The organism is Streptomyces sp. NPDC057638, from assembly GCF_042800315.1.
GTDB lineage: Bacteria > Actinomycetota > Actinomycetes > Streptomycetales > Streptomycetaceae > Streptomyces.
The window spans coordinates 1-54,633 of record NZ_JBHVHF010000020.1 but is presented as its reverse complement, the minus strand read 5'-3'; the positions used below and the strand labels follow the sequence as shown (position 1 = coordinate 54,633).

Annotated in this window: 47 protein-coding genes, 2 pseudogenes and 1 riboswitch; of the genes and pseudogenes, 26 read left to right on the top strand and 23 right to left on the bottom strand. The window is 72.9% G+C overall.

What is annotated here, in order from left to right; genetic code table 11:
- Positions 1–41: 41 nt before the first annotated feature.
- The 5 genes and pseudogenes from ACFVIM_RS05205 to ACFVIM_RS05185 all read right to left on the bottom strand — a co-directional run bounded on the left by ACFVIM_RS05205 (position 42) and on the right by ACFVIM_RS05185 (position 3,162).
- Entirely contained in the window at positions 42–389 is a 348-nt protein-coding gene (locus tag ACFVIM_RS05205; protein WP_384298659.1) for a PRC-barrel domain containing protein, read from the bottom strand.
- Positions 390–794: 405 nt separating this feature from the next.
- A complete protein-coding gene (locus ACFVIM_RS05200) occupies positions 795–998 on the bottom strand; it encodes a DUF6479 family protein (RefSeq protein WP_384298656.1) in 204 nt (67 codons plus the stop codon).
- A gap of 414 nt (positions 999–1,412) precedes the next feature.
- Positions 1,413–1,634 (bottom strand): annotated as a pseudogene (locus ACFVIM_RS05195) (NAD(P)/FAD-dependent oxidoreductase); the annotation flags it as partial.
- Between the two features lie 251 nt (positions 1,635–1,885).
- Positions 1,886–2,368, bottom strand: a complete 483-nt coding sequence (locus ACFVIM_RS05190) for an STAS domain-containing protein (protein WP_384298654.1) — start codon at positions 2,366–2,368, stop codon at positions 1,886–1,888.
- Entirely contained in the window at positions 2,365–3,162 is a 798-nt protein-coding gene (locus ACFVIM_RS05185) for a SigB/SigF/SigG family RNA polymerase sigma factor (RefSeq protein ID WP_384298652.1), read from the bottom strand. The genes ACFVIM_RS05190 and ACFVIM_RS05185 overlap by 4 nt, the downstream gene beginning before the upstream one ends.
- A 457-nt stretch (positions 3,163–3,619) precedes the next feature.
- On the opposite strand from ACFVIM_RS05185, the gene ACFVIM_RS05180 reads away from it, so the two are divergent.
- Positions 3,620–3,793, top strand: a complete 174-nt coding sequence (locus tag ACFVIM_RS05180; RefSeq protein WP_384298649.1) for a CsbD family protein — start codon at positions 3,620–3,622, stop codon at positions 3,791–3,793.
- Between the two features lie 433 nt (positions 3,794–4,226).
- Positions 4,227–4,553 carry a plasmid stabilization protein gene (locus ACFVIM_RS05175; RefSeq protein ID WP_384298647.1) on the top strand — a complete coding sequence of 109 codons (327 nt, stop codon included), beginning with the start codon at positions 4,227–4,229 and terminating at the stop codon, positions 4,551–4,553.
- A 285-nt stretch (positions 4,554–4,838) separates the two neighbouring features.
- Here the strand turns inward: ACFVIM_RS05175 and ACFVIM_RS05170 are convergent, their stop codons facing one another.
- Together ACFVIM_RS05170 and ACFVIM_RS05165 are read right to left on the bottom strand one after the other, a co-directional pair.
- Positions 4,839–7,577 carry a hypothetical protein gene (locus ACFVIM_RS05170; RefSeq protein WP_384298644.1) on the bottom strand — a complete coding sequence of 913 codons (2,739 nt, stop codon included), beginning with the start codon at positions 7,575–7,577 and terminating at the stop codon, positions 4,839–4,841.
- A gap of 574 nt (positions 7,578–8,151) precedes the next feature.
- Positions 8,152–8,379 (bottom strand): annotated as a pseudogene (locus tag ACFVIM_RS05165) (YjbQ family protein); the annotation flags it as partial.
- Positions 8,380–9,079: 700 nt separating this feature from the next.
- Here ACFVIM_RS05165 and ACFVIM_RS05160 point away from each other — a divergent pair.
- Both ACFVIM_RS05160 and ACFVIM_RS05155 read left to right on the top strand, forming a co-directional pair.
- The gene (locus ACFVIM_RS05160; protein ID WP_384298641.1) at positions 9,080–10,624 is read left to right on the top strand and encodes an aldehyde dehydrogenase family protein; all 1,545 of its coding nucleotides are present in this window, start codon (positions 9,080–9,082) and stop codon (positions 10,622–10,624) included.
- Between the two features lie 120 nt (positions 10,625–10,744).
- Positions 10,745–11,980, top strand: a complete 1,236-nt coding sequence (locus tag ACFVIM_RS05155) for an NAD(P)-binding domain-containing protein (protein ID WP_384298639.1) — start codon at positions 10,745–10,747, stop codon at positions 11,978–11,980.
- Between the two features lie 135 nt (positions 11,981–12,115).
- Here ACFVIM_RS05155 and ACFVIM_RS05150 read toward each other — a convergent pair whose 3' ends face one another.
- Together ACFVIM_RS05150 and ACFVIM_RS05145 are read right to left on the bottom strand one after the other, a co-directional pair.
- Positions 12,116–12,553: an MmpS family transport accessory protein gene (locus ACFVIM_RS05150; RefSeq protein WP_384298637.1), complete on the bottom strand. Its 438-nt coding sequence runs from the start codon at positions 12,551–12,553 to the stop codon at positions 12,116–12,118.
- 183 nt (positions 12,554–12,736) lie between these two features.
- The gene (locus ACFVIM_RS05145) at positions 12,737–14,548 is read right to left on the bottom strand and encodes an ABC transporter ATP-binding protein (RefSeq protein ID WP_384298634.1); all 1,812 of its coding nucleotides are present in this window, start codon (positions 14,546–14,548) and stop codon (positions 12,737–12,739) included.
- A gap of 443 nt (positions 14,549–14,991) precedes the next feature.
- On the opposite strand from ACFVIM_RS05145, the gene ACFVIM_RS05140 reads away from it, so the two are divergent.
- Entirely contained in the window at positions 14,992–16,545 is a 1,554-nt protein-coding gene (locus ACFVIM_RS05140; RefSeq protein ID WP_384298632.1) for a Gfo/Idh/MocA family protein, read from the top strand.
- A gap of 113 nt (positions 16,546–16,658) precedes the next feature.
- On the opposite strand, the gene ACFVIM_RS05135 is transcribed toward ACFVIM_RS05140, so the two are convergent.
- Positions 16,659–17,498 (bottom strand): SDR family NAD(P)-dependent oxidoreductase, encoded by an 840-nt coding sequence (locus tag ACFVIM_RS05135; RefSeq protein WP_384298630.1) that lies wholly within the window; start codon positions 17,496–17,498, stop codon positions 16,659–16,661.
- A 76-nt stretch (positions 17,499–17,574) separates the two neighbouring features.
- Between ACFVIM_RS05135 and ACFVIM_RS05130 the strand changes: the two genes are divergently transcribed.
- The 3 genes from ACFVIM_RS05130 to ACFVIM_RS05120 all read left to right on the top strand — a co-directional run bounded on the left by ACFVIM_RS05130 (position 17,575) and on the right by ACFVIM_RS05120 (position 22,134).
- Positions 17,575–17,982 carry a winged helix-turn-helix transcriptional regulator gene (locus ACFVIM_RS05130; RefSeq protein WP_384298628.1) on the top strand — a complete coding sequence of 136 codons (408 nt, stop codon included), beginning with the start codon at positions 17,575–17,577 and terminating at the stop codon, positions 17,980–17,982.
- A 181-nt stretch (positions 17,983–18,163) separates the two neighbouring features.
- A complete protein-coding gene (locus ACFVIM_RS05125; protein WP_384298625.1) occupies positions 18,164–20,296 on the top strand; it encodes an ABC transporter transmembrane domain-containing protein in 2,133 nt (710 codons plus the stop codon).
- Between the two features lie 59 nt (positions 20,297–20,355).
- A complete protein-coding gene (locus ACFVIM_RS05120) occupies positions 20,356–22,134 on the top strand; it encodes an ABC transporter ATP-binding protein (RefSeq protein WP_384298664.1) in 1,779 nt (592 codons plus the stop codon).
- A 235-nt stretch (positions 22,135–22,369) separates the two neighbouring features.
- Here ACFVIM_RS05120 and ACFVIM_RS05115 read toward each other — a convergent pair whose 3' ends face one another.
- Positions 22,370–23,161: a metal-dependent hydrolase gene (locus ACFVIM_RS05115; protein ID WP_384298622.1), complete on the bottom strand. Its 792-nt coding sequence runs from the start codon at positions 23,159–23,161 to the stop codon at positions 22,370–22,372.
- Between the two features lie 171 nt (positions 23,162–23,332).
- Between ACFVIM_RS05115 and ACFVIM_RS05110 the strand changes: the two genes are divergently transcribed.
- Positions 23,333–25,849, top strand: a complete 2,517-nt coding sequence (locus ACFVIM_RS05110) for a DEAD/DEAH box helicase (protein ID WP_384298620.1) — start codon at positions 23,333–23,335, stop codon at positions 25,847–25,849.
- 120 nt (positions 25,850–25,969) lie between these two features.
- Positions 25,970–26,851 carry an acyl-CoA thioesterase gene (locus ACFVIM_RS05105; protein ID WP_384298618.1) on the top strand — a complete coding sequence of 294 codons (882 nt, stop codon included), beginning with the start codon at positions 25,970–25,972 and terminating at the stop codon, positions 26,849–26,851.
- Between the two features lie 241 nt (positions 26,852–27,092).
- Here ACFVIM_RS05105 and ACFVIM_RS05100 read toward each other — a convergent pair whose 3' ends face one another.
- Positions 27,093–28,307, bottom strand: a complete 1,215-nt coding sequence (locus ACFVIM_RS05100; RefSeq protein WP_384298616.1) for an acyl-CoA dehydrogenase family protein — start codon at positions 28,305–28,307, stop codon at positions 27,093–27,095.
- Between the two features lie 316 nt (positions 28,308–28,623).
- On the opposite strand from ACFVIM_RS05100, the gene ACFVIM_RS05095 reads away from it, so the two are divergent.
- Positions 28,624–29,286 carry a TetR family transcriptional regulator gene (locus tag ACFVIM_RS05095; protein ID WP_384298614.1) on the top strand — a complete coding sequence of 221 codons (663 nt, stop codon included), beginning with the start codon at positions 28,624–28,626 and terminating at the stop codon, positions 29,284–29,286.
- Between the two features lie 107 nt (positions 29,287–29,393).
- Here ACFVIM_RS05095 and def read toward each other — a convergent pair whose 3' ends face one another.
- Complete coding sequence (gene def / locus ACFVIM_RS05090; protein ID WP_384298611.1) at positions 29,394–29,960, bottom strand: peptide deformylase; 567 nt, start codon at positions 29,958–29,960, stop codon at positions 29,394–29,396.
- Positions 29,961–30,075: 115 nt separating this feature from the next.
- Here def and ACFVIM_RS05085 point away from each other — a divergent pair, with 115 nt between their 5' ends.
- The 5 genes from ACFVIM_RS05085 to ACFVIM_RS05065 all read left to right on the top strand — a co-directional run bounded on the left by ACFVIM_RS05085 (position 30,076) and on the right by ACFVIM_RS05065 (position 34,593).
- Positions 30,076–31,314, top strand: coding sequence for a MurT ligase domain-containing protein (locus ACFVIM_RS05085; RefSeq protein WP_384298608.1), 1,239 nt, complete (start codon positions 30,076–30,078; stop codon positions 31,312–31,314).
- 28 nt (positions 31,315–31,342) lie between these two features.
- On the top strand, positions 31,343–32,074 hold the full coding sequence (locus ACFVIM_RS05080; protein ID WP_384298606.1) for a type 1 glutamine amidotransferase: 732 nt from the start codon (positions 31,343–31,345) through the stop codon (positions 32,072–32,074).
- Between the two features lie 179 nt (positions 32,075–32,253).
- On the top strand, positions 32,254–33,279 hold the full coding sequence (locus ACFVIM_RS05075) for a 6-phosphofructokinase (protein ID WP_384298604.1): 1,026 nt from the start codon (positions 32,254–32,256) through the stop codon (positions 33,277–33,279).
- Positions 33,280–33,390: 111 nt separating this feature from the next.
- The gene (locus ACFVIM_RS05070) at positions 33,391–34,347 is read left to right on the top strand and encodes a cytochrome c oxidase assembly protein (protein ID WP_384298601.1); all 957 of its coding nucleotides are present in this window, start codon (positions 33,391–33,393) and stop codon (positions 34,345–34,347) included.
- A gap of 87 nt (positions 34,348–34,434) precedes the next feature.
- Positions 34,435–34,593 (top strand): hypothetical protein, encoded by a 159-nt coding sequence (locus ACFVIM_RS05065; protein WP_384298599.1) that lies wholly within the window; start codon positions 34,435–34,437, stop codon positions 34,591–34,593.
- Positions 34,594–34,681: 88 nt separating this feature from the next.
- Here ACFVIM_RS05065 and ACFVIM_RS05060 read toward each other — a convergent pair whose 3' ends face one another.
- Together ACFVIM_RS05060 and ACFVIM_RS05055 are read right to left on the bottom strand one after the other, a co-directional pair.
- Complete coding sequence (locus ACFVIM_RS05060; protein ID WP_384298596.1) at positions 34,682–35,140, bottom strand: ATP-binding protein; 459 nt, start codon at positions 35,138–35,140, stop codon at positions 34,682–34,684.
- A gap of 166 nt (positions 35,141–35,306) precedes the next feature.
- Positions 35,307–36,659 (bottom strand): diacylglycerol/lipid kinase family protein, encoded by a 1,353-nt coding sequence (locus ACFVIM_RS05055; protein ID WP_384298594.1) that lies wholly within the window; start codon positions 36,657–36,659, stop codon positions 35,307–35,309.
- 647 nt (positions 36,660–37,306) lie between these two features.
- Between ACFVIM_RS05055 and ACFVIM_RS05050 the strand changes: the two genes are divergently transcribed.
- Entirely contained in the window at positions 37,307–37,999 is a 693-nt protein-coding gene (locus ACFVIM_RS05050) for a lysophospholipid acyltransferase family protein (RefSeq protein ID WP_384298593.1), read from the top strand.
- A gap of 107 nt (positions 38,000–38,106) precedes the next feature.
- Here ACFVIM_RS05050 and ACFVIM_RS05045 read toward each other — a convergent pair whose 3' ends face one another.
- From ACFVIM_RS05045 to ACFVIM_RS05015, 7 genes are all read right to left on the bottom strand, one after another.
- Positions 38,107–38,853 carry an urease accessory protein UreD gene (locus ACFVIM_RS05045; RefSeq protein WP_384298590.1) on the bottom strand — a complete coding sequence of 249 codons (747 nt, stop codon included), beginning with the start codon at positions 38,851–38,853 and terminating at the stop codon, positions 38,107–38,109.
- A complete protein-coding gene (gene ureG, locus ACFVIM_RS05040) occupies positions 38,850–39,548 on the bottom strand; it encodes an urease accessory protein UreG (RefSeq protein WP_384298587.1) in 699 nt (232 codons plus the stop codon). The genes ACFVIM_RS05045 and ureG overlap by 4 nt, the downstream gene beginning before the upstream one ends.
- A 117-nt stretch (positions 39,549–39,665) precedes the next feature.
- A complete protein-coding gene (locus ACFVIM_RS05035; RefSeq protein WP_384298585.1) occupies positions 39,666–40,334 on the bottom strand; it encodes an urease accessory protein UreF in 669 nt (222 codons plus the stop codon).
- Between the two features lie 103 nt (positions 40,335–40,437).
- Positions 40,438–42,159, bottom strand: coding sequence for an urease subunit alpha (locus ACFVIM_RS05030; protein ID WP_384298584.1), 1,722 nt, complete (start codon positions 42,157–42,159; stop codon positions 40,438–40,440).
- On the bottom strand, positions 42,152–42,469 hold the full coding sequence (locus ACFVIM_RS05025; protein WP_384298581.1) for an urease subunit beta: 318 nt from the start codon (positions 42,467–42,469) through the stop codon (positions 42,152–42,154). The genes ACFVIM_RS05030 and ACFVIM_RS05025 overlap by 8 nt, the downstream gene beginning before the upstream one ends.
- Before the next feature lie 13 nt (positions 42,470–42,482).
- Positions 42,483–42,785: an urease subunit gamma gene (locus ACFVIM_RS05020; protein ID WP_384298580.1), complete on the bottom strand. Its 303-nt coding sequence runs from the start codon at positions 42,783–42,785 to the stop codon at positions 42,483–42,485.
- Positions 42,786–43,077: 292 nt separating this feature from the next.
- Positions 43,078–43,368: a type II toxin-antitoxin system Phd/YefM family antitoxin gene (locus ACFVIM_RS05015; protein WP_384298578.1), complete on the bottom strand. Its 291-nt coding sequence runs from the start codon at positions 43,366–43,368 to the stop codon at positions 43,078–43,080.
- A gap of 269 nt (positions 43,369–43,637) precedes the next feature.
- On the opposite strand from ACFVIM_RS05015, the gene ACFVIM_RS05010 reads away from it, so the two are divergent.
- The 3 genes from ACFVIM_RS05010 to ACFVIM_RS05000 all read left to right on the top strand — a co-directional run bounded on the left by ACFVIM_RS05010 (position 43,638) and on the right by ACFVIM_RS05000 (position 45,578).
- Positions 43,638–44,264 carry an ATP-dependent Clp protease proteolytic subunit gene (locus tag ACFVIM_RS05010; protein WP_384298575.1) on the top strand — a complete coding sequence of 209 codons (627 nt, stop codon included), beginning with the start codon at positions 43,638–43,640 and terminating at the stop codon, positions 44,262–44,264.
- Positions 44,265–44,271: 7 nt separating this feature from the next.
- Positions 44,272–44,580 (top strand): hypothetical protein, encoded by a 309-nt coding sequence (locus ACFVIM_RS05005; protein WP_384298573.1) that lies wholly within the window; start codon positions 44,272–44,274, stop codon positions 44,578–44,580.
- Between the two features lie 347 nt (positions 44,581–44,927).
- A riboswitch (cyclic di-AMP (ydaO/yuaA leader) is annotated at positions 44,928–45,096 on the top strand.
- Positions 45,097–45,101: 5 nt separating this feature from the next.
- A complete protein-coding gene (locus tag ACFVIM_RS05000) occupies positions 45,102–45,578 on the top strand; it encodes a C40 family peptidase (RefSeq protein ID WP_384298571.1) in 477 nt (158 codons plus the stop codon).
- A gap of 304 nt (positions 45,579–45,882) precedes the next feature.
- On the opposite strand, the gene ACFVIM_RS04995 is transcribed toward ACFVIM_RS05000, so the two are convergent.
- Entirely contained in the window at positions 45,883–47,022 is a 1,140-nt protein-coding gene (locus ACFVIM_RS04995; protein WP_384298569.1) for an 8-amino-7-oxononanoate synthase, read from the bottom strand.
- 499 nt (positions 47,023–47,521) lie between these two features.
- Here ACFVIM_RS04995 and bioB point away from each other — a divergent pair, with 499 nt between their 5' ends.
- From bioB to ACFVIM_RS04965, 6 genes are all read left to right on the top strand, one after another.
- Positions 47,522–48,775, top strand: a complete 1,254-nt coding sequence (gene bioB / locus ACFVIM_RS04990) for a biotin synthase BioB (protein ID WP_384298566.1) — start codon at positions 47,522–47,524, stop codon at positions 48,773–48,775.
- An 82-nt stretch (positions 48,776–48,857) separates the two neighbouring features.
- Positions 48,858–50,123 (top strand): adenosylmethionine--8-amino-7-oxononanoate transaminase, encoded by a 1,266-nt coding sequence (locus ACFVIM_RS04985; protein WP_384298661.1) that lies wholly within the window; start codon positions 48,858–48,860, stop codon positions 50,121–50,123.
- Between the two features lie 345 nt (positions 50,124–50,468).
- Positions 50,469–51,182: a dethiobiotin synthase gene (gene bioD, locus ACFVIM_RS04980; RefSeq protein WP_384298564.1), complete on the top strand. Its 714-nt coding sequence runs from the start codon at positions 50,469–50,471 to the stop codon at positions 51,180–51,182.
- A 245-nt stretch (positions 51,183–51,427) separates the two neighbouring features.
- The gene (locus tag ACFVIM_RS04975; protein ID WP_384298561.1) at positions 51,428–51,901 is read left to right on the top strand and encodes a GNAT family N-acetyltransferase; all 474 of its coding nucleotides are present in this window, start codon (positions 51,428–51,430) and stop codon (positions 51,899–51,901) included.
- 317 nt (positions 51,902–52,218) lie between these two features.
- Entirely contained in the window at positions 52,219–53,595 is a 1,377-nt protein-coding gene (locus ACFVIM_RS04970; protein ID WP_384298559.1) for a hemolysin family protein, read from the top strand.
- On the top strand, positions 53,592–54,605 hold the full coding sequence (locus ACFVIM_RS04965) for a hemolysin family protein (RefSeq protein WP_384298558.1): 1,014 nt from the start codon (positions 53,592–53,594) through the stop codon (positions 54,603–54,605). The genes ACFVIM_RS04970 and ACFVIM_RS04965 overlap by 4 nt, the downstream gene beginning before the upstream one ends.
- Positions 54,606–54,633: the final 28 nt, after the last annotated feature.

Genomic DNA, 54,633 nt, shown 5'->3' with positions numbered 1-54,633 from the left:
GCCGCCCCCCCCCACAGGCATGTGAACTGATTCCCCGTGTGTCATGCGCGGGGCCAGTAGTAGGCGCTGAGCGTGTCCCGGTAGCCGGTGTCGGTGAGGTGGTTCTGGCGGTGGAATGCGGGTGCGCCCTTGATCTGGTCCTTCGTCAGGGCGATGTGGACCTTCTCCTCGGTGGTGTCCACGCGGGTGACGGCGCCGGCGGGGATGAGGACCTCCTTGCCGAAGATCCACGGGCCGGTGTCCACGACCAGGCAGGCCGCGTCCACGTCCTCGGTGTGCTGGTCCACCTTGCCGATGCCGCCGTCGAGGGCTTCGACCTTGAATCCGGCGAGTGCCGTGCCGGTGGTGTGGCCGACGGCGGAGGGGTAGTTCCAGGCGTCCTGGGTCATGAGACGTTTCCTCTCTTCCGGTGTACGGGAACCGTTCTTCCGGTGTACGGAAGCCGTTGACGTTCTCGGGGGAGCGCCTGCCCCACCCTCGAACGGTTAGTCGTGTCCGAACGGACCCGTGCCGTCCACCGGGCTCGTGACTGTCCGCGTGCGGTGGACGCCTGTTCTGGCTCTTCCGGTGCCGAGCGCACGGTTCCCGGCGCCGGAAGCCCGGGTTCGGCCGGGGCCGCTGTCACGCCACGCGGGGCGCGCTGGGGTGGGGTGTGGTCAGGTGCGGGCCGTGCCCGGTTCCGTGCCCGCCCGGTGACGCCCCTCGCCCCCGCGGCCCCTGGCCGGGGACGGAGCGGACGCGGAGTGCGCCGGGCCGTTCCGTGGCGGGTGCGCCGGGCCGCCCGTCACGAGCCGTCATCCGGCCGGGCGGGACCCGGGAGTCCTCCGTCCGGGTGGCGGGGCTGTTCGGAGGGGCGGGGGCGGCTGGCGGCGGCGCTTGCGGATGCCCCACTGGACCATGAGGACCAGCAGGGCCGCGACGGCCACCCCGGCCAGCAGCAGGGCCCCGACGGCGAGCGCGCCGCCGTCGGCCAGAACACGTCCATGCGATGTGGTCATGCGTCACGGGTACCCGGGGACCCGGCGTGCAGACCGGTGCCGTCCGTCCGAACCGCCCAAAGACCGGCCGGGTCCACCCGTACCGGTCCGGCATCCGGAAGAAGGAGCACCTGATGAGGGACGACGGCGGATGAACGACGCCGCCGCCGCGGGCAAGCGGGTCATGGTGACCGGCGCCACCGGCGATGTGGCCAAGGTACGACGGCTGGGCGACGACCCGAGGGCCGGGCCCGTCGAGGGATGACCAGGCCGGGCCCCGGCCTGGTCAACGGCCCGTAAGACGAGGGGAACGCCCCCGGGGCGGTGGGGAGTGGATCAGTCGGCGCGGCCCTGCTCCGGCTTTCGGATGTCAGGCCCTCGCTTCCGGCCGTCATTCCCCGCTGCTGTGGCCTGCTCGGCCTGCCGGACTGCCGTTCACCGGGCTGCGGGGGTCTCCGGTGACGCGGTGTCCAGGGGCACCGCACCGGAGCGGACCATGCCCAGCTGGACGGTCTGCCGTGGGAGCAGGGCCTCCAGCAGCCAGTCGGCCGCGACCCTGATCCGGTTGCCCGGCATCGCGGCGAGGTGGTAGCCGCGGGTGACCGCTCCGGCGAGCGGCCCGCCGAGAGTCACTCCGAGCGGGTTGGCGGCGCCCCGGGCGTGCTCGGCGACGCCGAGCACCGGCAGCAGTTTGCTGACGCTGCCGACGGCGAGGACAAGGCGGTCGTAGCCCAGCGTCCCCGCACCGCCCTCCGGGTCCTCATAGCGGACGGTGCGTCCGGCCAGGTCGACGCCCTCGGCCTCGCCGAGGACGAGCCCCTTCACCCGGTCCGCCTGGCTGCGAGCGGATGATCGGGGGGCACGCTCCGCAGGGGCTCCGGCCGTCCCGGCACGTCCCCGCGTGCCGTTCACTCGCGCAGCCTCACCGCTCCGGTGCAGAGACAGGCGAGAACGATCGCGGCCAGCAGTGTCATCGTCCATGGGACGGTGGCGCCCACCCACCAGCGCAGCCCCGGCCTGCGGCTTCTCCCGGCAGGGGCAGGCGTGCCCGCTGGATGGAGCGGCCCGAGGGGGGTGGCGGTGAGGCTGAGGAAGCGCCGTACGAGTGGCGGGGGGTGACCGGCGAGGACGACGGGAACGCCCGCGGTACGGGCGTGCAGGGCCGCAGATGTCAGGGCGCCGAGACCGGCGCTGTCGATGAGGACGAGCCGGGTGAGGTCGACGAGGATCTTCTGCGGGCGGGCACAGAGGCAGAGGAGGAACAAGCCGTCGAGTTGACCGGTCGCACCCATATCGGCCTCACCCACCAGGTCCACGACCATGGTTCTGTCGCCGGTGGCGGGGTCGGTGACCAGGGCGGTGCTGTGCCACATCTGCGGCGGGACGGTCATCGCTCATCCCGGCCGTCGTCGAGGACGGTCCGGCGAATGCGGCGGCAGGTGTCGGCCAGCAGACGCGAGACGTGGAACTGGGAGACGCCGAGTTCCTCACCGATCCGGGACTGCGTCATGCCCCGGTAGAACCGCAGGTAGAGGAGTCGCTGCTCGCGGGCCGTGAGGTCGGCGATGACGGGCCGGGCGGCCTCACGGTCGAGGACCCGGTCGAGCGCGGGGTCGGTGTCCGGGGCCGCCACGAGATCGCCGAGCGTTCCCCCTGGGCCTTCGCCGCCGCCGGCGGCGGGCGCGTCCAGGGAGAGCGCGGTGTGGGCGTGCAGGGCCTCCATGCCGTCCGCGACCTCCGCCTCGGGCAAACGGGTGCGGGCCGCGACCGCGGCCACGGTCGGCGTACGTCCGGACGCGGCGAGTTCCTGGCACACGGGGCGTATCGCGTTGCGGGTCTCGCGCACCCGACGGGGCACGTGCACCGACCAGGAACAGTCACGGAAGTGGCGCCGGACCTCACCGGTGATGGTCGGGACCGCGTAGCTGGCGAACGCGTATCCGCGGTCCGGGTCGTAGCCGTCGACCGCCTTCACCAGCGCCAGGGCCGCGACCTGGCGCAGGTCCTCCAGCGCCTCGCCACGGTCGCGGTAGCGGCCCGCGATTCGGTGGGCCATGGGCAGCCACGCCACCACCACGCGCTCCCGCGCCCGCTCCCGCTGCGGACCGGGAGCGAGCCGGGCCATCTGGGCGAAGTCCCCGGCGCAGTCCGGAGCGTCATCGTGGGTATGCCGGTGTCGCGTCATGAATCCTCCCAAAAAGGCGGATCGCGGTCACCACATCACCAGGCCGCCGGGCGTGCCCTGGGCGTCCCGGGAGGTGCGCCTGGCACGGCACGGCCGTCGCACGCGGACCAGGAATGCCCCTGCTGCCCCCCGTCCAGCGTCCCAAACGCCTGCCTCGCGCGCATCACGCGGCGGACGCCCCGCGCGCCGGCCGTGGCACCGGGCAGCTGAGCGGGCCGCGGGGGCCGGTCAGCGCCTCCTCCGCCAGGCCGGGGCGGGAGCGCCCCGCGGCCCCAGACCCACGTCCACCCGGCCCGGCGGGCGGCGTGATGCCCACCGCCGGGCACGATGCGCTGCCCCGCCGACACGCACAGAAGGCAAAAGCTCCTGAGCCGTGTACGGCCACGCCTCACGGGAACCCGGCAGGCGTGGCGCCGGTTCGGTCGGCGCCACGGACACCGGAAGGACGGCGAGTGTGATGGCCAAGGACGAGAAGGCCCGGGCGAAGGCCCAGCAGGTGAAGGGAAAGCTCCAGAAGGAGACCGGCCGGGCCGTCGGCAGCGAACGCATGGCGGCGAAGGGGCGGGCCAAGCAGGCCGAGGGCGACGCCCGGCAGGCCAAGGAGAAGGCCAAGGACGTCTTCAAACACTGACCGGACCGCCATCCGACAGAGCCCTGGCGGAGCGACCCGGGCGCCCACCCGAGCCGCTCCGGCGGGCCCGTGATGAAAGGAGAGCGGCCCTGAGGGCCCTGACCTGGCAGGGCCAGCGCGACGTCCGCGTCGACACCGTCCCCGACCCGGGACCGGGTCCGCGACCTCACCGGCGGCCGGAACACAGACGCCGTCAAGGCCGCGGACACGAGCGAAGGGGGGCGACAACCCGGACGGAAAGCCTGCCTCCTCCCCCGAGAGAAGGCTGGACGGACTGACGAAGGCCGCGATTCACCATGTGTCGCCCGCGTACCACCGGGACCCATAGGCTCCGGGCACGGGCTGGCCAGCGCTCTCCGGTTGCGCCCCCGTCCCGGGGCTGGGTCGATGGACACCGACACCACCCCTACCGGCACCAGTGAGGAGAAGCGCCGTGCCCCGAGGCTCCAGCCCGAAACGAGAGCGCCAGTACGAGCACATCAAGGAGTCCGCCCAGAAGCGCGGCGAGTCCGCGAGCCGGGCCAAGGAGATCGCCGCCCGCACGGTCAACAAGGAACGCGCCCGCTCCGGCGAGTCCAGAACCAGTAGCAGGACCTCCACACAGGACCGCAAGTCCGCCCCCCAGCGCGGCGGGCAGCACTCGCACAGCGGCGCCCAGGGCCCGACCAAGGACCAGCTCTACGAAGAGGCGCGGAAGAAGAACGTCCACGGCCGCTCCACCATGGACAAGCAGCAGCTCAAGCGTGCCCTCGGCCGCTGACCCGAGGGCAGCGGACCTACCCGGCAACGGCTTCCTCGCCGCCATGCGGCAACGAGCGGATGAAGTACGCCGCGCGGCACCAGACATGGTGGAACGCCCGAGTCGTCGATCCGCATCGTCCCGTACGAGACGGTGAGCGCGATCCTGCCCGGCCTCCTCGCCCGCCGACTGACGTACATCGGCACCGCCGGGCCACCGCCCGGGCCCCAGCAGCCGAGCTGCGCGAACCCAAGCCGCACAGCCGGGCCGGGGCAGGGATGAGGGTCGGTCCCCGGCATGGATCAGTCAGGAGTGTTCGCCGGTCTGTTCCGTGATGGCGGCGCGTGTCTCGTCGGCTTGCTCCTGGATGTGGTCCTGGACGTGGGCGGGGACGCCCTGCTCACGGAAGTGGGTGGTGAGGTCGGTCAGGACGGTCTCGGCGCGTTCCGGATCGCCCGCTGCGGCGTGGACGGTCGCGAGGCGGCGCATGGCGGCGTTGAGGGTGAGGTTGTCCAGTCCGGTGTCCTGGTCGGTGAGGGAGGTTTCGATGGCGTGGGTGAGCTGAGCGACGGCGGTGGCGGTGTCGGGCCGGCGCACGGTCAGCCGGCCGTCGGTGAGGGTCTGGAAGTGGCGTCCGGCATTCGCGCCGCGGGCGAGGCGGGCGTAGGCGGCGAGGGGATGGTCGCCGTGGCGTTCGATGACCTCGTGAAGGGCATCGTTGCCGCCCTGGAGGTGGGGGGTGTCGGAGCCGAGGAGGGCGAGGAGGGTGCCCTGGTCGTCGCCGGTCAGCAGCTCGCCCACGCTCTGGTCGGTCCGGTCGACGGGGAGGCGTACGCGGAGGGTGCGGGCGGGTGAGAGGGTGCGGGCGCCGTCGAGTCCGGTGTGGACGGCGGTGACCCGGTAGAGGCCGGGTTCGGCGAAGTACAGGCCGTCGGCGCCGTAGCCGAGGTAGACCGTCTCGTACACGGCGGGCCGCTCCGCGTTCAGGGCGAGGGCCGTCTCGCCGTCGCCGTGTCCGGCGCAGATCCGGGCGACGGGGCGGAAGAGGCGCGTGCGGCCCTGGGGGTCGGTGATCGCGATGGCGGTCCGTTCGCCCTTCGGGCCGATACTGTCGGCCACCACGGCCTCGCCCCGGCCGTCGGCGAGAGCGAGCCGGAGTTCCGCCATGACCGGCTCCCCGTAGCCGAAGCTCCGCTTCCCCCCGAGGGTGAGGGTGAGCCCGGAGGGGTTGTCGCTCGGGCGGAACGCGGTCTCGGCGGCGGCGAGCGCGCTGTCCTGGAGCGCGGAGTCGACCATCCAGCCGGAGGACCCGCCCGGTATGACGTGCTGGTAGAAGCCGTGCCGCAGATGGCGGAGCTCGTCGTCGCTGAACTGGAAGCGGAAGTTGCTCCAGTACTCCTCCGGGCCCCAGCTGTAGTAGTGGGGGTAGTTCATCCAGGACAGGTCGCCGTAGCCGTAGTCGGGGCCGAGCGGGGCGGGCGGCCGAGCCAGGTGCTTCTGCCAGGAGTGCGCCAGGTTGAAGCCGTGGCCGATCTCATGGACGTAGCAGAAGAGTTCGTTGACGTTTCCGAGCGCGCCGGAGTCCCGCATGGTGTCGTAAAAGACGGCCATGCCCTGGCGCTGGACGCCCGCCAGATAGTCGAACATGATCCCGGCGGTGCCGGGCCGTGTGTGGCGGGTGGCGACGAATGCCCAGAACCGCCACTGCGGCACATCCCGGTGGAGGCTGGAGTTGGCCGTCATCGCGGCGTGCAGTTCGGCGTCGGACCAGGCGAGGTCGGCTCCCGCGGTATCGGCGGTGACGGTGTTGGCGACCCCGGCGTCGCGGAGCTCGATCCCTGCCTCCGCGTAGGCCGAGGTGACGGTGAGGATGCGGTCGCGGTAGCCGGGCGGGTTCCAGCCCTGGGCGGTGTCGTACCTCTGGAAGACCTGCGTGCCCACCACGGAGTCCGTCTCCAGCTCCACGGAGCGCAGCCCCTGACCGGCGAACGAGCAGTCGAAGCGCACCGCACGGCTGCCGTCGGGGGCGTCGAGAACGAGGGCGGCGTTCGCCGCCGTCGCGGTGGCGCTGACACGCGGGATGGTGAGGCTGAGGCGGGTGGCCCAGGTGTTACCGGACCATTCCAGGCCGGTCTGGGCCAGCGTGTAGGCACCGGCGGTCTGCTCGACGGTGAGCGCGGCGCTGGTGCGGAAGGAGCCCCCGTAGACGCCGTTGGCGAAGATGTCGCCGCTGACCGTGCACAGGGAGCGCTCGCCCTCCAGGTCGACCCGAAGCTCGACCCGCTGCGCGCCGGATGTCCCGGTGTAGCGGCCGGTGACCGGCCGCAGGGGGGTCCGGTATTCGGCGGGGAGGGCCGCGAGGCCCGGCACCCGGAGCTGGCCGAGGTCGCCGGAGACCCACACCCCGGTCCTCCAGTTCATCAGCGCGCCCCGGGTGCCCTTGATCAGCAGGCTCTGCCGGGTTCCGTCGGGGGCGGGCTTGAAGGGCAGGACATGGTCGAGGTCGCTGCGGAACTCCTCCGGCAGCATCGCCCAGCCGGCAGCGCCTGTCGCGTCCGGTCCCTCGGTGATCAGTGCGTCGCGGACGACCCCGTTGCGCCAGTGCAGGGTCAGCACCCGCGGGCCCTTGAAGACGTACGTCTGCCAGTTGCCGTCCGACGTCACGGGGCCTTGGAGCAGGGCGTCGACCTGTGAGCGGTAGTAGTCCGGGACGTCCCGGCCCCAGTTGTCCACCGTGGTCCACAGCCCCTGGCCGGTGATGCCGTGGCTCCACTCGATGCTCTCGTAGCGGTCGCCGCGGAAGAAGAAGCTGATCCAGCCGCGGCCCACCCCGGGGATCATCAGGGCCCCCTCGCTGGACTCCCGGTAGGGTGCGGTCCGGTTGGCCAGTCCGGGGTGGATCGTGTCCAGGTTTCCGGAGGTCACCACTCCCTGCTCGTTGATGACCACGCCGTTGGGGCCCCGCCCGAACAGGGCGGTCCACTCCCCCTGCGGATAGGTGACCGCCCACTGATATCCCGTCGTCTTGTACCGCACAAACGCCACGGAAACCCTCCCCATACCCGCCGCCGCGCACCCCGCGTCGGGGACCGCCTGCCCGGACCCTGGACCGCACCGGCCGGCCGCAAACGCCCCGCCGCGTGGACTGTCCGGTTCCGCTGCCCCGGTCCCATCCACCGTCACCGGCACCCACCTGCACCGGCCCTAGCACCCGCCCTCATCCAAACCGCGAGGGGCATCTGACCGGAACACCCTTGGGGAACACCCGGCGTGGTCGTGCTGTGTCACTCGGCGGGCGGGGACCCGGCCGGGGTGTGGGTCTCACGGGAGCGGCTGTTCCTCCCGGGCAGTCGGCGCGGGCCGCCACCGCCGGAGGCTCCCGCGCGACGCCCCGGGGCCGTGCCCGTCCCGGCTCCCGGCCCAGCTCCGGCGACAGGCCCGTCCGCGCCCGTACACCTCCAGCGACGGCCCACCGACACCCACGTCGTCGAGCCCGGCGAGCCCGCCCTCAAGAAGCGGGTCGGTGCGAGGGAATCCGGGTCAGACCCGTCGTGCCCGGCTTCCCCGTGATCCCCGAATTCTCATGGTGGTTGGGGCGAGCTCGACGGTGTCGCCGTCAGTTGTCAGAGGGGAGGAGGGAGTGGAGGGCGCAGAGGAGGTCGTCGTCGCTGCCCGCGCCCGTCTCGATGATGGCCAGACCCGCCGTGGCGTGAGGGACGAAGACATGGAGCAGGCCGTCACCGTCGGGCGCGGTCTCGGCGAGGAAGCGTTCGCAGTGGTGGGTCGGGGCGGTCACCGTCTCCGTCGAGCCGGTGGTCAGGGTGAGGACGGTGGTGGTGAAGGGCATGCGCCAATGTCCCTTCCCCGCGCATTCTCCCGCCGTATCGTGGCCCCCGGGGGACAGCCACGTCTGTGGAGGAGCCACCGCCATGGCCCATACGCTCACCACCACGGACCCGCGCGCCGCCCGCGTCGTGCGGCTCTCGGCCAGGTATGGGGCCGAACCGCTCCTGGAGGTGTCGGCGCGGGTCAACGGGGAGGCTCCGCGTACCAGGGCGGGCGCCGAGCGGCTCGGGTCGCCGCGGCGGGTGACCGCCGGGTGGCATGCGGCCATCCGGTTCGACGCCGACGTCCGCCGTGCGGGGACGGGCAGCGGCCGCCGCATGACCTCGCCGGGGCGCTCGACGGCGGACGGCCCCCCGCCGGACAGCGGCGGTCCCCTGTCGTACGGAGGCGGTTCACCGTCGTACGGACGCGGTTCACCGTCGCACCGCGACGCCTTCCCGTCGTACGGGGACGGACCGCCGTCACACGGAGGCAGTTCACCACCGTACGGCGACGGACCCCTGGCGCACGGAGCGCCTTCCCGTCGTACGAGGACGGACCGCCGTCGTACGGACGCGGTTCGCCGTCGTGCCGGGGCTGACAGGCAGTAGACGGCACACCGGCCGTCGCCCACGGCACACCAACCGCCAGCCACGGCCGACGGGCCGTCACCTGAGATGACCACCCCCCGACCGATGGCCACTCTCCGACCGAGGACACCCATGACCCCTGAGCCCAGCCCCATCGCCCTTCCCGACGCCGACGCCCTGCGCACCCTCGCCGACGAGTCCCTCCAGGCGTGTGGCGCACGGCTTCCGGCGGGCGGGGGGACTGTCAGCGCCCGTACGCCGCTGACGGGAGACGTGCTCTTCTGTCTGCCCGCCAGCACGACACAGCAGGCCCGGGAGGCGATCGGCGCGGCCGAAGCGGCCTTCCTCCGGTGGCGACTGGTGCCCGCGCCGCGCCGGGGTGCACTGGTCAAGCGCCTTGGTGAGTTGCTGACCGAGCATCAGGAGCAGCTCGCGGATCTGGTCACGCTGGAGGCGGGGAAGATCCGCTCGGAGGCGCTGGGCGAGGTCCAGGAGATGATCGATATCTGTGACTTCGCCACCGGTCTCTCCCGGCAGCTCTACGGCCGGACGATCGCCTCCGAACGGCCCGGCCACCGGCTGTCGGAGAGCTGGCACCCGCTGGGCGTCTGCGGGGTGATCTCCGCGTTCAACTTTCCGGTCGCGGTCTGGTCCTGGAACACCGCCATCGCGCTGGTCTGCGGGGACACGGTGGTCTGGAAGCCGTCGGAGCTGACGCCGCTGACCGCGCTCGCCTGTGACGCGCTGCTGGCGCGGGCGGCGGCGGAGACCGGCGCTCCCGAGGGGGTGCACCGGCTGCTGCTGGGCGGGCCCGAGCTGGGGCAGGCGCTGGCGGATGACGCCCGGGTGGCGCTGGTCAGCGCGACCGGATCGGTGCGGATGGGCCGGGCCGTCGCGCCCCGGGTGGCGGCGCGTTTCGGGCGCTGTCTGCTGGAGCTGGGCGGCAACAACGCGGCCGTCGTCACCCCCTCCGCCGATCTGGAACTGGTCGTGCGCGGGGTCGTCTTCTCGGCGGCCGGTACGGCGGGCCAGCGCTGTACGACCCTGCGGCGGCTCATCGTCCACGAGGACGTCGTGGAGCCGCTGCTGGAACGGCTCACCCAGGCGTACGCCCGGTTGCCGGTGGGCGACCCCTTCGACGCCGCCACCCTGGTCGGCCCGCTGGTCTCGGCCGCCGCGCACACCGCGATGCGCGAGGCCCTGGCGGCGGCCGGGGCCGAGGGCGGGAAGGTTCTCACGGGTGGCGAACGGATGCCCGTCGAGGGCGCGCCGGACGCGTACTACGTCCGCCCCGCGATCGTCCGGATGCCCGCGCAGTCGGAGATCGTACGGAGGGAGACCTTCGCCCCGGTGCTCTACGTCCTGACGTACCGCACCCTGGACGAGGCCGTCGCGCTCCAGAACGGGGTGCCCCAGGGGCTCTCCTCCGCGATCTTCACCCGGGACCAGCGGGAGGCCGAGCGCTTTCTCGCCGCCGATGGCTCGGACTGCGGGATCGCCAACGTCAACCTCGGCACCTCGGGCGCGGAGATCGGTGGCGCGTTCGGCGGGGAGAAGGAGACCGGCGGGGGCCGTGAGTCCGGCTCCGACGCCTGGCGCGCGTATATGCGGCGCGCCACCAACACCGTGAACTACTCGGAGTCCCTGCCGCTGGCGCAGGGGGTGACCTTCCTGTGACCAGTGATGTGACGTGGGGTTCCGCTGATGAGCCTGAGCCATCCTCCGCGCCGCCCCGCTGAGCCGCCGCCCCGCTGAGCTGCGGGGAAGATCCCGGCCCCGGCCCCGGTTAGTGGAAGCGTGAACGAATCAGGGGTACGAGACGTGGACGTGGTCGTCATCGGCGCCGGGCAGGCGGGGCTGTCCGGCGCCTACCACCTGCGGCGGGCGGGGCTGGTTCCCGAGCGTGACTTCGTGGTGCTCGACCACGCTCCGGCGCCGGGGGGCGCCTGGCAGTTCCGCTGGCCCTCACTGACGTACGGCAGGGTGCACGGGATGCACGCCCTCCCGGGCATGGAGCTGGTCGGGGCGGACCCCGACCGGCCCTCCTCCGAGGTGATCGGCGACTACTTCACCGCCTACGAGGAACGGTTCGGCCTGGGCGTCCGCCGTCCCGTCGACGTCACCGCCGTCCGCGCGGGCGAGGGAGGCCGGCTGCTCGTCGAGACGGACCAGGGCATCTGGTCCGCCCGCGCCCTGATCAACGCCACCGGCACCTGGGACCGCCCCTTCTGGCCCCGCTACCCCGGCCAGGAGACCTTCCGGGGGCGGCAGTTGCACACGGCCCAGTACCCGGGCCCGGAGGAGTTCGCCGGTCAGCGGGTGATCGTGGTCGGTGCCGGGGCCTCCGGCTCCCAGCATCTGATGGAACTCGCCGACCACGCCGCCGCGACCACCTGGGTCACCCGCCGTCCGCCGGTCTTCGTCGAGGGGCCCTGGGACGAGAACACCGGCCGCGCCGCCGTCGCCCGGGTCGAGGAGCGGGTACGCAGGGGACTGCCCCCGCAGAGCGTGGTCTCCGTCACCGGCCTGCCCGTCACCGACGCGGTCCGCCGGGCCCGGGAGCGGGGAGTGCTCGACCCCTGGCCGATGTTCGAACGGATCACGCCGACGGGCGCGGTCTGGGCCGATGGCCGCAGTGTGGCGGCCGATGTGATCCTCTGGGCCACCGGCTTCCGCGCCGCCATCGAGCACCTCGCCCCGCTGCGGCTGCGGGAACCGGGGGGTGGCGTCCGGATGAGCGGCACCCGGGCCCTGCGTGACGAACGGGTCCATCTCGTCGGCTACGGTCCGTCCGCCTCCACCATCGGCGCCAACCGCGCGGGCCGTGCGGCCGTCCGCGAGATCCTCGCCCTGCTGGGCCGGGAGGAACGCGACGCACGGCAGGAGAGGGGAGCGGAGACGGTACGGGGAGGGACCGAAGGCGCCGGATCGCTCGACGGCCCGGCGGCGGTAGGCGCGGACAACCCGCTCGACGGACCGGCGGCGGTAGGCGCGGACAACCCGCTCGCCGACGCCGCCCCTGTCGCCGCCTGAGGCCAGGGAGTACATGGCGCCCAGACCCCGCCCGGGACCCGATCCCGCCTGACGCCCGCACCGGGCGGCCGGTGGCGCGCGAACGCGGAGGGCGCCGGGGAGCCCTCACCGGCCCCGGCACCCTCCGACGGCGGATCAGCCGCCGATCGGCGACTCGGCCACACAACCGGTCGCGACGGCCAGGCCCTTGCCGGTCTTCTCCGCGAGGACCTTGCCCTTGTGGATGATCTTGCAGGTGATCTCGGCCTCGGCGGCGGTCGACAGGGCGAACGGCGCCAGGGTGGACGGCATGATCCCGCGCAGGGTGACGGTCTTCGTCCACGGCAGCGTGGGGTTCTTGGCCGTCTCCATCTTCGGCTTCAGCGCGGTGCCGCCGTCGACGGTGTACTCGATGGACTCGATGTTCTTGCCGGTCACCTCGTAGGTGACCTCGTACGGCTCGTTGACCGTCTTGTCGACCTGCTCGACGACTTCCTTCTCGGCCTTCTCGGTCAGTTCGCAGCCGGTGAGCCCGGCCACCAGACCGGCGGTGGCGAAGACGGCGACAGCGGTGGTGCGCATGGACCGGCGCATGAAGTCCCCCCGTAATTCTCGGAAATTGCTCCCGCACATAATCGTAAAGAGCTGTTAAAAGTCAAACCAGTTCGGCCAGCCCTCGCCCGCGCGGCATAAGACCCACCGTAGCCCGGAATGGCCGATTCACGGCGAACATCCGCGATAACGGGGTTCGCGGGGCCCGGTGGAGCTCGGGGCGGTTCAGGAGCCGGGCGCCGCCGCCACCCGGGCGTCCCCCCGTACCAGCGCGGCATAGCGGCCGTCCCGGGCGAGCAACTCGCGGTGGCCACCGCGCTCGACGACCCGTCCCGACTCCAGCACCACGATCTCGTCCGCGTCCCGGATGGTGGAGAGCCGGTGGGCGATGGTGATGGTGGTGCGGCCCGCCGACAGGGCGTCGATGGCCCGCTGCACGGCCTGTTCGGTATAGGTGTCCAGCGCGCTGGTGGCCTCGTCGAGGACGAGGACCGGCGGGTCACGCAGAATCGTCCGCGCCAGCGCGAGGCGCTGTTTCTCGCCGCCGGAGAAACGGTGGCCGCGCTCGCCGACCAGGGTGTCGTACCCCTGCGGCAGGGAGGCGATGTGGTCATGTATCTGCGCGGTCCGCGCGGCGGCGGCCAACTCCTCGTCGGTGGCGTCCGGTTTGGCGAAGCGCAGGTTGTCGGCGACGGAGGCGTGGAAGAGGTACGTCTCCTGGGACACCACGCCGATGGCCCGGGCGAGGGTGTCGAAGTCCAGCTCGCGCACATCGACGCCGTCGAGGGTGACCCGGCCCTCGGTGACGTCGTAGAGACGCGGTACGAGATGACCGAGCGTCGACTTCCCGGAGCCGGTCGGGCCGACGACCGCGAGGCCGCGACCGGCCGGGACGGTGATGTCGACGCCGTCGAGAGTGGGGCGCGGCTGCGCCGGGTCGTAGCGGAAGCCGACGGACTCGAACCGCACATCACCCCTGATCTCCGCCAGCCGCACCGGCCGCGCGGGCTCGGCGATGTCGACGGGGAGGTCGAGATACTCGAAGATCCGGCGGAAGAGGGCGAGCGAGGTCTGGAGGTCCACCCCGGTCGACAGCAGGCTGACGGCGGGCCGGAAGAGGCCCTGCTGGAGCGAGACGAACGCGACCAGGGTCCCCAGGGAGATCGACGGGCCGCCGCCCTGGAGGGTCAGGCCCGCGGCCCAGTAGATGAGGGCGGGCATCGCGGCCATGACGATCCCGATGGTGGCCATCCGCCACCGTCCGGCCATGCTGGAGCGCACTTCGAGGCCGACCAGCCGCTCCGACTCCCGGGCGAAGGTCTCGGTGAGCGAATCGGCGCGGCCCATGGTGCGGCCGAGCAGGATGCCGCTGACCGAGAGCGACTCGGTGACGGTCGCGGCCATGGCGGCGAGCTGCCGCTGCCGCTCGGTCGTGATCCGCTGGCGCTCCCGGCCCACCCGGCGGCTGATCCACACGAACACCGGCAGCAGGGCGAGCGAGACCAGAGTGAGCCGCCAGTCCAGCGCCACCATGGCGGCGACGGTGGCGACCACGGCGGTGAGGTTGGAGACCAGCGAGGTCGCGGTGGAGGTCACGGTCGACTGCATCCCGCCGATGTCGTTGGCGATGCGCGACTGCACCTCCCCGGTGCGGGTCCTGGTGTAGAAGGCGAGCGACATGCGCTGCAACCGGTCGTAGACCGCGGTCCGCAGATCGTGCATCACCCGCTGGCCGACGGTGGTGGAGATCAGCGTCTGGAGCACACCGAAGACCCCGCCCAGGACGGCGGCCAGGATCATCCCGAGGGCGAGCGCGGCCAGCAGCCCGGTGCGGCCCTCGGGGATGGCGGTGTCGAGGATCTCCCGCAGCAGGAACGGGGAGGCCACCGTGGTCAGCGAGGCCGCGCCGACGAGCAGCGCGACGAGCGCGAGCCGCCCCCGGTAGGGCCGGAAGAGCCGCAGGATCCGCCGCACCTGGGCGGGTGGCTGATCGGCGCCCGGCTCGGGGGGTGTCCAGGTGATCGCTGCGGGGCGCATGGGCTCCTTCACACGGGTCGGGCCGGTGGGCGGGAACGAGGTGAGCGGGGTGGGACCGCCGCGACCGGATGGGGGCCGGTGGAGAGCCAGCGGGAGGGCTTCCCCGGCACGGCACGACGTTTCGAGACGTTTCGAGCATAGTCATCGGCCGGGAGGCGGGCCGGGGCGACGGCGGGCGCAGAAGAGTCCATGAACTCACACACAGGAGTCCAATCAGCACCCCTTGCGCATCAGCGGCCACAGCGACGAAGGTCCTTGCCGGGGCCATTGGGCAGGTTCATGACCAGTCCACCCCTCCGTCCGCACGGCACACCCCTCCGTCCGTCCAGCGCCCCACACACCCTTGCACCCGGCGGTTTCCCCGCCGCCCTCGGCGAGTCCACACCCCAAGGCACGACCCGACGCACGACCGGCCGCGCACCATCAGCTCCCGTGGAGGCTCGATGAACGACGCAGCAGTACCGAACCCCGGACCGGACGGCACCGCCGGCGCCGACGGTCCCGACCGCCCCACCGACCCGTACGGATCGGAGAGAACAGCCGGGACGGACCGGACGGACAGGACACGCGGGACGGACGGCACCGACCGGCCCGACCGTGAGGACCACGGCTCGCCGAGCCGTCGTTCCGTGCTGTGGACCACTGCGGGCGTCGCCGGGGCGGGCATCACCCTGGGTGCGATCGGCACCGGAACGGCCGCCGCCGCGGGCGCCGAGAGCACCGCCGGAGCCGCCGCCACTCCCCCGCGCCAGGGCCGGACCATGGTCAACGTCCCCTTCGAGCGGCGCAGTACGGTACGGGTCGGCATCATCGGCCTCGGCAACCGGGGCGCCAGCATGATCGACCTCTTCCTGGTCCAGCCCGGGGTCCAGGTGACCGCCCTCTGCGACCCCGTACGGGAGAAGGCCGAGCGCGCCGCCGCCAAGGTCGTGGCGGCGGGGCAGCCCGCGCCCGCCCTCTACACCAACGGCGAGGACGACTACGAGCAGCTCTGCGAGCGCGGCGACCTCGACTTCGTCTATGTGGCCACGCCCTGGGAGACCCACTTCGCGATGGCCAAGGCCGCGATGCTCGGCGGCAAGCATGTGGGCGTGGAGTGCCCGGTCGCCATGCGGCTGGGCGAGCTGTGGGCCCTGGTGGACCTCTCCGAGCGCACCCGGCGCCACTGTATGCAGCTGGAGAACTGCTGTTACGGCCGCAACGAGATGCGCGTCCTGCGCATGGCCCACGCCGGGCTCTTCGGCGAACTGCTCCACGGCGCCGGTGCCTACAACCACGACCTGCGCGAGCTGCTGTTCGACGCCGAGTACTACGAGGGTCCCTGGCGGCGGCTGTGGCACACCCGGCTCCGCGGTGACCTCTACCCCAACCACGGCTTCGGCCCGGTCGCCAACTACATGGACGTCAACCGGGGGGACCGGGTCGTCTCCATCTCCAGCTTCGGCACCCCGGCGCTCGGCCTCGCCGAGTACCGCGAGGCCCATATGCCCAAGGGCCACCCGAGCTGGAAGGAGTCGTACATCGGCGCCGACCGCACCATCAGCATGGTGCGCACGGCGAAGGGCCGGGTCATCCGGCTGGAGCACGATGTGTCGACACCGCACCCGTACAGCCGGATCAACAGCCTCGGCGGGACCAAGGGTGTCTTCGAGGACTATCCGGCGCGGATCTATCTGGAGCCGGACCACACCAACCACCAGTGGGGTGACTTCAGGACATACGCGCAGTGGGACCACTGGCTCTGGAAGGAGCACGCGAACCCGCCGGGCGGGCACGGCGGTATGGACTACATCATGATATTTCGCCTTATGCAGAGTATGAGGCTGGGGCTCGTACCGGACTTCGACGTCTACGACGCCGCGGTATGGACGGCGCCCGTGCCCCTGAGCCATCTGTCCATCAAGGCGCAGGGAGCGCCGATGCCGATCCCCGACTTCACCCGCGGGGAGTGGCGCGAGGCCCGCCAGGGCATCGACTCCCCTCGGCCCACGGAGTGAACCCCCTGGCCAGAGCGCCGGTCATGACCGCTCATCGCGGACCATGACCAGGGGCGGGACCGTTCCCGTGCCCGGGGCGGCGGCCGCCGCGGCCGCCGCCGTCGCCGTCGCCGTCATCTCGGGCGCTCCCGCAGCAGGCTGCCGGTGTAGTCGGCCAGACGGGCGGCGGTGGCGGGGTCCAGGGTCCTGAGGGACCTCTCCACCGGCCTGCCCCGGTCGATCGCGGTGAGCGGTTCCGTCGGCGGCCGGTCGATCCACTGGACGACCGGCCGCACCACGTCGGCCACATCGCGGGCGAAGAACCGGGCGAGCACCCTGAGCGATCCCCGGACGAGCGGGCTCGGATGCCCGTCGATCCCGCTGCGGGTGAATCCGGGGTGGTAGAGGACGTAACGGGCCTTGCTCACGGCACGCTCGGCGAAGGCGACACCCAGCAGGTCGTTCGCCCGTCCGGCCTGGAGCTGGGCCCGCACCTGGCCGTAGCGGCGCGTCAGCTGCGGATCGTCCCAGTGGATCCGGCCCGCGGTGTTACCGACACCGGCCACGTTGATGACGACGGGATCGGGGGCGGCGTCGAGCAGCGGGGCCAGCCGGTGGCCGAGCAGATAGCGGCTCAGGTAGTACAGCGCGAAGGTGGCCTCCAGCCCTTCGGCGGTCTCCTCGCGCCTCGGCCTGACCCGGTTGGCGAAGAGGGCCAGCGCGTCGAGGGACGCGTACCGCTCGTGGATCCGGGCGGCCACCCGCTCGGTCTCGGCGATCGAGGACAGGTCCGCCCGCAGAAAGCTCAGGTTCGGATGGGCGGTCCGGGCCAGCAGCGCCTCCCCCTTGGCCGCATTGCTGCCGATCACGGTGACATGGTCACCTTTCGCCAGCCGCGCCAGGGCGGTCGCGCGGCCCATCCCGTCGGTGCCACCGCTGATGAGCACGGTCTTCGGTTTCGGGGGGTGGGGCACGGTGTTCTCCTAGGCTCGTCGGCGTCGACCGCTCCATCGTGGGCGACCCCGTCACTGGCCGAAAGAAGGCACTTTCATGTCCGGTACGAACAGCGGTGTTCCTTCGGTGCTCGCCCATGGGCTGCCCCAGCCGGTGCCCGCCGACGAGCTGGCCGCGTGCCCGGTCGGTGAGGTGTTCCGCCGGGTGGGCGACAAATGGAGCATGCTGCTGGTGATCCTCCTCGGCGGGCGCCCGTACCGGTACAACGAGTTGCACCGTTCCGTGGAGGGGATCAGTCAGCGCATGCTGACCCGTACGCTGCGCGGTCTGGAGGCCGACGGGCTGGTCCGGCGGGAGGTGCGGCCGACCGTGCCGCCCGGCGTCGAGTACAGCCTGACGCCCCTGGGACGCACGCTCCTCGTCCCGCTGTCGGCACTGGCCGACTGGGCGGTGCGCCACGAGGCGGAGATCAACGAGGCGAGATCACGCCACATCGACGCCTAGCGTCAGGCGTCAGACACCCGACACCCGACACCCGACAGCCGACAGCCGACAGCCGACAGCCAGCGTCATGGCGTCCGGCACTCGGCATCCGGGGCAGGGGGCCGGGAAAACCGGTTGCCCCCGGGGAAGGCCAGGGGCGAGGCTTTCACGGTTTGCGCCGCCAACTCGCTTTGGGGCTTTGATGCACATTCGTAACCTTCCCTTCCCCGACCCCGGAGAACCCGACGTCCGCTCGGGTCTGCGACTGATGCTCTGGCTCGGCCGAACCCAGATCGGTACACAGATCACGGCCACCTGCTGGGGTCTGGCGCATCTGCTGGGCATCGCCGCGCTCCCCATCGGTGTGGGCATGGCCGTCCAGGCCGTCGTCGACGGTTCCGGCACCCGCCTCGCCTGGGCGGGCGCGCTGATCCTCGGACTCGGCGTCGTGATCGCCCTCGCCGACGCGATGGTCCACCGCGTCACCGTCAGCAACTGGATCACGGCCGCCGTCCGGCTCCAGCAGCTGCTCGCCCGCCGCGCCGCCGACCTCGGGTCGCTGCTGACCCGCCGGGTCGCCGCCGGTGAGGTCGTCGCGGTCTCCAGCGGCGATGTGGAGAAGATCGGCTGGTTCGTGGAGGCCACCTCCCGGCTCGCCGCCTCCGCCATCACCATGCTGACCATCGCCGTCGGCCTGCTGGTCTACCAGCCCGCGCTCGGTGTGGTCGTCGCCGTCGGACTGCCGCTGATGGCACTCTCGGTGATCCCGTTGCTGCCGCCCGCGACGCGCCGGGCCGACGTCCAGCGCGACAAGGCCGGGTACGCCACCGAACTGGCCGCCGACACCGTCGCCGGACTGCGGGTGCTGCGCGGCATCGGCGGCGAGGGCCTCTTCCTGCGCCGCTACCGCGAGGCATCCCAGCAGGTGCGGGGCGCGGCCGTCCGTACCGCCCGGATGTGGTCGCTGATCGCGGCCGTCCAGGTGTTCTTCCCGGGCCTGGTGATGCTGACGATCGTGGTGTACGGGGCGAACCTCGCCCTGGACGGCCGGATCACCATCGGAGAACTCGTCACCGTCTACAGCACCGTGCTCATCAGCGCCCACCCGTTGCGCAACTTCGAGGAGTTCGCGATGGCGTACTCCTTCGCCCGGCCCTCCGCCAAGCGGGCCGCCCGGGTGCTGGCGCTGCGCCGACCGGGCGAGGGCGACGGCACCCACCGTACGGGCACCCCTGACGCCTCAGACACCCGTGACGCCTCTGACGGCGGTGGCGCCGGGGACGGCACCCGCACGGGCCCGCCGACCGGAGATCTACAGGACCCGGTCTCCGGGCTGCTGGTCCCCCACGGCACCCTGACGGCCGTGGTGTGCGGGGACCCGGACGCGGCCGGTGAGCTGGCGGACCGGCTCGGCGGCCACAGCGACGGCGGGGACCCCGCCGACACCTGGGGCCGGTTCGGCGCCGTCCCGGACGGCGAGAACGCCGAACCCGGGCGCACCCCGGCCGGGAACCCACCCGCCCGGGACACCCCGCGCGACAGCGCCCCGCGGCCCGCACCCGCGTCCGTACGGCTCGGCGGTGTCGAGCTGGACGCGCTCCCGCTCGACCACGCCCGGACCGCCATCCTCGTCCAGGACAAGGAACCGATGCTGCTCTCCGGCACCCTGCGCGAGCTGCTCGACGTGCCCGCCTCGGGCCGGGTGAGCGCCACCGAGGCCCTGACCGCCGCCGAGTGCGGCGACGTCCTCACCGCGCTCGCCCGCGCGTCCGCCGACGGTGACCCGATGCGGGCGGTGATCACCGAACGCGGGCGGTCCCTGTCGGGCGGTCAGCGTCAGCGGCTGGCACTGGCCCGCTCCCTGGTGACGGATCCCGAGGTGCTGGTGCTCGACGAGCCGACCTCCGCCGTCGACTCCCACACCGAGGCCCGGATCGCGGCGGGTCTGCGACGGCTGCGGGCGGAGCGGACGACGGTGGTCCTCACCTCGTCACCGCTCCTGCTCGACCTCGCCGACCGGGTGGTCCTGATGGACGGCACCACCATCGCCGCCACCGGTACCCATCGGTCGCTGCTGCGCGACGAGCCCCGCTACCGCGCCATCGTCACCCGTGAGACGGACAGGGAGCTCCAGTCGGAAGGGGCGCGGGAAGGGACGCGGGAACGGGCGGCCGACCAGGCCGACTCCACCGGCTCCACCGACAACACAGAGCGTTCCGCTCGGCACCCGGAGACCGGGAGGAATCCCGTGAAGAACGAACCCGTCAAGAACGAACCCGTGAAGAGCGAACGCGTGGAGAAGGAACTCGTGGAGATCGACGAGGGATCCCTGTGAACGACGACACCGCCACCGCCGCGCCGCCGGGCCGTCGTCAGCGCCCCGCGTGGCGGGCACTGACCGTGGCACCGCCCGCCTACGACCCGTCGGCGTCCGAATCGGTCACGATCCTGCCGGTCGCCGGGGCCGCCACGGTCCGTGCGTACGTCCAGGAGATGCTCCGCCGCCACCGGGGCGCCTTCCTCACCCTGATCACCGTGAACACGGTCGCCGTGGTCGTCTCCATGGTCGGGCCCTATCTCCTCGGTGAGGTGGTGGACCGGCTGACCACCGGGGCCCGCGAACTCCATCTGGAGCGGACCATCGCGCTGTTCGCGCTCGCCCTGGTCATCCAGACCGTCTTCGTCCGGGTGGTGCAACTGCGCGGCGCGATGCTCGGTGAGGAGATGCTCGCGGACCTGCGCGAGGACTTCCTCGTACGGTCGGTGGCGCTCCCGCCCGGTGTGCTGGAACGGGCGGGCACCGGCGATCTCCTCTCCCGTATCACGACCGACGTCGACCGGCTCGCCAGCGCGATGCGGGAAGCCGTGCCCCAGCTCGCCATCGGCGTGGTGTGGGCGGCGCTGCTGCTCGGCGGGCTCGCGGTCACCGCGCCCCCGCTGGCGCTGTCGGTGCTGCTCGCGGCCCCCCTGCTGATCGTGGCCTGTCGCTGGTACTTCCGCCGCGCCCCGGCCGCCTACCGGGCGGAGTCGGCGGGGTACGCGGCAGTCTCGGCCAATCTCGCCGAGACCGTGCACGGGGGCCGGACGGTGGAGGCCCACCGTCTCGGCGGCCGCCGCAGCGCCCTCAACGACCAGCGGATCCGGGAGTGGGTGGCGTGGGAGCGGTACACCCTGTACCTGCGCTCGGTGCTCTTCCCCGCGATCACCCTGACCCATATGACCGTACTGGCGTCGGTGCTGCTCATCGGCGGCGCCTTCGTCCTCCGGGGCTGGCTCGACGTCGGCCAGCTGACCACCGGCGCGCTGCTGGCGCAGATGCTGGTCGAGCCCGTCGGCATCATCCTGCGCTGGTACGACGAACTCCAGGAGGCCCAGGTCTCGCTCGCCCGGCTGGTGGGCGTCCGGGAGATCGAACCCGACGCGGGCGACGAGACGGTACGGCCCGAAGGGCGCGACATCCACGCCGACGCGGTCCGCTTCGGCTACCAGGAAGGCGTCGACGTGCTGCACCAGGTGTCCCTGGCGGTGGCCCCGGGCACCCGGCTGGCCCTGGTCGGGCCGTCCGGGGCGGGGAAGTCGACGCTCGGGCGGCTGCTCGCGGGCATCTACGCCCCGCGCGAGGGGCGGGTCGCCCTCGGCAAGGCCGAGCTGTCCCGGATGCCCGCCGAACGGGTGCGCCGCCATGTCGCCCTGGTCAACCAGGAACACCATGTCTTCGTCGGCACCCTCCGCGACAACCTGCTCCTCGCACAGGAGGACGCGGCGGAACCCGATCTGTGGTCGGCCCTCGACGCGGTCGGCGCCGAAGGCTGGGCGCGGGCCCTGACCGCGGGCCTCGACACCGAGGTCGGCTCCGGCAACCTCGCGCTCACCCCGGCCCAGGCCCAGCAGATCGCACTCGCCCGGCTGGTCCTGGCCGACCCGCACACCCTCGTCCTCGACGAGGCGACCTCGCTGCTCGATCCACGCGCCGCGCGCGACCTGGAACGGTCCCTGGCGCGGGTGCTGGACGGGCGGACGGTCGTGGCCATCGCGCACCGGCTGCACACGGCGCACGACGCGGACCTCATCGCGGTGGTGGAGGAAGGACGGGTGAGTGAGCTGGGCAGCCATGACGAGCTGGTCGCGGCCAAGGGCCCGTACGCCTCGCTCTGGCGCTCCTGGCACGGCTAGCCCGACCGCCGCGCGGGCCCGCCTCGCTCCCCGGCGCGAAGAGTTCCTGGATCGCCCCCCGGGGCTCCCGCCCGCACCTGGTGTGCGCGGGGTCGCCTCCCCTGGTCCTGGCCCGCCCGTCGCCGGGCGACCGGGCTCCCCTCTCATGGGCCCGTGGGCAGGGGCGCGGGCGGGCCGTGCCCACCGCAAGGGGGCGCGGGCCCACAGGGTGCCGCGGGCAGGGGGCGCGGACGGCTCAGAAGAGGTTCAGCGCCGCCGCGCCACCCACCCCGCCCAGCAGGGTGAACACCGGCATCAGTACCTTCAGCTCCACCCAGCTGCCGGCCCTGAAGCGGAGCGCCTTCGGTGGCCCCAGCGGATACCACCGCTTGCCCGCGATCGGCAGCGGCCACAGGATCGGGCATCCGGAGACGGTGAGCGAGTCGCCGATGTCGTGGACGAGCGCGCCGAGCACGATGGGCAGGCCCAGCCACAGGTACTCCTGGCCGGGCGCGGTGAAGAGCCAGTCCGCGCCGTTGCCCGGCTGGTCGAGCACACCGGCGAGGATCCACGCCCCGGCCGCGCCGAGCAGCCAGACCAGGATGTCGCTGGAGACCCGGGCGGCCCGCCAGAGCAGTCCTTCCACGGCCAGCACCAAGTGGACGAAGAGGATGCCGAGCACCGCCCAGCGCCCTCCGGTGACGGCGAGCGCGGAGGCGCCCGCGCCGATGAGGACGGCCCAGACCCAGGTGTGGGTGAGGGTGCGGTGCCCTCCGCTGCGGCGCGGGTCACTGGTGCTGCGGGTGGCCTTGTAGACGGCGTACGAGAGCTTGTCGACGATCTCGCAGAGCACCTTGGAGATCGGGCCGAAGGCCCGGGATATCGTCGCCGCCTTGTGGTCGAGGTCGGGTGCGAGCGCCGCTCCCGCGCTGATCAGCGCCCCGACGACGAGCACGGGCCAGGGCATGGGGCGGCCCGCGGCCTCCATCGCCGCGCCCACCCCCAGCCAGGCCGCGGCTCCGGAGAGCGAGTGCGCCGGTCCCATCATGTGGTTTCCCCACCCTGTCCCTGCGTCCGCGCCTCGGCGCGGTCCTCGGTGGCCCCGGCGCTCCTCTCCCGGGCGCGCCGTGGGGCCAGTTGACATATCAGCCTATCGTTCGTGATCTTTCACCGGTGATCCGGTTCCCTCATCCGGACGGAAGCCAGGCAAGATGGGGGCGTGACGCTTATCGATCAGCTGCCTCCCGACGCCGACCCCGATGCCCTCTTCGACGCCTTCTCCACCTGGGCCGAGGGGCAGGGCATCTCGCTCTACCCGGCGCAGGAGGAGGCCCTGATCGAGGTGGTCTCCGGGGCCAATCTGGTCCTGTCCACCCCCACCGGTTCGGGGAAGAGCCTGGTGGCGGCGGGCGCCCATTTCGCCGCGCTGGCCCGGGACGAGGTCACCTTCTACACCGCGCCCATCAAGGCGCTGGTGTCGGAGAAGTTCTTCGATCTGTGCAAGATCTTCGGCACGGAGAACGTGGGCATGCTGACCGGTGACGCCTCGGTCAACGCCGACGCGCCGGTGATCTGCTGCACCGCCGAGGTACTGGCCTCCATCGCGCTGCGGGACGGCAAGGACGCCGATATCGGCCAGGTCGTGATGGACGAGTTCCACTTCTATGCCGAGCCGGACCGTGGCTGGGCCTGGCAGATCCCGCTGCTGGAGCTGCCGCAGGCACAGTTCGTGCTGATGTCGGCGACGCTCGGCGATGTCTCCCGGTTCGAGCAGGACCTGACCCGGCGCACCGGCCGCCCCACCGCCGTGGTCCGCTCGGCGACCCGCCCGGTGCCGCTGTCGTACGAGTACCGGCGCAGCCCGATCACGGAGACGCTGACGGAGCTGCTGGAGACCCGGCAGGCGCCGGTCTACATCGTGCACTTCACGCAGGCGGCGGCCGTGGAGCGGGCGCAGTCGCTGATGAGCATCAATATGTGCACCAAGGAGGAGAAGGACCGGATCGCCGATCTGATCGGCAACTTCCGCTTCACCACCAAGTTCGGCCGCAACCTCTCCCGCTATGTCCGCCACGGCATCGGCGTCCACCACGCCGGGATGCTGCCGAAGTACCGGCGGCTGGTGGAGAAGCTGGCGCAGGCGGGGCTGCTGAAGGTGATCTGCGGGACGGACACGCTGGGCGTGGGCGTGAACGTGCCCATCCGTACGGTCCTGTTCACCGCGCTCACCAAGTACGACGGCACCCGGGTGCGCACGCTGCGGGCCCGTGAGTTCCACCAGATCGCGGGCCGCGCGGGCCGGGCCGGGTTCGACACGGCGGGCCTGGTCGTGGCGCAGGCGCCCGAGCACGTCATCGAGAACGAGAAGGCGCTGGCGAAGGCGGGCGACGACCCGAAGAAGCGCCGCAAGGTCGTGCGCAAGAAGGCGCCGGAGGGCTTTGTCGCCTGGTCGGACACCACCTTCCAGAAGCTGATCGACTCCGAGCCGGAGCAGCTGACGTCCCGGTTCAAGGTCACCCACGCCATGCTGCTGTCGGTGATCGCCCGGCCCGGCAACGCCTTCGAGGCGATGCGCAGGCTGCTGGAGGACAACCACGAGCCCCGCAGGAACCAGCTGCGGCACATCCGGCGGGCCATCGCGATCTACCGTTCGCTGCTGGACGGCGGGATCGTGGAGCGGCTGCCGGAGCCGGACGCCCAGGGCCGCATCGTGCGGCTGACCGTCGACCTCCAGCAGGACTTCGCGCTCAACCAGCCGCTGTCGACGTTCGCGCTGGCCGCCTTCGAGCTGCTGGACCCGGAGTCCCCCTCGTACGCGCTGGACATGGTCTCGGTGGTGGAGTCCACCCTGGACGATCCGCGCCAGATCCTCGCCGCGCAGCAGAACAAGGCGCGCGGGGAGGCCGTGGCGCTGATGAAGGCGGACGGGGTGGAGTACGAGGAGCGGATGGAGCGGCTCCAGGACGTCACGTACCCCAAGCCGCTGGACGAGCTGCTGTGGCACGCGTACGGCACCTACCGCACCAGCCATCCGTGGGTCGGCGACCATCCGGTGTCGCCGAAGTCCGTCATCCGTGACATGTACGAACGGGCGCTGTCGTTCACGGAGTTCACCTCCTTCTACGAGCTGGCGCGCACCGAGGGCATCGTGCTGCGCTATCTGGCGGGTGCCTACAAGGCGCTGGAGCACACCATCCCGGACGATCTGAAGTCCGAGGACCTCCAGGACCTGATCGCCTGGCTCGGGGAGATGGTCCGCCAGGTGGACTCCAGCCTGCTGGACGAGTGGGAGCAGCTGGCCAACCCGGAGGTGGAGACCGCCGAGGAGGCCCAGGAGAGGGCCGACCAGGTCAAGCCGGTCACGGCCAACGCGCGGGCGTTCCGGGTGCTGGTACGCAACGCGCTCTTCCGCCGGGTGGAGCTGGCCGCGCTGGACCAGGTGGCGCGGCTGGGCGAGATGGACGCGGAATCCGGCTGGGACGAGGACGCCTGGGCGGAGGCGATGGACGCCTACTGGGACGAGTACGAGACGCTCGGCACCGGCCCCGACGCGCGCGGTCCCCGGCTGCTGCTGATCGAGGAGGACGAGCCGCACGGCCTGTGGCGGGTGCGGCAGACATTCGCCGACCCGAACGGCGATCATGACTGGGGCATCAGCGCCGAGGTCGATCTCGCCGCCTCCGACGAGGAGGGCCGCGCGGTCGTCCGGGTCACGTCCGTGGGCCCGCTGACCTGAGCCACCGGGTCCGGGGCGCCATGGAGCGCCCCGGACCACCGCGCCGCCGGAGCCCGCAGCCCTCAGCTCCCGATGTCCCGGAGCCCTGAAGTCCCGGAGCCCGAAAGGAACGAACCGGCCATGACGAATCCCGCCGAGCGTTTGGTGGATCTGCTCGATCTGGAGCGGATCGAGGTCAATATCTTCCGGGGCCGCAGCCCTCAGGAGTCCCTCCAGCGGGTCTTCGGTGGCCAGGTGGCGGGTCAGGCGCTGGTCGCCGCGGGCCGTACCACCGACGGCGAGCGCCCGGTCCACTCGCTGCACGCCTACTTCCTGCGACCGGGCCGTCCCGGTGTGCCGATCGTCTACCAGGTGGAGCGGGTCCGGGACGGCCGGTCCTTCACCACCCGCCGGGTGACCGCGATCCAGGAGGGCCGGACGATCTTCAATCTGACCGCCTCCTTCCACCGCCCGGAGCAGGGGAGCATCGAGCACCAGCTGCCGCCCCGGCTGAGCTTCCCCGACCCGGAGACCCTGCCCTCGGTCACCGAGGAGATCCGCGAGCACCTCGGTGCCCTGCCGGAGGCGCTGGAGCGGATGGCCCGCCGTCAGCCGTTCGACATCCGCTATGTCGACCGGCTGCGCTGGACCCCGGAGGAGATCAAGGAGAAGGAGTCCGATCCGCGCAGCGCGGTCTGGATGCGCGCGGTGGGCCCGATGGGTGATGACCCGCTCGTCCATACCTGTGCTCTGACCTACGCCAGTGACATGACCCTGCTGGACGCGGTGCGTATCCCCGTGGAACCGCTGTGGGGGGTCGCACGCGGGTACGACATGGCCTCCCTGGACCACGCCATGTGGTTCCACCGTCCCTTCCGGGTGGACGAGTGGTTCCTGTACGACCAGGAGTCCCCCATCTCCACCGGCGGCCGGGGCCTGGCCCGCGGCCGGATCTACAACCGCGCGGGCGAACTGCTGGTCTCGGTGGTGCAGGAGGGCCTCTTCCGTCCCCTGGACAGCTGAGGACCCCCGGGCCGGCGGCACACCCGTACCGCGCGGCCCGTACCCGCCCTGACGCCGGTACGCCCGTGCCCCTCGTACGGGAGTGCCGCGCCGGTTCCGCGGGGACGGGTCCGGCGCGGCGCGGCCGTACGGAAGAGCACCACGGAGCCCGTCCGTACGGGGGGGCGGGACCCACCAAAAGACACCGCGGCACACCGGCACACCGGCACACCGGAGGACACCGGGAAGCACGGCCGCGCGCTCAGCGGATCGGCAGGCCCGTCAGGGTGCGGGCGATGACCAGCCGCTGGATCTCGCTCGTCCCTTCGAAGATCGTGTAGATAGCCGCGTCCCGGTGCATCCGCTCCACCGGGTACTCCCGGGTGAACCCGTTTCCGCCCAGGACCTGGATCGCCATCGCGGTGACATCCCGGGCCACCTCGCTGGCGTACAGCTTCGACATCGACCCCTCGGCGGCGGTGAACGGCTTTCCCGTCGCCGCCATCCAGGACGCCCGCCACACCAGCAGCCGGGCGGCGTCGATGCGGGTGCGGGCGTCGGCGAGCGGGAAGGCGACCCCCTGGTTGTCGATGATCGGGCGGCCGAACTGGGTGCGGGTCCCCGCGTACTCCAGGGCGACCTCGTAGGCGGCGCGGGCGGTGCCCACCGCCATCGCGCCCACGGCGGGACGGGACGCCTCGAAGGTCGCCATCGCCGCGTTCCGCACCCGCTCGCCCCCGCCCCGCTCCCGCTCCCGGGCCCGGGCCAGCCGCTCGTCCAGCCGCTCCTTGCCGCCGAGCAGACAGTGCCCCGGGACCCGGACATCGGTCAGGACCACCTCGGCGGTGTGTGAGGCGCGGATGCCGTGCTTGCGGAACTTCTGCCCCTGGGCCAGACCGGGGGTGCCCGGTGGCACGATGAAGGAGGCGTGCCCCTTGGACCCCAGCGCCGGATCGACCGCCGCGACGACGACGTGCACATGGGCGATACCGCCGTTGGTGGCCCAGGTCTTGGTGCCGTTGAGCACCCACTCGTCGCGTACCGCGTCATAGACCGCGCGGGTGCGCATCGCGGCCACGTCCGAACCCGCGTCCGGCTCGGAGGAGCAGAACGCGGCGAGCTTCACCGCGCCGGGATCGCCGTACATCTGCGGGACCCAGGTGCCGATCTGCTCCTCGGTCCCGTTGGCGAGCACCCCGACGGCGGCCAGCCCGGTCCCCACGATCGACAGGGCGATCCCGGCATCACCCCAGAACAGCTCCTCCATGGCCAGCGGGATGCCGAGCCCCGTGGGGTCGAAGAACTGCTGGGCGTAGAAGTCGAGCGAGTAGATGCCGGCCTTGGCCGCCTCCTGGATCACCGGCCAGGGCGTCTCCTCCCGCTCGTCCCACTCCGCCGCGGCCGGGCGCATCACCTCGGCGGCGAAGCCATGGAGCCAGTCGCGGATCTGCGTCTGCTCCTCGTTGAGCTCGAACATCTCTCCCAGCCTTCTTCTCTGCGGCTGTTCACCCACGGGCCCGCGCCTGGGGTACTTCCGGCGCGGCCCTCCGGCTCACCACCGACCTCGGGCAGAGCGAACGTCACACGGAGCTGATCCCCGGCGGACCATCCACGGGGAGCCCAGCAGCCAGCGGCCGGCCGACGCGCACCCCCGGGCGAGTTACTCCCGGTAACGGCAGTCTGTTACCCGGCGGTAAAGCCTGTCAACCGCCCCCGGCCGATCTCCGGAAGGCACGGCCGGGGTGTTAGTTTGCGCAGGCGTCACGCAATCGCACGGGCGGGGAGACAGAGCCATGGAGACCACACAGCACTCCACCGACCGGGGCCGGCCGGTCGACCAGCGCCGCCGTGAACTGCTCGAAGCGGCGGACCGGGTGGTGCTCCGGGACGGCCCACAGGCGTCCATGAACGCCATCGCGGCGGAGGCGGGCATCACGAAACCGATCCTGTACCGCCACTTCGGCGACAAGGGCGGCCTGTACCGCGCCCTGGCCCGGCGGCACACCGACGCCCTCCTGGAGTCCCTGCGCGCGGCCCTGGACGCGCCCGCCGAGCGCCGCGAACGGGTCGAGGCGACCCTCGACACCTACCTCGCCGCCATCGAGGCCCGGCCCCAGGTGTACCGCTTCCTGATGCACCCGGCCGAGGTAGCGCCCACGGCGGACTCCGGCGGCGGCGAACCGGGCTTCGACGTCGGACGCCACTCGGCACCGCTGCTGCGGCGGCTCGGCGAGGAACTGGCGCAGGTCATACACGAGCGGGTCGAACTGGGCCCGGACGGAGAGCGGCTGGCCCGGGTCTGGGGCCACGGGATCGTCGGCATGATGCACGCCGCCGGGGACTGGTGGCTCGGTGAACGCCCCTGCACCCGGCGGGAACTGGTGGCCAGCCTGGCGGATCTGCTCTGGGGACGGCTGGCGGCCGTGGCCGACCGCGCGGGCGGCCCCGGCTTCTGAACCGTACGTACGGGTTTCGCCGTGGACATACGGGTTCGTACGGGTGTCATACGAGGTCATCCGTGGCCCGCGCGACGGGCGCGGTCCACGGGGAACAGGCGCGCCGGTCAGGGCCAGACGTGCTCGGGGGACGGACCCTGCCCCCAGCCCGCGCGCCGGACCTGGCGCAGCAGCCGGGCGCGGCGCCAGCCGGTGAGGCGGTCCGCGTAGATCCGGCCCTCCAGATGGTCGTACTCGTGCTGGAGACAGCGGGCGAAGTACCCGGTGCCCTCGATCCGCACCGGGTCGCCGTCGACCGTCGTCCCGGTCAGGACGGCGCGGTCGAACCGTTCCGTGCCCGCTTCGAGCCCCGGCAGCGACAGACAGCCCTCCGGGCCGCGCAGCACGATCCCGTCCGCCGCCTCCAGGACCGGATTGACGATGTGTCCGAGATGGCGCACCTCGTCGTCGTCCGGGCAGTCGTAGACGAAGACCCGCAGCCCCACCCCCACCTGGGGCGCGGCGATGGCGACGCCCCGGCGCGCGTACATGGTGGCGAAGAGGTCCTCGACCAGCTCGCGCAGGGCGGGCCCGGAGTCGGTGACGGGTTCGCACGGGGTGTGCAGCACCGGATCACCGAGCGGACTCATCGGCCGCACGCGTCCAGAACTGCCGGGGATCAGCCGTTTTCGCATGGGCGTAAGCGTACGGTCGGTCAGGGCGGCCGCCGTCGGCGGTGGTGCCGAGGTTCGGGCAGCCGCCGGGACCTGGATAGGCTGGGGCGGACCGATGCAAGGAGGATCAAGGACGATGTCAGGCAACTCGGAGCCACTGACGCCGCGTGCGAAGCTCGCCGTGACGGCGGGCAGAGCCGCAGCCGCCGTGTCGCGTGCCGCCGGTCGCGGCAGCGGGTCGGTGATCGGCGGCCGGGTCGCGCTCAAACTCGACCCGGATCTGCTGGGCAGGCTGGCGCAGCACCTGGACGTCGTCCTCGTGTCGGCGACGAACGGCAAGACCACCACCACCCGGCTGATCGCCGAGGCCCTGCGCGCGGCGGGCCCCGTGGTCTCCAACGCGCTCGGCGCGAACATGCCCGCCGGGATCACCTCCGCCCTCGCCGGGGGCTCGGACGCCAAGTTCGGCGTCATCGAGGTCGACGAGAAGTACCTGGCCGGAGTGGCGCGCGATGTGACACCCAAGGCCATCGCGCTGCTCAACCTCTCCCGCGACCAGCTCGACCGCGCCGCCGAAACCCGGATGCTCGCCGAGAAGTGGCGCGAGGGCCTCGCCGGTTCCAAGGCGATCGTCATCGCCAACGCGGACGACCCGCTGGTGGTCTGGGCCGCCTCCTCCTCCCCGCAGGTGGTCTGGGTCGCCGCCGGCCAGGAGTGGAAGGACGACGCCTGGTCCTGCCCCGCCTGCGGCGGTGTGATGCAGCGCCCCGGCGACGACTGGTTCTGCGGCGAGTGCGGCTTCCGCCGTCCCGCCCCGAGCTGGGTACTGAACGGGGACTACGTCCTCGACCCGCACGGTTCCGCCTGGCCGATCCGGCTCCAGCTCCCCGGCCGCGCCAACAAGGCGAACGCGGCGTCCTCCGCCGCCGTCGCCGCCTGCTTCGGGGTGCCGCCGCAGGTCGCGCTGGAGCGGATGTACGCGGTCCAGGCCGTCGCGGGCCGCTATGACGTCGTCACCTTCGAGGGGCGCGAACTGCGGCTGCTGCTGGCGAAGAACCCGGCCGGCTGGCTGGAGACCTTCTCGCTGATCGACCCGCCGCCGACCCCGGTGATCCTCTCCGTCAACGCCCGGGGCGCCGACGGTACGGACACCTCCTGGCTCTGGGACGTCGACTACACCCGGCTCGCCGGTCACCCGATCTTCGTCATCGGTGACCGCAGGCTCGACCTGGCGGTCCGGCTGGAGGTCGCGGGGCTCGACTTCCGGGTCTGCGACACGGTCGACCAGGCCGTCTCCATGGCGCCCCCCGGACGGATCGAGCTGATCGCCAACTACACCGCCTTCCAGGACGTCCGCCGCCGCGTGGGCAACTGACCCGGACCGACTCTGAGGAATCTTGAGCATGAGCGACAGCAGCCTGCGGCTGGTCTGGGTCTACCCGGACCTGCTCAGCACCTACGGCGACCAGGGCAACGCGCTGGTCGTGGAGCGCCGGGCGCGGCAGCGCGGACTCGACGTCCAGCGGCTGGACGTCCGCAGCGACCAGGCCATCCCCACCTCCGGTGACATCTACCTCGTCGGCGGCGGCGAGGACCGGCCCCAGCGGCTCGCCTCCGAGCGGCTGCGCCGCGACGGCGGGCTCAACCGGGCCGCCGAGAACGGCGCGATCATCTTCTCCGTCTGCGCCGGTTACCAGATCCTCGGCCACGAGTTCATCAACGACCTCGGGGAGCGCGAGCCGGGCCTCGGCCTGATCGACGTGGTCTCCACCCGGGGCGAGGGCGAGCGCTGCGTCGGCGACGTCCTGGCGGACATCGACCCCCGGTTCGGGCTGCCGCAGCTCACCGGGTTCGAGAACCATCAGGGCGTCACCCACCTCGGCCCCACCGCCCGCCCGTTCGCCCGCACCATCATCGGGCGCGGCAACGGGACCGGGGACGGGACGGAGGGCGCGTACAACGACACCGTGTTCGGCACGTATATGCACGGGCCGGTGATGGCGCGGAACCCGCAGATCGCGGATCTGCTGCTGAAGCTGGCGCTGGATGTGAACGCGCTGCCGCCGACGGATGACCGCTGGTACGACGCGCTCCGCCAGGAACGCATCACCTCCGCCACCCAGTCCCCCTCCTGACGCCCCGGTCCGCCCGCGGGCCCGCCCACCCCGGTGGGCCCGGGGCCCCGGACCCGGGGCCCGTGTCCCAGTGGGCGGACGGGCCATTCGGTGGAGGCGGCGCACCGCCGGTAGGGTGACCGTGATCCAGCCGGACGACGTGGTCCGGAAGTCGGCCCACGTTGCAAAGGTTCCGGGCTATGCGTATTGGTGTGCTCACCTCCGGCGGCGACTGCCCCGGCCTGAACGCCGTCATCCGCTCCGTCGTCCACCGCGCCGTCGTCGACCACGGCGACGAGGTCATCGGCTTCCACGACGGCTGGCGCGGCCTGCTGGAGTGCGACTACCGCAAGCTGGACCTGGACGCGGTCGGCGGGATCCTGGCCCGTGGCGGCACGATCCTGGGCTCGTCCCGGGTCCGCCCGGAGCATCTGCGCGATGGTGTGGAGCGGGCGAAGGGCCATGTCGCGGACCTGGGTCTGGACGCGATCATCCCGATCGGCGGCGAGGGCACGCTGAAGGCGGCCCATCTGCTCTCGGAGGCGGGGCTGCCGATCGTCGGCGTTCCCAAGACCATCGACAACGACATCGCCGCGACGGATGTGACCTTCGGTTTCGACACCGCGGTCGGGGTCGCCACGGAGGCGCTGGACCGGTTGAAGACGACCGCCGAGTCCCATCAGCGGGTGCTGATCGTGGAGGTCATGGGGCGGCACACCGGCTGGATCGCGCTGCACTCGGGCATGGCGGCCGGCGCCCACGCCATCGTGGTTCCCGAGCGTCCGTTCGACATCGAGGAGCTGACCCGCCGGGTCGGCGCGCGGTTCGAGGCGGGCAAGCGGTTCGCGATCGTGGTGGTCGCGGAGGGTGCCAAGCCGCGCGTGGGTTCGATGGCCTGGGACGAGGGCCGCAAGGATGTCTACGGCCATGAGCGCTTCGCGGGGGTCGCCCGTCAGCTCTCCGTGGAGCTGGAGGAGCGTCTCGGCAAGGAGGCGCGTCCGGTGATCCTCGGCCATGTCCAGCGCGGTGGCACTCCGACGGCGTACGACCGGGTGCTGGCGACCCGTTTCGGCTGGCACGCGGTGGAGGCGGCGCACCGGGGCGAGTTCGGGATGCTCACGGCGCTGCGCGGTAACGAGATCACGATGGTGGAGCTGGCGCGGGCCGTGGAGACGCTGAAGACGGTTCCGGCCGAGCGGTACGCCGAGGCGGAGTGCGTGCTCTGACCGCCGCGCCGCACCCCGATACCGCCCCCGGTCGCTGTCGCGGCCGGGGGCGGTTCTAGTCTGGACCGGCAAGCGGACAAACCCACCTCGAACTACACCGGGAGCCGGCGGATGGATCACAGCGGGCACGGCATGAACATGGACATGGACATGCCGCCGTTCACGCTGGGACGGGGGCTGGAGCTCTCCCCCGACCCGTTCTTCCTGACGGGCTGTCTGCTCGCACTGGCGCTGTACGGCTGGGGCGTGCTGCGGCTGCGGCGGCGCGGGGACGCCTGGCCGATCGGCCGGACGCTGTTCTTCGTGGCCGGTGTGGCGACGGTCCTGCTGGCGATGTGCACCAAGCTCAACGACTACGGCATGGTCATGTTCAGCGTGCATATGGTGCAGCACATGATCATCAGCATGGTCTCCCCCATCCTGCTGCTGCTCGGCGCCCCGGTGACGCTGGCGCTGCGCGCCCTGCCGGTGGCGGGCCGGGGCCGCAAGGGGCCGCGCGAGGTGCTGCTGGCGCTGCTGCACAGCCGCTATATGAAGGTGATCACCCACCCGGCCTTCACCATCCCGCTCTTCATCGCGAGCCTGTACGCGCTCTACTTCACCCCGCTCTTCGACACCCTGATGGCGTCACGGACCGGCCATGTGGCGATGATGATCCACTTCCTCGCCACCGGCCTGGTCTTCTTCTGGCCGATCATGGGCGTGGACCCGGGTCCGCACCGTCCGGGTTATGTCATGCGGATGCTGGAGCTGTTCGCGGGCATGCCGTTCCACGCGTTCTTCGGCATCGCGCTGATGATGGCGAGCGAACCGATGGTGGAGAGCTACGCCAGCCCGCCCGCCTCCCTCGGCATCGACGCGCTGGCCGACCAGCACGCGGCGGGCGGGATCGCCTGGGCGTTCAGCGAGGTCCCGTCGGTGCTGGTGCTGCTCGCGCTGCTCTTCCAGTGGTACCGCTCCGAGGAGCGCCAGGCCCGCCGCAAGGACCGCGCCGCCGACCGGGACGGGGACAAGGAGCTGGAGGCGTACAACGCCTATCTCGCCTCCCTCCACTCCCGCCAGGGGTAGCGCACCCGGGCGGTAGCGCGAAGGCCGTCCCCCGGGTGACGATGACCTTCGGCGGCCAGGGCCGTCCTTCGGCCAAGGAGGGCGTATATGTCCGGTTCCACGAAGACGATGGGAGTGCTGACGGTCGCGACCCTGGTGGTCGTGACCGCCTACACGGTGGCGCTCGGGAGCAACGGCTGGCTCTGGTTCGGCTGGGTGGTGCTGGGCCTGGTCACGATCGGTGTGGTCGCCTCGCGCGGCGGCTGACGGGACCGCCGCGGCCGCCGCGTCCCCGTATCCGTACGTCTGTGACTCCGCGTGTGCCAGGCGTACGGATACGGGTACGCCGACGGGCTCACGGCGGCGCCGGGAGGGCGTGCGGCGGCGCGGTGAGGCGCGGAAGCCACTCGGTCTCGGTCACCCGGCGGCTGAACCAGATGACCTTGCCGGTCGGGGTGGCGCGGGTGCCCCAGGTGTCGCTGAGCAGAGCGACGGTGGCGAGCCCGCCGCGCGGTGGCCGGGCGTCGTCCGGCGACGGCGGTGACGGCAGCGCGGGCAGGGTCGGGTCGTGGTCGGCGACGGAGGCGACCAGAAGGCGTCCGGTCCAGCGCAGCTCCACCTCGCAGAGCTTGTCGCCGCTGACATGGCGGACGACGTTGGTGAGCAGTTCCCCGACGGCGCGGCAGACGGGGACGGTGTGGGGGTCGAGCCTCCAGTAGCGCAGATGGGCGGCGAGGATGCGCCCTATCTGGGGGATCCGTTCGACGGTGGCCGGTACTTCCAGGGCGTATCGGCGGGCGGCCGTGACGTACATGACCGTGGCTCCTTGTTCCGCGGTCGGCCGACTCCTCGGACCACGGACCCCCGAGTGCGAAGAGTGACCGCGTACCGCATATGGGTCACTGCCCAGAGTGACGGCGGGCGCCCTGGTCCGCAACAGATCACCCGGCTGGCCCGCGCCCTCCCGGCGGCGCCGGCCGTCAGGGCTCCGGTGCCGCTCGGCGGGAGCGGCCGAACGCGAGCCGGAGCAGACGCCGCCACTCCACCGGCGGGGCGGCCACGGGGACGGTCGCGCGGTCGCGCGGCACCCGCACCCGCAGCGCACCAGGACGCAGCGCGCACACGACCGGAGTGGGCAGCCGCAGCGCCTCACCGTCCACCGCCACGGAGATCTCCCCGACCTCCGCCCCCGCCACGGTCACCTCCACCCGCCGCGCGGTCAGCACGGTCAGCCCACGGGACTGGGCGCCCCGCACCGCCAGGTCGGCGGCCTGCGCCGCGCCCTCCACCCGGATCGCGAGCACCCCCAGCTCACCCGAGTCCAGCCGCGGTCTGCGCCCGGTGCCACCGAGCACATCGGGCGAGAGATACGGGTTGTTGCTGACCAGCAGCGCCCGCTGGGACGACAGCGGCGTGTCGTCCGCCCGCGCCTCCAGCCGCCGGACGCCCTCGCCGACCAGCAGGTCCGGCATGAGGTCGAGCGCCGTGCCCGCCTTGGCGTCGCGGTAGTCGGGGTGCTGGACCACATCGGCGTACACCCCGAACGAGACCGTGTTGACAAACGCGCGGCCCGCGACCACACCGAGGTCGACCCGCACGTCCTCGCCGTCGGTGAGCGCGTCCAGGGCGCGGGCCGGGTCGGCGCGGTCGAGGCCGAGATCCAGGGCGAAGTGGTTGCGGGTACCGGCCGGGATGACAAGGAACGGCAGATCGTGTTCGGCGGCGACGGCCGCGACGAGGGCCTGGGTACCGTCGCCGCCCGCCACCCCCAGCAGATCCGCTCCCCCGGCGACCGCCGCGCGGGCCAGCGCGGCCACATCGGCCGGGGCGCCGGGGTCGAGCAGGATCACCCGCGCGCCCCGTTCGCGGGCCCGGTCGGCCAGCCCGAACCGGCCCACCTTGCCGCCACCGGACCTCGGGTTCATGATCAGCACCGGTCGCCCCGGCCGGTGCGCGGCGACCGCGCGCCGCTCCCGCCGTGGATCCGACCGGCGCAGCGCCGCCCTGGCACAGGCCAGGGCCAGCGCCCAGCAGACGGCCAGCAGGAGCGCCGTGAGCCAGAGGCCCTCGACGGTGAAGAGCACCAGGACGAGCACGGGTGCCGCGACCGCCACGGCCGCCCCGAACAGGCGCACCACGCCCCGGTAGGCCAGGAGCCACCACACACCGGCGGCGCAGACGACCACCCCGAGCAGCCCGGCGGCGGCGACCACGAGCCCGGTCTCGCCCAGCGCCACCACCAGCACCACGAGGACACCCACCGCCGCCAGCACGGCGAGCCGCGCCAGCAGTCGGGCGGCCGCGCCCCCGCCGCCGCTCTCCGCCTGGCCCATCGCGCGTCCCGTCTCCCGTCTCCTGATGCCCGCCCGCCCCGCCGCCCGCCTCCGACGCCCGTCCGGTACGCCGCCCGTCCGGTACGCCGCCCGTCCGGTACGCCGCCCGTCCGGTACGCGGGTACGCCGGTACGTCACGCCAATCTGCCCGCCGCCGGGCCGGGGAGCACCCCGGCGGGGCTGGGCGGGTGAGCATCGGAACCTTCCCGGCGCCTCCTGCCGTTCGTCCCGTCCCCGAGGATCCGGCCACCCTCCGTCGATCGCCCCGCCCGGGACGGTGGCGGGTGCGCCATGGCCCACGGAGGCAGGGCGGCGACGGCCGCGCGGAGCGGCTTCCCGGGCGCACGAGCCGGGCGCCGGATGCCGGGACGCCCCGGCGGTGGTATCCAACACGGGGCGGACGCCCCGGGGGTGTGCGTACGATCGGACCGGAACCCGCCCGGCGGCCGGGCCGCCGGAGAACGGCCCGGGCGGCGAGCGGGATCCGGCACGCGCCATGACGGCGGCCGCGACGGCCACGAACGGCCACGAACGGCCACGAACGGCCACGAACAGGGTCGGCCGCCGCCACCCGCCCCGGCCGGGGCACCGCGCCCGGGTCTGGGAGAGCCTCCGCAGACCGCCGAGACCGACGAAGTGGGAGCGCCGTGTTCTACCACCTGCTGAAGCACGTCGTCCTGGGGCCATTGCTGAAGCTGCTGTTCCGTCCTCGGATCGAGGGCCTGGAACACATTCCCGAGGAGGGCGCGGCGATCATCGCGGGAAACCATCTGTCCTTCTCGGACCACTTCCTGATGCCCGCGATCCTCAGACGGCGGATCACCTTCCTGGCCAAGGCGGAGTACTTCACCGGCCCGGGGGTGAAGGGCCGGCTGACCGCCGCGTTCTTCCGCAGCGCCGGTCAGATCCCGGTGGACCGCTCCGGCAAGGAGGCCGGGCGGGCGGCGATCCGCGAGGGCCTGGGCGTGCTCGCCAAGGGGGAGCTGCTCGGCATCTACCCGGAGGGCACCCGCTCCCACGACGGGCGGCTCTACAAGGGCAAGGTCGGGGTCGCGGTGATGGCGCTGACGGCGGGGGTGCCGGTGGTCCCCTGCGCGATGGTGGGCACCTTCGAGATCCAGCCCCCCGGCCAGGTGCTGCCGAGGATCCGCCGGGTCACGGTCCGCTTCGGCGAGCCGCTGGACTTCTCCCGGTACGCGGGGATGGAGAACGAGAGGACGGCGGTCCGCGCGGTCACGGACGAGATCATGTACGCGATCCTCACCCTCTCCGGACAGGAGTACGTGGACCGGTACGCGGCCGAGGTGAAGGCGGAGCTGGAACAGACGAAGAAGAAGTGAGGAGGGAGTGAGGCAGGAGCGGGGCGGAGGGCGGCGGCCCCTTCCTGAGCCCGGGGCACCTGTGACGGATCGCGCCGGGCCCGCGCGTCCCGTCGCCCGGCATCCGTTCAGGGCCCGGCCGCGTCCAGCAGCCCCCGCAGTGCCCGCGCGTCCGGCGCCACCGCCGTGACCAGGTAGGCGGGGCCCGCCAGCGGAGTGAGTACGGCGCTGTCGCCGAACGTCCGTGGCGCGGGCGGCCGGCCGGCCAGCGCGGGGTCGACCACCAGCAGCTGGCCCACGGCCCGGTGCCCGCCGAGGACCGCGCCGCCGTCCCAGCCGGGCGCTCCCGGACCGTACCGGGTCTCCTGGTCGAGCAGCGGGCGTCCGGCGCGGCGCACGGTGAGCCGGGCGGCGAGATCACCGGGCGGCTCGCCGTACCGGCCGAGGATCTGCTCCTCGCGCAGCACGAGCCGGGCGCCCGCCGCCAGCGTCACCTCGGTGCGGGCCCGCAGCGCGCTGCCGTGGGCCGAGATGAGCTGCTGGGGCAGCCAGCGCAGTTCGGCGCCGTCGGCGATCCGCAGCCGTACGTCGTAGTGGGCGGGCGCGCCCCCTGGCCCCGGCAGGGCGAGGGTGGCGGCGGCGGTGGTGACCTCCAGCAGGGCCCCCTCCGCCACCTCGGCCTCGACGGTGAGCCGGTCACCGCCCAGGGGCGCGCTCATCGCGCCGACGAGGGTGACCCGGGAGTGCGCGCGGTCGGCGCCGCCGCGGGTACGGCGCGGCGCCAGGGGCCCCTCACCGCGCAGGACCGGCACTCCCTCGCGGGTGGCGACGATCCGCGCGGTCGCCCGTACCCCGGTGCGCGGACGGTCGCTCACCCGGCCCACGCGGCGAGCCGTCCGGTGATCCACGCGGCGACCGGGCCGACCCCGCCGCCGTGGCCGCCCTCCTCCCCCGCCCCGCGCAGCGAGGTGAAGACGACGGGCAGTTCCCCGCGCTGCTCCCTCGCGTCGCGCGCCATCCGGCCGAGGTCGGAACCGACATGGGGGGCCAGATCGGTCTTGTTGACGACGAGGAGGTCGGCGGTGGTGACCCCGGGGCCGCCCTTGCGCGGGATGTCGTCCCCGCCCGCGACGTCGATGACGAAGATCTGGGCGTCGACCAGCCCGCGCGAGAAGGTCGCGGTCAGATTGTCCCCGCCGGATTCCACGAGGACCAGGTCGAGCGGTCCCGTCTCCTCCTCCAGTTCCTCGACCGCTTCCAGGTTGGCCGAGATGTCGTCGCGGATCGCGGTGTGGGGGCAGGCCCCGGTCTCCACGGCCCGGATCCGCTCGGCGGGCAGCACGGCCGCCCGCAGCAGGAACTCGGCGTCCTCCCGGGTGTAGATGTCGTTGGTCACCACCCCGATCTCGTACCGTCCGCGCAGTGCCGCGCAGAGCGCGGCCACGGTCGCCGTCTTCCCTGATCCCACGGGCCCCCCGAGCCCCACCCGCAGCGCCCTGCGCCGCCCGTCGGGCCGCCGGGCGTCGGCGCTGATGGCCTCGGGGTGCTCACGGGTGTGGTGGAGATGCATGGGGTGCTCCTCGGGTTTGTGACCAGACAGGTGGTGGTGTCGGTACGGGGGGCCGCGGCCCTCCGTACGCAGGCGCGTACGGGCGCGGGCACGGGGTTCGCGCGGCGGCGCCCGGCGTCACGAGGCGAACAGCCGGACCGGCCAGGCCGCGTGCTGTTCGGCCGTGATGTCGAGCAGGGGCGCGGAGGCGGCGGGCAGCGCCGGGATGCCCCCGCGCGCTGCGGCGGTGGCGCGGGCCGCCGTCTCGTCCAGCTCCGGTGCGAGAGCGGCGAGGACGGCCGTGGCCTCGAACGGATCGAGCCCCAGCAGCCGGACGGCGGCGGTCGCCGGGGAACTGACGGACTCGTAGACGGCGCAGTGGGCGGCGTCCCCGGGCCCCAGACCGGCGGCGCGGGCGGTCAGCCCGAGGACGACGGGCTGATGGGCGCCGCGCGGCCGGGCGGCGGCGAGCGCGTCGAGTTCCGCGCTGGGCCAGACGGCGCGGGCGGCACGCGTGAGCTGCCGGCCCAGCCGCCGGGCCACCGCGCGCAGCGCGGGTGAGGGGGTGCGGGCGTCGGCCGCCTCGTCCAGGTCCAGCGGATCCTCCTCCCCCAGCGCGGCGGCGGCCGCGAGGGCCGCCGAGGTGAGTCCGGCGGTGTGCAGCCGCCCCTGGCAGAAGGCGGCGAGTCCGGCCGCGTCACGGACCCGGCCCGCCGCGACGGCGGCCTCGACCCCGCCGGAGTGGGCGTGACCTCCCGCGGGGAACCGCCCGTCGGCGAGGACGAGCAGGGCGGCACGGGCGTTCATGATCACCTCGACGGGCTCGGGGCGGGGCGGGGCGGGGCGGCGGGACGACGCTCGGTGGTCGGGCCGGGAAGAGGACCGGGAGGAGCGACCGGAGGGACAGGATTCAGAAGAGGAAGTAGCGCTGGGCCATCGGCAGTTCGGCGGCGGGCTCGGGCTCGACCCGTTCGCCGTCGATGGTCACCGTGAAGGTGTCCGCGTCGACCTCGACCCGGGGCAGCGCGTCGTTCTCCCGCATATCCGCCTTGCCGAGCCGCCGGGTGCTGGTGATGGGGACACAGGGCTTCGCCAGGCCCAGCCGTTCGGCCAGCCCGTCCTCGATCGCCGCCGCCGAGGTGAAGGTGAGCGAGCCGTGCGCGGCGGCCCGCCCCAGCGCGCCGAACATGGGCCGGGGGAAGACCGGCTGCGGAGTGGGGATGGAGGCGTTGGCGTCGCCCATCTGGGCGTGGGCGATCTGGCCGCCCTTGAGCACCAGCAGCGGGCGGACACCGAAGAAGGCGGGCTCCCACAGCACCAGGTCGGCGAGTTTCCCGGGCTCCACCGAGCCGATATGGCGGTCGAGGCCCTGGGCGACGGCGGGGTTGATGGTGTACTTCGCGACGTAGCGCCGGATGCGGTGGTTGTCGGCGCGCCCGTCCCCGGGCAGGGCGCCACGGCGGCGCTTCATCACATGCGCGGTCTGCCAGGTGCGCAGCACCACCTCGCCGATCCGGCCCATGGCCTGGGAGTCGGAGGAGATGATCGAGATCGCGCCGAGGTCGTGCAGGATGTCCTCGGCCGCGATGGTGGAGGGCCGGATCCGGGACTCGGCGAAGGCGAGGTCCTCGGGGACGGCCGGGTTGAGGTGGTGACAGACCATCAGCATGTCGAGGTGCTCCTCGACGGTGTTGACGGTGTGCGGCCGGGTCGGATTGGTGGAGCTGGGCAGCACATGGGGCGCGCCGACGACCGTGATGATGTCGGGCGCGTGCCCTCCGCCCGCGCCCTCGGTGTGGTAGGCGTGCAGGGTGCGGCCCGCGACGGCGGCGAGGGTGTCCTGGACGAATCCGGCCTCGTTGAGGGTGTCGGTGTGGATGGCGAGCTGGACCCCGGTCTCCTCACAGACCCCCAGACAGGTGTCGATGACGGCGGGGGTGGCCCCCCAGTCCTCATGGATCTTGAACCCGACCGCCCCGCCCCGGAGTTGGGAGTGGAGGGCGTCCCGTGAGGTGGTGCTGCCCTTGCCGAGCAGCCCGATGTTCACGGGCTGGCCGTCGAGCGCCTCCAGCATCCGGGCGAGATGCCAGGGACCGGGGGTGACGGTGGTCGCCTTGCTCCCCTCGGCGGGGCCGGTGCCGCCGCCCACGAGCGTGGTGACACCGGTGGCCAGGGCCTGTTCGATCAGGGTGGGCGAGATGAAGTGGACATGGGCGTCGACGGCACCCGCCGTGACGATCCTGCCGTTGCCCGAGATGATCTCGGTCTCGGGTCCGACCACCAGCTCCGGGTGGACCCCGTCCATGGTGTCCGGGTTGCCCGCCTTGCCGATGCCGGTGATCCGGCCGTCACGGATGCCGATGTCGGCCTTGACCACACCCCAGTGGTCGATGATCACCGCGCCGGTGATCACGGTGTCGGGCGCGCCGTCGGCGCGCGCGGCGCGGGCCTGGCCCATGGACTCCCGCAGCACCTTGCCGCCGCCGAAGACGGCCTCGTCGCCCGCGCGGCCGGGGCCACCGCAGCGGTCCTCCTCGATCTCGGCGAGGAGATCGGTGTCGGCGAGCCTGATCCGGTCACCCGTGGTGGGTCCGTAGAGGTCGGCGTAGGCCACCCGGTCCAGCTCAGCCATCGAGCGGCCCTCCCGTCTCGCCGCGCAGTCCGGGCACGATCCGCCGTCCGCCGATGGGGACGAGGGCGACCTCCACCGGGATCCCGGGCTCACAGCGCACGGCGGTGCCCGCCGGGATGTCGAGCCGTCGTCCCCGCGCGGCGGCGCGGTCGAAGTCGAGGCCCGGATTGGCCTCCGCGAAGTGGTAGTGGGAGCCGATCTGCACGGGCCGGTCGGCCGTGTTGACGACGACGAGGGTGATGCGCGCGGCCTGGTGACCCGCGTTGAGCGGGACCGGCGTATCGGCGTGGAGGATCTCCCCGGGGATCATCGGCGCGGCCCGCTCAGACGATGGGGTGGTGGACGGTGACGAGCTTGGTTCCGTCCGGGAAGGTCGCCTCGACCTGGACGTCATGGATCATCTCGGGCACGCCCTCCATGACCTCGGCGCGCCGCACGACCTCCCGTCCTGAGGCCATCAGATCGGCGACGGACCGCCCGTCGCGGGCGCCTTCGAGGACATGGGCGGTGATGAGGGCGACCGTCTCGGGGTGGTTGAGCGGCACCCCGCGCGCCCGGCGGCGCTCGGCGACGTCGGCGGCCACATGGATCAGCAGTCGCTCGCGCTCGTGCGGGGAGAGTCTCATCCGTCCACCTCACTGTCCGTCCGGCCTCCGGCGGGCCGGGGTGAACGGTAGGCGGGGAGTTTTTCGTCCGCGTTAACTGTCGTTCGCGAGAGGGACGGGAGGGACGGGAGGGACCGGAGCCGGGGCGGGCGCGGAAGGCCACGGGAGCCGGGGCGGGGCGGGAGCCGGGGCGGGGCCCGCGGTACGGGCTCGCCGTGTTCTCGCGGCACCGGTCCGCCCGCCCTGCCGCGCGGCGGCCCTCAACCGCCCGGGTCACCCCCCTCAGAGGAACGGCGTGACACCGCCGTACGGATCATCCGCCGCCCGGCACGTCGGGGCGGCGGTGTTCGGCCGTGAGACCGAAGCGGGACCGTTCGGCGGGGGCGCCGGGGGTGACCCGGCTCAGGGTGGAGATGGTGCCGACGATCTGCTCCCCCGCCGCCTCCGGCTGCTCTTCGAGCCGCTCCAGATCGGCGGCGGAGACCAGCGCCACCAGCGGCTTACCGTGCCGGGTCACCACGACGCGCTCACCGCCGTACACCACGCGGTTGATCAGATCGGCGAGCTCCGCTCGGGCTTGCGTCACCGGAATCTCGTAGGCCATGCCCCCAGCTTAATCGGCGACGCCGGGCACCACACCGGTCATGACCGCCTTTGAATTCGCAGGTCAGCGGCGGTTTGGCCGGGAAACGGCAGCGCGCGGTGGCGCGAAGGGGCCAACCGGCCCCGACCTTGCCCGTCCGGCCCCGGCCCCGCGCGCCCGGCCCCGGCCGCACTCCGGCCGGGCAGCCCGTCCCGGACTCCTGTCCGGAAAACCCCTTCCCCCATTCTGTACGTCCTGTACATTTTTTACGCCGAGACGAAGGAGACGTCATGCACCGCCCCGCCGCGCGCCATGTCCTGCCGGAGTTCACCGAGCGCACCTCCCAGGGGGTGCGCACCCTCGACCCCTACTCCAAGCTGCTGGCGGAACGCATCGTCATGCTCGGGACCGCTGTCGACGACACGGCGGCCAACGACGTCATCGCCCAACTCCTCTACCTGGAGTACGCCCAGCCGGACCGGCACCTCTCGCTGTACGTCAACTCCCCCGGCGGCTCGCTCCAGGCGATGACCGCCATCTACGACACCATCCAGCTCATCCGGTGCGATGTGGAGACCGTCTGCCTCGGACAGGCGGCCGGGGAGGCGGCGCTGCTGATCGCGGCGGGCACCCCGGGGATGCGAATGGCGCTGCCGGGCGCGCGGATCATCCTGCGCCAGCCCGCGCTCGGCGAGCCGGTGGACGGACAGCCCTCCGATCTGGAGGTCCAGGCCGCCGAGCTGCTCCGGCTCCGGGCGCAGCTCGCCGGACTGCTGGCCCGGCACACCGGACGGACGGCGGAGCGGGTCGCCGACGACCTGGAGCGGGACCGGTTCCTGACCGCCGGGGCGGCCCTGGAGTACGGACTGGTGGACCAGGTCGTCTCCCGGCGGCCCGGCACCGCCGGGGCCCGGTGAGGCGGCCGTGCCCCCACCCGAACCCCCACCACTGCCCGCGCTGACCCGGGCCGAGGGCGAGCTGGTCGACGGCTTTCTCGCCGTCGTGGACCTGGTGGGCCGGATCAACCCGGCCCGCACCGAGCACACCTACGGCGCGCTGCGCGCGGCGCAGGCCCTGGTCGGCCGGGCGACGGCGCTCCGGGACGCCCTGGAGCTGATGCACCGGCGGGGCGAGAGCGAGCTGCACCGGGAGACGCTGGCGCGGGCGCTGCGGGTCCTCGACGGCGAGCGCCGGGCCCGCCGGGTCACCGTGCCCCCGCGGGAGGGTGACTGAGCCCGCGGTCAACCGCCGTCCGGGTGATCGCGAAACTCCCCCGTTCGATGGATCCGACGGATGGCCAGGGGCGGTCTCCGAGTTGCGACGCGGTAGGGATCGGCGCGCGGCGAGGTATCCGGAATGCCCTATTCCGCAGCCGATGTGGGCAGGCTGCCCCGTCGGGCGGGACAAGCCGCCGAGCCCGCGCCTCCCCCTGTCCACTCCAACGGACGAAGGGTGTGAAAACTCACATACCGCCGTTTCCAGCCGGATATTTGACGGCGCGTGGGTCAAGATCCGTGGGACGACAAGCCCCCGTCACCTCGGCGGGGCGGTCCGGGCGGACGCCGAGTCCTGCCGCCGCTTCGGACGACTGGTCGACAGCAGTGGACGGCAGGAGTGGAGGACCCAGGCAGTACCGGGGCGCCGCCGGACATCCGGCGGGTCCCTGGGGTGAAGCCGCGTACGCGGCCGGGCACCTTCGTCCGCCCGAACCCGACAGGTCACCCTTCACAGGCGGCTGACGAAGGGTTGCGTGCATGAGTACGCAGTACAACGTCCCGTTCCTGATGAGCCGGGCGAGCACCGTCACGGCCCTCACCCTCGCCGCCATGGGCGGCTCCCTGCTCGCCCCGGGCGGCACCTCCGAGGCACACGCCGCGTCGGCCGTCGCGGGCAAGGCGCTCAAGATCGCGGCCTCGAAGAAGGGCTCGCCCTACAAGTACGGCGCGGTGGGGCCGCACCGGTTCGACTGTTCGGGGCTGACCCTCTACTCGTACAAGAAGGCGGGCAAGCGGCTCCCCCGGACGGCACAGCAGCAGTACAACTCCAGCCGCAAGATCTCCTCGAAGTCCCGCCGCGTCGGCGATCTGGTCTTCTTCCACTCCCGCCGGGGCGTCTACCACGTCGGCATCTACGCCGGAAAGGGGAAGATCTGGCACTCGCCCAAGCGGGGTTCCTGGGTGAAGCTGGACAAGATCTGGACCAAGCGCGTCAAGTACGGGCGCATCGGCTGAGGGCACGCGCGCCCCGGGACCGGGGCCGGACCGTTCCCGTACGCGACGGAACGGTCCGCCCGCACGGGTCGGGACGGCCGACGGCGTACGGGACGGGTCCGGCGACGAGGGGCCACCCGGGCCGCCCCGCACCGCTCGGAGCGGGGCGCGGCGCGCCCACCGCCGGTACCACCGTCCCGCCCGCCGTCGGGAAGCGCACCATCGCCCTGCCCGCCCGCATCCGTGGTGGTGCCGTCCGTCCGGGCGGAGCCCACCGGACGCACGGCACTGCTCAAAGCCCCGTCAGCACCGTGTCAGGGCGCGGTCAGGGCGCGGTGGCGACGATGGTGCGGAGGGCCTGGGCGACCTGGTCGTCCGTCAGGTCCGCGCGGGCGGTCAGCCGCAGCCGGGAGATCCCGTCCGGCACCGCGGGCGGCCGGAAGCAGCCGACGGCCAGCCCCGCCTCCCGGCACGCCGCCGCCCAGGCCAGCGCCCCCTCCGGTGAGGGCGCCCGCACCGAGACCACGGCCGCGTCCGGCCGCACCGCGACCAGACCCCGTGCGACCAGACCGTCGTGGAGCGCGGACGCCACCGCCCGTACCCGTGCCGCCCGCTCCGGCTCGCGGCGCAGCAGCCGCAGGGAGGCGAGGGCCGCCCCGGCGGCGGCCGGGGCCAGCCCCGTGTCGAAGATGAAGGAGCGCGCGGTGTTGACGAGATGGTCGATGACCCGCGCGGGGCCGAGCACCGCGCCACCCTGACTGCCGAGCGCCTTGGAGAGGGTGAGGGTGGCCACCACGCCGGGGGCGCCCGCGAGCCCGGCCCCGGCCAGCGCGCCCCGGCCGCCCTCGCCCAGGACCCCGAGGCCGTGCGCCTCGTCCACCAGCAGTGCCGCGCTCCGCTCCCGGCAGATCGCGGCGAGTTCGGTGAGGGGGGCCGCGTCCCCGTCGACGGAGAAGACCGCGTCGGTCACCACGAGCCCCCGCCACCCGGGATGGGCCTCCAGGGTCTTGCGCACCGCCTCGGGGGCGGCGTGCGGGACGATCGCCGTCTCCGCGCGGGAGAGCCGGCAACCGTCCACGATCGAGGCGTGGTTGGCGGCGTCGGAGACCACGAGCGAGCCCCGGCCGCTGAGCGCGGTCACGGCGGCGAGGTTGGCGGCGTAACCGGAGGAGAACACCAGGGCGGCCTCGAACCCGCAGAAGGCGGCCAGTTCCGTTTCGAGTTCGGCGTGGAGCGCGGTGGATCCGGTGACCAGCCGGGAGCCGGTGGCACCCGCCCCCCAGCGGCGGGCGGCCCCGGCGGCGGCCTCGGTGACCTCGGGGTGCCGGGTGAGGCCGAGGTAGTCGTTCCCGGCCAGGTCCAGCAGCGGGGAGTCGGCCGGGCGCGGGCGCAGGCTCCGCACCAGGCCCGCCCGTTCACGGCGGCGCGACTCGTCGTCGATCCAGTCGAATGGGTCCTCGGTCATAGGGGTCCGGTCCTCTGTCGGGTCTGACGGTTCGTTGAGGGGCGCGGGCACGGTCCCGGGCGGCGGCGGGCTCGGGAGGCCGGGTTCCACGGCGGTGGATCCCGTCACCGTGCCGGGCGGGGTGGCGGATCGGTGTGCCTGGCGTACGGGGACGGACGGACGGGCGGGCGGAACGGAGGTCTCGTCCGGGTGATCACCACGGAACGGAAGGGATGGTCGGCGATCGAACGTACGGGTGGGCCGGAACGGGATGGATGGGCGACAGACGGCGATGGAACGGACAGGTGGCGGGCGGGCACCCGACCGGCGGGACCCGGCGCGCGAGGTGGCGTACGCCGCCCGCACCAGGCCGCCACCACCGGAAACCTCCTGGAGCCAGCGCACAGACCCTAGCCGGGGTCACTCAAGGAGCGGATGTGGCCATACACACACCTCATTGGCGGTCTCTTGTGGGTTTCCACCTTCCGTCCGCCCCGCGGCGTAGGTCAGGATCGGCGCCATGGACCTGCTGAACACGCTGGTGGACAAGGGGCTCCGGCGCGAGACGCCGACCCGTGAAGAGGCGCTCGCCGTCCTGGCGACGTCCGATGACGAGTTGCTCGACGTGGTGGCCGCGGCGGGCAAGGTGCGCCGTCAGTGGTTCGGCCGCCGGGTGAAGCTGAACTACCTGGTCAACCTGAAGTCCGGGCTCTGCCCCGAGGACTGCTCGTACTGCTCTCAGCGGCTCGGTTCGAAGGCCGGGATCCTCAAGTACACCTGGCTCAAGCCCGAAGAGGCATCCGAGGCCGCCGCGGCCGGGGTCGCCGGCGGCGCCAAGCGGGTCTGTCTGGTCGCCAGCGGCCGGGGTCCCACCGACCGCGACATCGACCGGGTCTCCCAGACCATCGAGACCATCAAGGAGCAGAACGAGGGCGTCGAGGTCTGCGCCTGTCTCGGACTGCTCTCGGCGGGCCAGGCCGAACGGCTCCGCGACGCGGGCGCCGACGCCTACAACCACAACCTCAACACCTCCGAGGCCACCTACGGCGAGATCACCACCACCCACACCTACGCCGACCGGGTCGACACGGTCCACCAGGCGCAGGCCGCGGGGCTCTCCGCCTGTTCCGGGCTGATCGCGGGCATGGGCGAGAGCGACGAGGACCTCGTGGACGTGGTCTTCTCGCTGCGGGAACTCGACCCGGACTCCGTCCCGGTGAACTTCCTCATCCCCTTCGAGGGCACCCCGCTGGCCAAGGAGTGGAACCTCACCCCGCAGCGGTGTCTGCGGATCCTGGCGATGGTCCGGTTCGTCTGCCCGGACGTGGAGGTACGGATCGCGGGCGGGCGCGAGGTGCACCTGCGCAGCCAGCAGCCCCTGGCGCTGCACCTGGCCAACTCGATCTTCCTCGGTGACTACCTCACCAGTGAGGGCCAGGCCGGTCAGGCCGACCTCGACATGATCAAGGACGCCGGGTTCGAGGTCGAGGGCGCGGGCACCACCACCCTGCCCACCCACCGCGCCGACGCGCTGGCGGCCGCCGTATCGGGGGCGGGATGCGGGACGAAGGCCGCCGCCCCGGCCGGTGGCGGCTGCGGCTCGCACACCGAGGCGGGCGGGGGCTGTGGTTCCCACGCCGGGGCGGGCGGCGGCTGCGGACCCTGCGGCGGTCATGCCCCGGCCCCCGCCGAGGAGGCCGCGCCCAGCCCCCGTACCGACCTGGTGACCGTGCGCCGACGCGGCGCGGGCACCGATCTCGCCCCCAACGCCTGAGATGGCCGTGTTCACCGGAGGGCCCGAGAAATCCGCGGCGTCCACGGCGCGGGCCGGGTCCGCGCGGCTCACCGCCGCCGAGCTGACCGCGCTCGACCGGGCGCACGTCTGGCATCCGTACGGTCCGATGCCCGGTCTGGTCGACCCGCTGGTGGTCGAGTCCGCCGCCGGGGTACGGCTGCGGCTCGCCGAGCCGGCGCACGGCCGCCGCGAACTGCTGGACGGCATGTCCTCGTGGTGGGCGGCGATCCACGGCTACAACCACCCGGTCCTCAACGAGGCCGTGCGGGGCCAGGTGGACCGGATGAGCCATGTGATGTTCGGCGGGCTCACCCATGAGCCCGCCGTCCGGCTGGCGACCTCGCTGATCGAGGTCGTCCCGGAGCCGCTGCGCCATGTCTTCCTCTCCGACTCCGGTTCGGTGGCGGTCGAGGTCGCCGTCAAGATGTGCCTCCAGTACTGGCGCTCGGTCGGACGGCCGCAGAAGCGGCGGCTGCTGACCTGGCGCGGCGGCTACCACGGCGACACCTGGCAGCCGATGGCGGTCTGCGACCCGGACGGCGGGATGCACCAGCTGTGGTCGGGCGTCCTGCCGGAGCAGATCTTCGCCGCCGCGCCGCCCGCCGAGTACGACGAGTCGTACGCCGAGCACCTGCGGGAGCTGATCGCCCGGCACGCCGACGAGCTGGCCGCCGTGATCGTCGAACCGGTGGTGCAGGGCGCGGGCGGCATGCGGTTCCACTCCCCGCGCTATCTGCGGGTGCTGCGGGAGGCGTGTGACGACGCGGGGGTGCTGCTCGTCTTCGACGAGATCGCCACCGGCTTCGGCCGCTCCGGCACCCTCTTCGCGGCCGAGCAGGGCGGTGTCTGCCCGGACGTCATGTGTCTGGGGAAGGCGCTGACCGGCGGCTATCTCTCGATGGCCGCGACCCTGTGCACCCCACGGGTGGCCGAGGGCATCTCACGCGGCGAGGTCCCGGTCCTGGCGCACGGCCCCACCTTCATGGCCAACCCGCTGGCCGCCGCCGTCGCCTGTGCCTCCCTCGACCTGCTGCTCTCCCGGGACTGGCGGGGCGAGGTCGCCGGTCTGGAGGCGGGGCTGCGCGAGGGGCTGGCCGAGGCGGCCGAACTGCCCGGGGTCAAGGACGTACGGGTCCTCGGCGGCATCGGCGTGGTCCAGCTCGACCATCCGGTCGACATGGGCGCGGCGACCGAGGCGGCCGTACGGGCCGGGGTGTGGCTGCGGCCCTTCCGCGATCTGGTCTATGTGATGCCGCCGTATGTGATGGGCGCGGAGGACCTGGCCCAGGTCTGCCGTGGTGTCCTCGCGGCGGCCCGCGCGGGCTGACCCGCCTGGGCCGGGGTCGCCGAGTCCCGCCTGGTCGGCGTCCGGCCCCCTGGGCCCTGCGGCCCGGGTGGTGCCCCCTCCCTGGGCCCTGCGGCCCGAGACGGTACCCCCGGCCCTGGGCCCCTGCGACCCGAGGCAGTACCCCCGCCCCTGGCCCCTGCGACCCGAGGCAGTACCCCGCCCCCTGGGCCCTGCGGCCCGAGACGGTACCCCCCGCCTCTGGGCCCTGAGGTCCCGGTGGGGATGCCCCGGCGTTGTCGGCATCGCACCCCGTACGCCCCCGTACGGGGTGAACCCGCACGCCCCCACCGCACCGAACGACAGCACCACCCCCAGAGAGGCACCATGACCGTCATCGTCGTGTCCGGCACCGGCACCGAGATCGGGAAGACCGTCGTCACGGCCGGGCTCACGGCCCTGGCCCGCGCCCGTGGCCGGCGGGTCGCCGTCGTCAAACCCGCCCAGACCGGTATCGCCCCGGACCAGCCCGGCGACCTCGCCGAGGTGGCCCGGCTCGGCGGTGCGGTCAGCGGGCTGGAGCTGGCCCGGTACCCGGAGCCGCTCGCCCCCGCCACCGCCGCCCGCCGTGCCGGGCTTCCCGGGCTGGGCCCGGACGCCATCGCCGAGGCGGTGACGGGTCTCACCGCCGACCATGACCTGGTGCTGGTGGAGGGCGCGGGCGGGCTGCTGGTCCACTTCGACGCCGAGGGCTCCACGCTCGCCGACGCGGCCCGGCTGCTGGCGGCGCCCGTCCTCGTGGTCGCCCCGGCCGGGCTCGGCACGCTCAACTCGGTCGCGCTGACCGGTGAGGCGCTGCGGGCGCGCGGGCTGGAGCAGCTCGGGGTGGTCGTCGGCGCCTGGCCCGCCGCACCGGACCTGGCGGCGCGCTGCAATCTGGCGGATCTGCCGGTCTGTGCGGGCGCGCCGCTGCTGGGCGCGGTTCCCGAGGGCGCCGGGCGGCTCGACCCGGAGGGTTTCCGGGCCCGGGCCGCCGACTGGTTCACCCCGGCACTCGGCGGCGGCTGGGACGGTCACTCCTTTCCCGCCCCGGTCGGCTGAACCGGCCCGGCGGCCTGGTCCGGCCCGGCGGCCCGCCCCGGTCGGCCTGGCTGACCCGACCGGTTGGCTGACCCGGGCCACCCGGCCCGGCCCCTCCGTACCGTCCCCCCGTACCGCCCTTCGCACCGTCCCTCCGTACCGGCCCGACGTCACCCCACCCGCGTCCGCCGCCCCTCCCGTCAGCCCGCTCTCGTACCGGGAAAGTCCCTGGCAGCGGCGGTGCGGACCGTGCTTGGCTCCTCTCCATGATCGAGATACAGCTACGCGCGGCACGCCCCGACGAGGCCGGGGAGATCCTGCGGCTCTGGGCGGTCGCCGCCAAGGGCACCAGTGTCAGTGATGACGTGGACGGGGTACGGGGCCTGATCGCCCGCGATCCGGAGGCGCTGATCCTGGCCGAGTACGAGGGGCGGCTGATCGGCTCGGTGATCGCCGGGTTCGACGGGTGGCGCTGTTCGCTCTACCGGCTGGCGGTGATCCCCGAGCACCGGGGCCAGGGCATCGCGAAGGCCCTGCTGGGCGCGGCCGAGCGGCGGTTCGCCGCGCTCGGCGGGCGGCGCGGGGACGCGATGGTGCTGGAGGCCAATGAGCTGGCGCACCGGGTGTGGGCCTCCGCCGGGTACCACCGTGAGGACCAGTGGCGACGCTGGGTGAAGCCGCTGGGGACGGGCTGGGACAACGGTGGCGCAGCGGCTCCGGACCAGCCGAGGAGAGCCTGACGGAAGCCGCTCCCGACAGGCTGGGGTGACCTGACGGAAGCCGCTCCCGACAGGCTGGGGTGACCTGGTGGAAGCCGCTCCGGACAAGCTGGGGAGCCGCTGGGGGACGGGCCGGCGGCCGGACCCGTCGTCACGGCGCCGGTCCGGCCCTTCCCGCGATGTCCCTTTGCTGGTCCTTTACGATGGGAGCACCCTTACTCTCCGTACGAAAGGTGTGAGCGTCCGTCCATGGACGAACCTCCCAGTAGCGGACGTCATCGCGTCGGCCGCCGCTCCCCGCTTCCCTGTCCGTTCCGCCGCGGGGCGGTGGTGACCCGATGACAGAAGTGCTCCTTCTGGTCGTGGCACTGCTGCTCTCGCTGGCGTGCGGTGTCTTCGTCGCCGCCGAGTTCTCCCTCACCACCATCGAGCGCTCCGAGCTGGAGGGCGCCGTCCAGCGCGGTGAGCGCGGCGCGGCGAGCGCCCTCAAGGCCGTACGCGGTCTGACCTTCCAGCTCTCCGGGGCCCAGCTGGGCATCACCGTGACCAATCTGGTCGTCGGTATGCTCTCCGAACCCTCGATCGCCAAGATCATCCGTGGTCCGCTCCAGGACCTCGGGATCTCCGAGTCGATCGCCTCCTCGCTGGCCCTCGTCCTCGGTACCGCGCTCTCCACGGTGGTGCTGATGGTCGTCGGTGAGCTGGTGCCGAAGAACTGGGCCATCTCCTCCCCGCTGGCCGTGGCGAAGGTCGTGGCCCCGATGCAGCGGCTCTTCACCGGCGCCTTCAAGCCGCTGATCAGCCATCTCAACAACACCGCCAACCGCATCCTGCGCCGGCTCGGCTTCGAGCCGACCGAGGAGCTGGCCTCCGCGCGCAGCCCGCAGGAGCTGGTGGCGCTCGCCCGTCACTCCGCGAAGGAGGGCGCGCTGGAGGCGGACACGGCCGAGCTGTTCGTCCGCACCCTGAGCCTGGCGGAGCTGACCGCCGAGAACGTGATGACCCCCCGGGTCCAGGTCACCGCCCTGGAGACACAGGCCACGGCGGAGGACGTCGCCAACGCCACCCGGGCCACCGGTCTCTCCCGTTTCCCCGTCTACCGGGGCAATCTCGACACCGTCGTCGGGATCGCGCACATCAAGGACGTCCTGGCGGTCCCGGCCGCCGAGCGGCCGCGCACCAGCGTGGCCCAGATCCTGCGCGAACCCCTGCTGGTGCCGGAGACCCTCACGGTCGACCGGCTGATGGACCGTCTCGGCGGCCGTTCCACCATGGCCGTCGTCATCGACGAGTACGGCGGCACGGCCGGTGTGGTCACGATGGAGGACATCGTCGAGGAGGTCGTCGGCGAGGTACGGGACGAACACGACCCGCAGGAGACGCCCGACCTGGCGGCCGCGGGCCGGGACGCCGACGGGCGCTCGCTCTGGTCCGCCGACGGCGCCGCCCGTACCGACCAGCTGGAGCGGGTGGGTCTGAAGGTGCCCGAGGGGCCCTACGAGACGCTGGCGGGACTGGTCGCCACCGAGCTGGGGCGGATCCCGGCCGAGGGCGACCGTATCGATCTGGAGGGCTGGCGGCTCGACGTGGTCGACGCCTCCGGACGGCGTGCGGCGCGCGTCCTGATGCACGCGCCTGACACCGTCACCAGCGCCGACGCCGGGGCCTCCCCCGCCTCCGGTGTCCCGTCGAGCACACGGGAGGGTGAGCGATGACCGCGATCCAGTTGCTGATCGGTCTGCTGACCCTGGTGGTCAACGCGTTCTTCGTCGGGGCCGAGTTCGCCCTGATCTCGGTCCGGCGCAGCCAGATCGAGCCCGCCGCCGAGGCGGGCGACCGGCGCGCCCGCAGTGTGCTGTGGGGCCTGGAGCATGTCTCGGCGCTGCTGGCGGCGGCACAGCTCGGCATCACGCTCTGCACCCTGGTGTTGGGTATCGTCGCCGAGCCCGCCATCGCCCATCTGCTGGAGCCGGTCTTCCACTCCCTGGGCGTGCCCGAGGGGGCGATCCATCCGATCTCGTTCGTGATCGCGCTGGCGCTCGCCACCTATCTGCATATGCTCCTGGGCGAGATGGTGCCGAAGAACATCGCCCTGGCCGAGCCGGAGCGCAGCGCGCTGCTCCTGGGTCCGCCGCTGGTGGCCGTGGCCCGTGGTCTGCGGCCGGTGATCTTCACCATCAACGCCTTCGCCAACACCCTGCTGAGGCTGTTGCGGGTGGAGACGAAGGACGAGGTGGCGGCGACCTACTCGGATGACGAGCTGTCGCGGATGGTCTCGGACGCGGGTGACGCCGGACTGCTGGACGACCGCGCGACCGAGCGGCTGAGGGACGCGCTGGAGCTGGGCCGCCGCCCGGTCCGCGATGTCGTGATGCCGGTCGAGCGGGTGGTGTCGGCCCGGGTGGGCACGACGCCGGAGCAGTTGGAACTGCTGTCGGCGGAGTCCGGGTTCTCCCGCTTCCCGGTGATCGACCCCAACCGGAGCATCCTGGGCTATCTCCATGTGAAGGACGCTCTGGACGCCTCCCCGCGCGACGAGGCGTTCCCGGTCTCGGCGCTGCGCCCGATCGCCCGGGTGCGGGCGGCGACCCCGCTGGACGACGTGCTGACGGCGATGCGCCGCAGCAGCACCCATCTGGCGGCCGTGCTCGACGAGGACGGCGAGCCCGCCGGTCTGGTGACGATGGAGGACGTGCTGCGGGAACTGGTCGGCCGCACCGACTGACCGGAACGCGACGCCCGACGGCCCGGAC

What these genes read in the sequence shown, in the direction of transcription:
- ACFVIM_RS04975 (WP_384298561.1), top strand. Translation starts at nt 51,428, where the DNA reads ATGATCGAGATACAGCTACGCGCGGCACGCCCCGACGAGGCCGGGGAG.
- ACFVIM_RS05020 (WP_384298580.1), bottom strand. Translation starts at nt 42,785, where the DNA reads ATGAGACTCTCCCCGCACGAGCGCGAGCGACTGCTGATCCATGTGGCC.
- ureG (WP_384298587.1), bottom strand. Translation starts at nt 39,548, where the DNA reads ATGCATCTCCACCACACCCGTGAGCACCCCGAGGCCATCAGCGCCGAC.
- ACFVIM_RS05145 (WP_384298634.1), bottom strand. Translation starts at nt 14,548, where the DNA reads ATGCGCCCCGCAGCGATCACCTGGACACCCCCCGAGCCGGGCGCCGAT.
- ACFVIM_RS05065 (WP_384298599.1), top strand. Translation starts at nt 34,435, where the DNA reads ATGTCCGGTTCCACGAAGACGATGGGAGTGCTGACGGTCGCGACCCTG.
- ACFVIM_RS05105 (WP_384298618.1), top strand. Translation starts at nt 25,970, where the DNA reads ATGACGAATCCCGCCGAGCGTTTGGTGGATCTGCTCGATCTGGAGCGG.
- bioB (WP_384298566.1), top strand. Translation starts at nt 47,522, where the DNA reads ATGGACCTGCTGAACACGCTGGTGGACAAGGGGCTCCGGCGCGAGACG.
- ACFVIM_RS05025 (WP_384298581.1), bottom strand. Translation starts at nt 42,469, where the DNA reads ATGATCCCCGGGGAGATCCTCCACGCCGATACGCCGGTCCCGCTCAAC.
- ACFVIM_RS05140 (WP_384298632.1), top strand. Translation starts at nt 14,992, where the DNA reads ATGAACGACGCAGCAGTACCGAACCCCGGACCGGACGGCACCGCCGGC.
- ACFVIM_RS05100 (WP_384298616.1), bottom strand. Translation starts at nt 28,307, where the DNA reads ATGTTCGAGCTCAACGAGGAGCAGACGCAGATCCGCGACTGGCTCCAT.
- ACFVIM_RS05095 (WP_384298614.1), top strand. Translation starts at nt 28,624, where the DNA reads ATGGAGACCACACAGCACTCCACCGACCGGGGCCGGCCGGTCGACCAG.
- ACFVIM_RS05015 (WP_384298578.1), bottom strand. Translation starts at nt 43,368, where the DNA reads ATGGCCTACGAGATTCCGGTGACGCAAGCCCGAGCGGAGCTCGCCGAT.
- ACFVIM_RS05185 (WP_384298652.1), bottom strand. Translation starts at nt 3,162, where the DNA reads ATGACGCGACACCGGCATACCCACGATGACGCTCCGGACTGCGCCGGG.
- ACFVIM_RS05180 (WP_384298649.1), top strand. Translation starts at nt 3,620, where the DNA reads ATGGCCAAGGACGAGAAGGCCCGGGCGAAGGCCCAGCAGGTGAAGGGA.
- ACFVIM_RS05000 (WP_384298571.1), top strand. Translation starts at nt 45,102, where the DNA reads ATGAGTACGCAGTACAACGTCCCGTTCCTGATGAGCCGGGCGAGCACC.
- ACFVIM_RS05200 (WP_384298656.1), bottom strand. Translation starts at nt 998, where the DNA reads ATGACCACATCGCATGGACGTGTTCTGGCCGACGGCGGCGCGCTCGCC.
- ACFVIM_RS05130 (WP_384298628.1), top strand. Translation starts at nt 17,575, where the DNA reads ATGTCCGGTACGAACAGCGGTGTTCCTTCGGTGCTCGCCCATGGGCTG.
- ACFVIM_RS04965 (WP_384298558.1), top strand. Translation starts at nt 53,592, where the DNA reads ATGACCGCGATCCAGTTGCTGATCGGTCTGCTGACCCTGGTGGTCAAC.
- ACFVIM_RS05030 (WP_384298584.1), bottom strand. Translation starts at nt 42,159, where the DNA reads ATGGCTGAGCTGGACCGGGTGGCCTACGCCGACCTCTACGGACCCACC.
- ACFVIM_RS05190 (WP_384298654.1), bottom strand. Translation starts at nt 2,368, where the DNA reads ATGACCGTCCCGCCGCAGATGTGGCACAGCACCGCCCTGGTCACCGAC.
- ACFVIM_RS05125 (WP_384298625.1), top strand. Translation starts at nt 18,164, where the DNA reads ATGCACATTCGTAACCTTCCCTTCCCCGACCCCGGAGAACCCGACGTC.
- ACFVIM_RS05160 (WP_384298641.1), top strand. Translation starts at nt 9,080, where the DNA reads ATGACCCCTGAGCCCAGCCCCATCGCCCTTCCCGACGCCGACGCCCTG.
- ACFVIM_RS05115 (WP_384298622.1), bottom strand. Translation starts at nt 23,161, where the DNA reads ATGATGGGACCGGCGCACTCGCTCTCCGGAGCCGCGGCCTGGCTGGGG.
- ACFVIM_RS05070 (WP_384298601.1), top strand. Translation starts at nt 33,391, where the DNA reads ATGGATCACAGCGGGCACGGCATGAACATGGACATGGACATGCCGCCG.
- ACFVIM_RS05150 (WP_384298637.1), bottom strand. Translation starts at nt 12,553, where the DNA reads ATGCGCCGGTCCATGCGCACCACCGCTGTCGCCGTCTTCGCCACCGCC.
- ACFVIM_RS05085 (WP_384298608.1), top strand. Translation starts at nt 30,076, where the DNA reads ATGTCAGGCAACTCGGAGCCACTGACGCCGCGTGCGAAGCTCGCCGTG.
- ACFVIM_RS05075 (WP_384298604.1), top strand. Translation starts at nt 32,254, where the DNA reads ATGCGTATTGGTGTGCTCACCTCCGGCGGCGACTGCCCCGGCCTGAAC.
- ACFVIM_RS04970 (WP_384298559.1), top strand. Translation starts at nt 52,219, where the DNA reads ATGACAGAAGTGCTCCTTCTGGTCGTGGCACTGCTGCTCTCGCTGGCG.
- ACFVIM_RS05055 (WP_384298594.1), bottom strand. Translation starts at nt 36,659, where the DNA reads ATGGGCCAGGCGGAGAGCGGCGGCGGGGGCGCGGCCGCCCGACTGCTG.
- ACFVIM_RS04995 (WP_384298569.1), bottom strand. Translation starts at nt 47,022, where the DNA reads ATGACCGAGGACCCATTCGACTGGATCGACGACGAGTCGCGCCGCCGT.
- ACFVIM_RS05205 (WP_384298659.1), bottom strand. Translation starts at nt 389, where the DNA reads ATGACCCAGGACGCCTGGAACTACCCCTCCGCCGTCGGCCACACCACC.
- ACFVIM_RS05035 (WP_384298585.1), bottom strand. Translation starts at nt 40,334, where the DNA reads ATGAACGCCCGTGCCGCCCTGCTCGTCCTCGCCGACGGGCGGTTCCCC.
- ACFVIM_RS05010 (WP_384298575.1), top strand. Translation starts at nt 43,638, where the DNA reads ATGCACCGCCCCGCCGCGCGCCATGTCCTGCCGGAGTTCACCGAGCGC.
- ACFVIM_RS05080 (WP_384298606.1), top strand. Translation starts at nt 31,343, where the DNA reads ATGAGCGACAGCAGCCTGCGGCTGGTCTGGGTCTACCCGGACCTGCTC.
- bioD (WP_384298564.1), top strand. Translation starts at nt 50,469, where the DNA reads ATGACCGTCATCGTCGTGTCCGGCACCGGCACCGAGATCGGGAAGACC.
- ACFVIM_RS05060 (WP_384298596.1), bottom strand. Translation starts at nt 35,140, where the DNA reads ATGTACGTCACGGCCGCCCGCCGATACGCCCTGGAAGTACCGGCCACC.
- def (WP_384298611.1), bottom strand. Translation starts at nt 29,960, where the DNA reads ATGCGAAAACGGCTGATCCCCGGCAGTTCTGGACGCGTGCGGCCGATG.